General features: G+C 70.8%; 52 protein-coding genes (2 of these 52 running past the window's edge). 33 read left to right on the top strand and 19 right to left on the bottom strand.

The features are described from left to right. A protein-coding gene (locus AB0B64_RS52755) for a GMC family oxidoreductase N-terminal domain-containing protein (RefSeq protein WP_358199972.1) crosses the window boundary here: on the bottom strand, positions 1 to 1,274 show its 5' portion. Its footprint begins 289 nt before the window's first position; the window shows 1,274 of its 1,563 coding nt (coding positions 1-1,274); it begins with the start codon at positions 1,272 to 1,274; its stop codon lies beyond the left edge, outside the window. A 132-nt stretch (positions 1,275 to 1,406) separates the two neighbouring features. Between AB0B64_RS52755 and AB0B64_RS52750 the strand changes: the two genes are divergently transcribed. Next, entirely contained in the window at positions 1,407 to 1,883 is a 477-nt protein-coding gene (locus AB0B64_RS52750) for a hypothetical protein (RefSeq protein WP_357952086.1), read from the top strand. Here the strand turns inward: AB0B64_RS52750 and AB0B64_RS52745 are convergent. Further along, complete coding sequence (locus tag AB0B64_RS52745; protein WP_358199960.1) at positions 1,880 to 2,389, bottom strand: Lrp/AsnC family transcriptional regulator; 510 nt, start codon at positions 2,387 to 2,389, stop codon at positions 1,880 to 1,882. The genes AB0B64_RS52750 and AB0B64_RS52745 overlap by 4 nt on opposite strands. A 120-nt stretch (positions 2,390 to 2,509) precedes the next feature. On the opposite strand from AB0B64_RS52745, the gene pdhA reads away from it, so the two are divergent. The 8 genes from pdhA (at position 2,510) to AB0B64_RS52705 (ending at position 13,797) form a co-directional block, all read left to right on the top strand. Further along, positions 2,510 to 3,616: a pyruvate dehydrogenase (acetyl-transferring) E1 component subunit alpha gene (gene pdhA, locus AB0B64_RS52740; protein WP_357952088.1), complete on the top strand. Its 1,107-nt coding sequence runs from the start codon at positions 2,510 to 2,512 to the stop codon at positions 3,614 to 3,616. 1 nt (position 3,617) lies between these two features. Continuing rightward, positions 3,618 to 4,634: an alpha-ketoacid dehydrogenase subunit beta gene (locus AB0B64_RS52735; protein WP_358199947.1), complete on the top strand. Its 1,017-nt coding sequence runs from the start codon at positions 3,618 to 3,620 to the stop codon at positions 4,632 to 4,634. Next, positions 4,631 to 6,259, top strand: a complete 1,629-nt coding sequence (locus AB0B64_RS52730) for a 2-oxo acid dehydrogenase subunit E2 (protein ID WP_358199932.1) — start codon at positions 4,631 to 4,633, stop codon at positions 6,257 to 6,259. Before AB0B64_RS52735 ends, AB0B64_RS52730 begins: the two co-directional genes overlap by 4 nt. Before the next feature lie 50 nt (positions 6,260 to 6,309). After that, positions 6,310 to 7,365 carry a histidinol-phosphate transaminase gene (gene hisC / locus AB0B64_RS52725; RefSeq protein ID WP_358199924.1) on the top strand — a complete coding sequence of 352 codons (1,056 nt, stop codon included), beginning with the start codon at positions 6,310 to 6,312 and terminating at the stop codon, positions 7,363 to 7,365. A gap of 189 nt (positions 7,366 to 7,554) precedes the next feature. After that, positions 7,555 to 8,373: an SDR family oxidoreductase gene (locus AB0B64_RS52720; protein WP_358199915.1), complete on the top strand. Its 819-nt coding sequence runs from the start codon at positions 7,555 to 7,557 to the stop codon at positions 8,371 to 8,373. Between the two features lie 132 nt (positions 8,374 to 8,505). Beyond that, positions 8,506 to 9,537 carry a LacI family DNA-binding transcriptional regulator gene (locus AB0B64_RS52715; RefSeq protein ID WP_358199903.1) on the top strand — a complete coding sequence of 344 codons (1,032 nt, stop codon included), beginning with the start codon at positions 8,506 to 8,508 and terminating at the stop codon, positions 9,535 to 9,537. 496 nt (positions 9,538 to 10,033) lie between these two features. Then, positions 10,034 to 11,746 carry an IS200/IS605 family accessory protein TnpB-related protein gene (locus tag AB0B64_RS52710; protein ID WP_358199891.1) on the top strand — a complete coding sequence of 571 codons (1,713 nt, stop codon included), beginning with the start codon at positions 10,034 to 10,036 and terminating at the stop codon, positions 11,744 to 11,746. Next, complete coding sequence (locus tag AB0B64_RS52705; RefSeq protein WP_358199880.1) at positions 11,677 to 13,797, top strand: beta-galactosidase; 2,121 nt, start codon at positions 11,677 to 11,679, stop codon at positions 13,795 to 13,797. Before AB0B64_RS52710 ends, AB0B64_RS52705 begins: the two co-directional genes overlap by 70 nt. Before the next feature lie 48 nt (positions 13,798 to 13,845). Here the strand turns inward: AB0B64_RS52705 and AB0B64_RS52700 are convergent, their stop codons facing one another. From AB0B64_RS52700 to AB0B64_RS52690, 3 genes are all read right to left on the bottom strand, one after another. After that, positions 13,846 to 14,154, bottom strand: a complete 309-nt coding sequence (locus tag AB0B64_RS52700) for a MiAMP1 family antimicrobial peptide (protein WP_225291077.1) — start codon at positions 14,152 to 14,154, stop codon at positions 13,846 to 13,848. A gap of 127 nt (positions 14,155 to 14,281) precedes the next feature. After that, positions 14,282 to 15,019: an SDR family oxidoreductase gene (locus AB0B64_RS52695; protein ID WP_358199859.1), complete on the bottom strand. Its 738-nt coding sequence runs from the start codon at positions 15,017 to 15,019 to the stop codon at positions 14,282 to 14,284. A gap of 212 nt (positions 15,020 to 15,231) precedes the next feature. Beyond that, entirely contained in the window at positions 15,232 to 16,068 is an 837-nt protein-coding gene (locus AB0B64_RS52690) for an NmrA/HSCARG family protein (protein ID WP_358199846.1), read from the bottom strand. 88 nt (positions 16,069 to 16,156) lie between these two features. On the opposite strand from AB0B64_RS52690, the gene AB0B64_RS52685 reads away from it, so the two are divergent. Beyond that, complete coding sequence (locus tag AB0B64_RS52685; RefSeq protein ID WP_358199839.1) at positions 16,157 to 16,795, top strand: helix-turn-helix domain-containing protein; 639 nt, start codon at positions 16,157 to 16,159, stop codon at positions 16,793 to 16,795. A 62-nt stretch (positions 16,796 to 16,857) separates the two neighbouring features. Here the strand turns inward: AB0B64_RS52685 and AB0B64_RS52680 are convergent, their stop codons facing one another. Continuing rightward, entirely contained in the window at positions 16,858 to 17,415 is a 558-nt protein-coding gene (locus tag AB0B64_RS52680; protein ID WP_358199818.1) for a GNAT family N-acetyltransferase, read from the bottom strand. Between the two features lie 81 nt (positions 17,416 to 17,496). Then, positions 17,497 to 18,066 carry a carboxymuconolactone decarboxylase family protein gene (locus AB0B64_RS52675; RefSeq protein ID WP_358199809.1) on the bottom strand — a complete coding sequence of 190 codons (570 nt, stop codon included), beginning with the start codon at positions 18,064 to 18,066 and terminating at the stop codon, positions 17,497 to 17,499. An 82-nt stretch (positions 18,067 to 18,148) separates the two neighbouring features. On the opposite strand from AB0B64_RS52675, the gene AB0B64_RS52670 reads away from it, so the two are divergent. Continuing rightward, complete coding sequence (locus AB0B64_RS52670) at positions 18,149 to 18,508, top strand: helix-turn-helix domain-containing protein (RefSeq protein ID WP_357952103.1); 360 nt, start codon at positions 18,149 to 18,151, stop codon at positions 18,506 to 18,508. A gap of 43 nt (positions 18,509 to 18,551) precedes the next feature. Here AB0B64_RS52670 and AB0B64_RS52665 read toward each other — a convergent pair whose 3' ends face one another. After that, entirely contained in the window at positions 18,552 to 19,592 is a 1,041-nt protein-coding gene (locus AB0B64_RS52665; protein WP_358199792.1) for a substrate-binding domain-containing protein, read from the bottom strand. After that, complete coding sequence (locus AB0B64_RS52660; protein ID WP_358199779.1) at positions 19,576 to 22,032, bottom strand: glycoside hydrolase family 3 N-terminal domain-containing protein; 2,457 nt, start codon at positions 22,030 to 22,032, stop codon at positions 19,576 to 19,578. The genes AB0B64_RS52665 and AB0B64_RS52660 overlap by 17 nt, the downstream gene beginning before the upstream one ends. 277 nt (positions 22,033 to 22,309) lie before the next feature. Between AB0B64_RS52660 and AB0B64_RS52655 the strand changes: the two genes are divergently transcribed. From AB0B64_RS52655 to AB0B64_RS52640, 4 genes are all read left to right on the top strand, one after another. After that, positions 22,310 to 23,647, top strand: a complete 1,338-nt coding sequence (locus tag AB0B64_RS52655; protein ID WP_357952106.1) for an extracellular solute-binding protein — start codon at positions 22,310 to 22,312, stop codon at positions 23,645 to 23,647. Continuing rightward, complete coding sequence (locus AB0B64_RS52650; RefSeq protein ID WP_357952107.1) at positions 23,644 to 24,570, top strand: sugar ABC transporter permease; 927 nt, start codon at positions 23,644 to 23,646, stop codon at positions 24,568 to 24,570. The genes AB0B64_RS52655 and AB0B64_RS52650 overlap by 4 nt, the downstream gene beginning before the upstream one ends. Position 24,571: 1 nt before the next feature. Next, a complete protein-coding gene (locus AB0B64_RS52645; RefSeq protein WP_358199759.1) occupies positions 24,572 to 25,465 on the top strand; it encodes a carbohydrate ABC transporter permease in 894 nt (297 codons plus the stop codon). A 205-nt stretch (positions 25,466 to 25,670) separates the two neighbouring features. Then, entirely contained in the window at positions 25,671 to 25,997 is a 327-nt protein-coding gene (locus AB0B64_RS52640) for an STAS domain-containing protein (protein ID WP_357952109.1), read from the top strand. A gap of 40 nt (positions 25,998 to 26,037) precedes the next feature. Here AB0B64_RS52640 and AB0B64_RS52635 read toward each other — a convergent pair whose 3' ends face one another. The 4 genes from AB0B64_RS52635 to AB0B64_RS52620 form a co-directional block, all read right to left on the bottom strand. Next, positions 26,038 to 26,688, bottom strand: a complete 651-nt coding sequence (locus AB0B64_RS52635; protein ID WP_357952110.1) for a hypothetical protein — start codon at positions 26,686 to 26,688, stop codon at positions 26,038 to 26,040. Between the two features lie 86 nt (positions 26,689 to 26,774). Continuing rightward, positions 26,775 to 27,068, bottom strand: a complete 294-nt coding sequence (locus AB0B64_RS52630; protein ID WP_358199743.1) for a hypothetical protein — start codon at positions 27,066 to 27,068, stop codon at positions 26,775 to 26,777. A 3-nt stretch (positions 27,069 to 27,071) separates the two neighbouring features. Continuing rightward, on the bottom strand, positions 27,072 to 27,389 hold the full coding sequence (locus AB0B64_RS52625) for a hypothetical protein (protein WP_357952112.1): 318 nt from the start codon (positions 27,387 to 27,389) through the stop codon (positions 27,072 to 27,074). 89 nt (positions 27,390 to 27,478) lie between these two features. Then, on the bottom strand, positions 27,479 to 27,949 hold the full coding sequence (locus AB0B64_RS52620) for a hypothetical protein (protein ID WP_357952113.1): 471 nt from the start codon (positions 27,947 to 27,949) through the stop codon (positions 27,479 to 27,481). Between the two features lie 218 nt (positions 27,950 to 28,167). On the opposite strand from AB0B64_RS52620, the gene AB0B64_RS52615 reads away from it, so the two are divergent. Both AB0B64_RS52615 and AB0B64_RS52610 read left to right on the top strand, forming a co-directional pair. Beyond that, complete coding sequence (locus AB0B64_RS52615; protein ID WP_357952114.1) at positions 28,168 to 29,385, top strand: cytochrome P450; 1,218 nt, start codon at positions 28,168 to 28,170, stop codon at positions 29,383 to 29,385. A gap of 14 nt (positions 29,386 to 29,399) precedes the next feature. After that, complete coding sequence (locus AB0B64_RS52610; protein ID WP_357952115.1) at positions 29,400 to 29,594, top strand: ferredoxin; 195 nt, start codon at positions 29,400 to 29,402, stop codon at positions 29,592 to 29,594. Positions 29,595 to 29,604: 10 nt separating this feature from the next. Here the strand turns inward: AB0B64_RS52610 and AB0B64_RS52605 are convergent, their stop codons facing one another. Next, complete coding sequence (locus AB0B64_RS52605; RefSeq protein WP_357952116.1) at positions 29,605 to 30,252, bottom strand: TetR/AcrR family transcriptional regulator; 648 nt, start codon at positions 30,250 to 30,252, stop codon at positions 29,605 to 29,607. Between the two features lie 202 nt (positions 30,253 to 30,454). On the opposite strand from AB0B64_RS52605, the gene AB0B64_RS52600 reads away from it, so the two are divergent. Next, entirely contained in the window at positions 30,455 to 31,909 is a 1,455-nt protein-coding gene (locus tag AB0B64_RS52600; RefSeq protein WP_358199707.1) for an MFS transporter, read from the top strand. Positions 31,910 to 31,951: 42 nt separating this feature from the next. Continuing rightward, positions 31,952 to 32,617 (top strand): helix-turn-helix domain-containing protein, encoded by a 666-nt coding sequence (locus tag AB0B64_RS52595; RefSeq protein ID WP_357952118.1) that lies wholly within the window; start codon positions 31,952 to 31,954, stop codon positions 32,615 to 32,617. A 66-nt stretch (positions 32,618 to 32,683) separates the two neighbouring features. On the opposite strand, the gene AB0B64_RS52590 is transcribed toward AB0B64_RS52595, so the two are convergent. Continuing rightward, the gene (locus AB0B64_RS52590) at positions 32,684 to 33,868 is read right to left on the bottom strand and encodes a tetratricopeptide repeat protein (protein WP_358199685.1); all 1,185 of its coding nucleotides are present in this window, start codon (positions 33,866 to 33,868) and stop codon (positions 32,684 to 32,686) included. After that, positions 33,865 to 35,304, bottom strand: coding sequence for an ATP-binding protein (locus AB0B64_RS52585; RefSeq protein WP_358199675.1), 1,440 nt, complete (start codon positions 35,302 to 35,304; stop codon positions 33,865 to 33,867). The genes AB0B64_RS52590 and AB0B64_RS52585 overlap by 4 nt, the downstream gene beginning before the upstream one ends. An 86-nt stretch (positions 35,305 to 35,390) precedes the next feature. Between AB0B64_RS52585 and AB0B64_RS52580 the strand changes: the two genes are divergently transcribed. Both AB0B64_RS52580 and AB0B64_RS52575 read left to right on the top strand, forming a co-directional pair. Continuing rightward, on the top strand, positions 35,391 to 35,522 hold the full coding sequence (locus AB0B64_RS52580; protein WP_358199664.1) for a hypothetical protein: 132 nt from the start codon (positions 35,391 to 35,393) through the stop codon (positions 35,520 to 35,522). Positions 35,523 to 35,629: 107 nt separating this feature from the next. After that, positions 35,630 to 36,307 carry a GntR family transcriptional regulator gene (locus tag AB0B64_RS52575; protein ID WP_357952121.1) on the top strand — a complete coding sequence of 226 codons (678 nt, stop codon included), beginning with the start codon at positions 35,630 to 35,632 and terminating at the stop codon, positions 36,305 to 36,307. A gap of 71 nt (positions 36,308 to 36,378) precedes the next feature. On the opposite strand, the gene AB0B64_RS52570 is transcribed toward AB0B64_RS52575, so the two are convergent. Beyond that, a complete protein-coding gene (locus AB0B64_RS52570; protein WP_357952122.1) occupies positions 36,379 to 37,128 on the bottom strand; it encodes a glucose 1-dehydrogenase in 750 nt (249 codons plus the stop codon). Between the two features lie 156 nt (positions 37,129 to 37,284). Here AB0B64_RS52570 and AB0B64_RS52565 point away from each other — a divergent pair, with 156 nt between their 5' ends. From AB0B64_RS52565 to AB0B64_RS52515, 11 genes are all read left to right on the top strand, one after another. Next, positions 37,285 to 37,839, top strand: coding sequence for a helix-turn-helix domain-containing protein (locus AB0B64_RS52565; protein WP_357952123.1), 555 nt, complete (start codon positions 37,285 to 37,287; stop codon positions 37,837 to 37,839). 111 nt (positions 37,840 to 37,950) lie between these two features. Then, entirely contained in the window at positions 37,951 to 39,888 is a 1,938-nt protein-coding gene (locus AB0B64_RS52560; protein ID WP_358199643.1) for a hypothetical protein, read from the top strand. Then, positions 39,881 to 42,022, top strand: a complete 2,142-nt coding sequence (locus AB0B64_RS52555) for a TOMM precursor leader peptide-binding protein (protein ID WP_358199637.1) — start codon at positions 39,881 to 39,883, stop codon at positions 42,020 to 42,022. Before AB0B64_RS52560 ends, AB0B64_RS52555 begins: the two co-directional genes overlap by 8 nt. Then, a complete protein-coding gene (locus tag AB0B64_RS52550) occupies positions 42,019 to 43,803 on the top strand; it encodes a SagB family peptide dehydrogenase (RefSeq protein WP_358199623.1) in 1,785 nt (594 codons plus the stop codon). Before AB0B64_RS52555 ends, AB0B64_RS52550 begins: the two co-directional genes overlap by 4 nt. Further along, entirely contained in the window at positions 43,775 to 43,951 is a 177-nt protein-coding gene (locus tag AB0B64_RS52545; RefSeq protein ID WP_357952127.1) for a thiomuracin/GE37468 family thiazolyl RiPP peptide, read from the top strand. Before AB0B64_RS52550 ends, AB0B64_RS52545 begins: the two co-directional genes overlap by 29 nt. 124 nt (positions 43,952 to 44,075) lie before the next feature. Then, positions 44,076 to 46,664, top strand: coding sequence for a lantibiotic dehydratase (locus AB0B64_RS52540; RefSeq protein ID WP_358199601.1), 2,589 nt, complete (start codon positions 44,076 to 44,078; stop codon positions 46,662 to 46,664). Then, complete coding sequence (locus tag AB0B64_RS52535) at positions 46,661 to 47,632, top strand: lantibiotic dehydratase C-terminal domain-containing protein (RefSeq protein ID WP_358199580.1); 972 nt, start codon at positions 46,661 to 46,663, stop codon at positions 47,630 to 47,632. The genes AB0B64_RS52540 and AB0B64_RS52535 overlap by 4 nt, the downstream gene beginning before the upstream one ends. Before the next feature lie 7 nt (positions 47,633 to 47,639). Beyond that, entirely contained in the window at positions 47,640 to 48,734 is a 1,095-nt protein-coding gene (locus AB0B64_RS52530) for a thiopeptide maturation pyridine synthase (protein WP_358199563.1), read from the top strand. A 92-nt stretch (positions 48,735 to 48,826) separates the two neighbouring features. Continuing rightward, the gene (locus AB0B64_RS52525) at positions 48,827 to 50,422 is read left to right on the top strand and encodes an AMP-binding protein (RefSeq protein WP_358199549.1); all 1,596 of its coding nucleotides are present in this window, start codon (positions 48,827 to 48,829) and stop codon (positions 50,420 to 50,422) included. A 155-nt stretch (positions 50,423 to 50,577) separates the two neighbouring features. After that, positions 50,578 to 52,956 (top strand): CoA transferase, encoded by a 2,379-nt coding sequence (locus AB0B64_RS52520; protein ID WP_358199540.1) that lies wholly within the window; start codon positions 50,578 to 50,580, stop codon positions 52,954 to 52,956. Between the two features lie 68 nt (positions 52,957 to 53,024). Continuing rightward, positions 53,025 to 53,798 (top strand): enoyl-CoA hydratase-related protein, encoded by a 774-nt coding sequence (locus tag AB0B64_RS52515; RefSeq protein ID WP_358199531.1) that lies wholly within the window; start codon positions 53,025 to 53,027, stop codon positions 53,796 to 53,798. A gap of 93 nt (positions 53,799 to 53,891) precedes the next feature. Here the strand turns inward: AB0B64_RS52515 and AB0B64_RS52510 are convergent, their stop codons facing one another. Next, positions 53,892 to 54,233, bottom strand: a complete 342-nt coding sequence (locus AB0B64_RS52510) for a ferredoxin family protein (protein WP_357952134.1) — start codon at positions 54,231 to 54,233, stop codon at positions 53,892 to 53,894. 33 nt (positions 54,234 to 54,266) lie between these two features. Next, positions 54,267 to 55,238, bottom strand: coding sequence for an NAD(P)/FAD-dependent oxidoreductase (locus tag AB0B64_RS52505; RefSeq protein ID WP_358199518.1), 972 nt, complete (start codon positions 55,236 to 55,238; stop codon positions 54,267 to 54,269). 249 nt (positions 55,239 to 55,487) lie between these two features. Here AB0B64_RS52505 and AB0B64_RS52500 point away from each other — a divergent pair, with 249 nt between their 5' ends. After that, positions 55,488 to 56,710, top strand: the 5' portion of a protein-coding gene (locus AB0B64_RS52500) for a Rieske 2Fe-2S domain-containing protein (protein WP_358199509.1). The gene runs 43 nt beyond the window's last position; the window shows 1,223 of its 1,266 coding nt (coding positions 1-1,223); its start codon is at positions 55,488 to 55,490; its stop codon lies beyond the right edge, outside the window.

Raw genomic sequence — 56,710 nt, 5'->3', positions numbered from 1 at the left:
AGGATCGGGGCGACCTCGGGCCCGCGCGCCATCTCGACCAGGGCGCGGACCCCCTGGCGCAGCCGCTCCAGATCGCGGGCGTCCGACAGCATCCGCTCCCGCACCTCGGGCTGGGCTTCGGGGTCGGCGGAGGTCAGCGACAGTACGCCGCGCGAATGGTTCTGGTTCAGCCACACGCCGAAGCCGCCCGCCGGGAACCGGGTGTCGGCGGCCTCCATCGACAGGACGTTCTGGTTCAGCGAGACGAACATCATGTCGTGCGGCAGACCCCCGGGGCCGCTGGTGTAGCGGACGCAGACATTGGTGTGGCGGTCGTCGGCCGTCTTGATGGCGGCCTCCGAGGTCAGCGGCAGCTCGACGACGATCATCGGATGGTCCTGCATGCCGAGGCCGACCGGCAGGTCCCGGCGTACCGTGATCCCCAGCCGGCGCAGGTCGGCGGCCGGGCCGACCCCCGACCGCAGCAGGATCGCGGGGGAGTGGATGACGCCCGCGCTGAGCACGATCTCGTCCGCGTACTCGGTCGTCGCCGTCCCGTCCACGATCACCCGGACGCCGGTGGCGCGGTCGCCGTCGAACACGACCTGGTCCACCAGGGCTCCGCCGCGTACGGTGAGGCCGGGCAGGGACCGGCCCGGTTCGAGGTAGCCGTCGTTGACCGTGACCCTGCGCCCGGCGCGGGAGTTGATCGGGTAAGGCGAGACCCCGCTCGCTCCGGGCGCGTTCACGTCCGGCGCCCACGGGTGTCCGGCGGCCAGCGCGGCGGCCGACAGGGCGGAGTCCACCGCTCCCCACCGCTCCCGAGGCATCCGGAAGATCGGTGTCGGCCCGCCGCGCCCGTGGTACGGCTCGTCCCCGAACTCCGCGTCGTCCTCCAGCTTCGCGAAGTAGGGCAGCACGTCTTGCCATGACCACCCGGCGCACCCCGCCGCGGCCCAGTCGTCGAAGTCCTCCACCGGCGGGCGGATCGCGATCTGCCCGTTGATCGACGAGCTGCCGCCCACCCCACGCCCGCGCCAGTACGGCGCCTGCGCCTGCTTGTCGGTCCGGGAGGAATTGACGCCCATCCAGACCAGGCCCTCGGTGGCGCTGGGATCCAGCAGCGCCCGGACGGGGTTCGGCGACCGCCACGCCTCGTGCATCTGCGCCGACCGGTAGTCGGGCCCGGCCTCCAGCAGCAGGACGCGCTTGCCCCGCTCGGCGGAGCGGACGGCGAGTGCCGCGCCGGCGGAACCGGCTCCCACGACGATGATGTCCCAGCCCGTGCCTGTCACGGCGAACCTCCTGCATTCAGGCAGCGCGGCTCCAGACATGCCCGAACCGCTGTTAGCCGGTAGACTGCCCTCCAGCGGAAAGTTCAGTCAATAGTGAAAGTTCATTTTTTTCTGAGCGATTGGAGTCCGGTGGTGTCCAGCCCCGTCGGCGACGATGCGGTGAATCCCCTGATCGACGACTTCGGGCTGCACATCGGCCGGGCGATGGGCTGGCCGCCGATGGCCGGACGGGCCGCGGGCGTCCTCATGCTCAGGGAGGCGCCCATGACGATGACGGAGCTGCAGGAGGCCCTGGACGCGAGCAAGGGCTCGGTGTCGGAGACGACGCGCCTGCTGATGGTCAGCGGAACCGTGCGGCGCTTCAAGCAGCCGGGTTCCCGGCAGTACGTCTACGAATGGCGCGACGACGCCTGGAGTGGCTGCCTGCAGCACCAGCTGGAGCAGACGACCGAGTTGCTGACCCTGGCCGAGAGCGCGCGCCGCCGCGCCGCCGACCTGCCCGAGCGGCAGGGGGCGCGCCTGCGGGAGATGCACGAGTACTACACCTTCATGGTGCGCAGCCTCGACGCGCTCCTGGAGGAGTACAAGGCGTCCCGGGAAACACGCTAGCTCTCCCGTGCCCCCCAGTCCGTGCCCCGCCCACGGGCCTCGTCGAACACCAGCCAGGTGCGGGTGGCCCGGACGCCGGGGACGTCCTGGATGCGTTCCAGCACCACCTGCCTGAGCGCCGCGTTGTCCGGCGTCCTGACCAGGGCCAGGACGTCGTAGTCGCCGCCGACCATCGCGAAGTGCTCGACGTACGGGATGCTCCGGAGCCTGGCCGACACCGTACGCCAGGAGTTCTGCTCGATGGTGACCGAGACGTACGCGCTGGTGCCCAGACCGGCCTTGTGCGGGGCGAGTTCGGCCGTGAAGCCGGTGATCACCCCGTCGTCCATCAGCCGCGTGAGGCGGGCGTAGGCGTTGGCGCGGGAGATGTGGACGCGCTCGGCGAGCGTCCGCATCGACATCCGGCCGTCGCGCAGCAGCTCGGCGATGATCGCGCGGTCCACCCCGTCCAATTTGCTGGCCGAATGTCCCGGCCAGCCCCCCTCAACGCCCTCGTCCGCTGACATTTGGCCCTCCCCGCGTCCCCATTGAACCCATTTGTCGCTCATCATGCCTGATGTCTTGAACAGATGGTTCTGGAGGTCGACGCTTTCCTTGTCAAACGTCCAGAGAAAGAGAGCGTCGCGATGTCCGTGCGGACGCGCCGTCAAGCGGTCGACGGCCTTCTCCCCTCACCCGAGCCGGTGCGCTTCATCGCCGAGGACGGTACGGCCGTGCGAGCGCCCGCCGGTTACCCGGCGCCCGCCGATGAGCAGTTGCTGGAGGCGTACCGCCGGATGGTCCTGGGCCGCCGCTTCGACCGTCAGGCCACCGCGCTGACCAAGCAGGGCCGGCTCGCCGTCTACCCGTCCAGCCGCGGGCAGGAGGCCTGCCAGATCGCCGGCGTGCTCGCGCTGCGCGAGGACGACTGGCTGTTCCCCACCTACCGGGACTGCGTGGCCCTGGTCTCCCGCGGCATGGATCCCGTCGAGGTGCTCACCCTGCTGCGGGGCGGCTGGCACTGCGGGTACGACCCCGCCGCCACGCGGGTCGCGCCGCAGTGCACGCCGCTGGCCACCCAGACCATCCACGCGGTCGGCATGGCCGAGGCCCTGCGCCGCAAGGGCGAGGACGGCGTCGTCATGGCCTTCATCGGTGACGGCGGTACCAGCGAGGGCGACTTCCACGAGGCGCTCAACTACGCCGCGGTCCTCCACGCCCCCGTCGTGTTCTTCGTGCAGAACAACAAGTACGCGATCTCGGTGCCCCTGGCCAGGCAGACCGCGGCTCCCGCGCTCGCGTACAAGGGGATCGGCTATGGCATCCCGTCCGAGCAGGTGGACGGCAACGACCTCGTCGCGGTGCTGTCCGTCCTGACCGAGGCCGTGCGGCGGGCGCGGACCGGCGGCGGCCCCTTCCTGGTCGAGGCGCACACCTACCGCATGGACGCCCACACCAACGCCGACGACGCCACCCGGTACCGGCAGACGGAAGAAGTCGAGCGGTGGGAGTCGGCCGACCCCCTCGCCCGCCTGGAGACCTATCTGCGCGGCCGGGGCCTCCTGGACGCCGAGGCCGTCGCCGCCGCGCACGCGGCCGCCGAGGAGTACGCCGCCCGCCTGCGCGACGAGATGAACGCCGACCCGGAGACGAACCCGTTCGAGCTGTTCGACCACGTCTTCGCTGAGCCCACACCCCAGCTGCGCGAGCAGCGGGCGCTGCTGGCGTCCGAGCTGACCGCCCCGGAGGACTGACATGACCACGATGACGATGGCGCAGGCGCTGAACACCGCGCTGCGGGACGCGCTGCGCGAAGACGAGCGGGTTCTCGTCTTCGGCGAGGACGTGGGTCCGCTGGGCGGCGTCTTCCGCGTCACCGACGGGCTGACCAAGGAGTTCGGCGAGGATCGGTGCTTCGACACCCCGCTGGCCGAAGCGGGGATCGTGGGCCTGGCCGTGGGCATGGCCATGGGTGGGTTCCGCCCGGCGGTCGAGATGCAGTTCGACGCCTTCGCCTACCCGGCCTTCGAGCAGATCGCCTCACACGTGGCCAAACTCCGCAACCGCACGCGCGGGCGGCTGTCGTTGCCGATGGTGATCCGGATTCCGTACGCGGGCGGCATCGGCGGTGTCGAGCACCACTGCGACTCCAGCGAGGCCTACTACGCGCACACTCCGGGGCTGAAGGTCGTGACCCCCGCGACCCCGGACGACGCGTACTGGCTGCTGCGCGACGCCATCGCCGACCCCGACCCGGTGATCTTCATGGAGCCCAAGCGCCTGTACTGGTCCAAAGGCGACATCACGCCCGCCGACCGGCGGGCCGGGGGGTTCGGGCAGGCGGTGGTACGGCGCGAGGGACGCGACGCGACGCTGGTCGCCTACGGGCCGAGCGTCCCCGTGGCCCTCCAGGCCGCCGAAGCCGCTGCCCAGGACGGCATCTCCCTGGAGGTGGTGGACCTGCGGACGATCGTCCCGTTCGACGACGAGACCGTCGTGGCCTCGGTACGCAAGACCGGCCGCTGCGTGGTGGTCCAGGAGGCCCAGGGGTTCGCCGGGGTGGGCGCGGAGATCGCGGCCCGCGTACAGGAGCGCTGCTTCCACTCCCTGGCCGCCCCCGTGCTGCGTGTCTCGGGATTCGACATCCCGTACCCGCCGCCCATCCTCGAGCACGCGCATCTGCCCGACGTCGACCGGATCCTCGACACGGTCGACCGGCTCCAGTTCGGCGACGAGCCCGATCTCCTGCACCTGGCTCGGGAGGCGTCATGACGACCACTGCCGCGCGGCAGGTGTTCCGGCTGCCCGACCTCGGCGAGGGCCTGACGGAAGCCGAGATCGTCGTATGGAAGGTCGCCGTCGGCGACAGGGTCGAGATCGACGAGATCGTGGTGGAGGTCGAGACCGCCAAGGCGGCCGTGGAGGTGCCGGTCCCCTTCGCCGGGACCGTCCTGCGGCTCCACGCGCAGGCGGGCACCGTCCTGACGGTCGGCGAACCACTCATCGAGGTCGGCCCCGCGGCCGCCGACAAGGACACGGCCACCGTCGACCAGGACACGGATCCCGCGGCGGCCCGCTACCGCGAGGAGGAGCAGGCCGGCTCCGGCAACGTCCTGATCGGGTACGGCACCGGCCGCACGTCCGGCACGCGGCGGCGCCGGGGCGGCTCCCGGCGCACCGACCGCAGGACCCCCGAAACGGCACCGGAAGCGTCCGCCGATCCTCTTGCCGCCGGACCGGAGCGTGCGGCTCGACCGGAGCGTGCGGCTCGACCCGAGCGTGCGGCTCAACCCGAGCGTGCGGGCGAGCCGGAGCTTGTGGCCGAACTCGAGCTTGCGCCGGAGCGCGCGCCGCAGCACGCACCGGGACAGGCGCCGCGCGTGGTCTCGCCGCTCGTCCGCCGGGTCGCCCGTGAGCACGGACTGGATCTCGCCGCCATCACCCCCACCGGACCCCGGGGCGTGATCCTGCGTCGCGACGTCGAGCAGGCCATCGCCGACCTCGGCAAGGCACCCGGGGACTCCGCGGCATCGCCCGCGCCCCCGCTCTCCGCGACGGGAACGGCGTCCGCGTCTGCGCTGCCTGCGACGGGAACGGCGTCCGCGTCTGCGCTCCCTGCGACCGGAACGGCGCCCGCGTCTCCGGGCGGCGCGACAGGAGCGGTGCCGCCCGCGTCTGCGCTCGGCTCCGCCGGGACGGCGTTGACGGCGGAGCGCATCCCCCTGCGCGGCCTGCGGCGGGTGGTGGCCGACAAGCTGGCCCGCAGCCGCAGCGAGATCCCCGACGCCACCACCTGGGTGGACGTCGACGCTACCGGCCTGCTCGCGGTGAAGGACGCGCTGCGCCAGGACCGCCCGGAGCTCGGCATCGGCCTGCTCGCGCTCCTAGCCCGCATCTGCGTGGCCGGCCTGCGACGCTTCCCCGAGCTGAACTCCTCGGTCGACACCGCCCGCGCCGAGATCGTCCGGCACGGTCACATCAACCTCGGCTTCGCCGCGCAGACCGATCGCGGTCTCGTCGTGCCGGTGGTCCGGGACGCGCACCTGATGACGACCGCGGAACTCGCCGCGGAGCTGACCCGCCTCACCGGCCTGGCCCGCTCGGGCGGACTGCCTCCCACGGCGCTGACCGGGGGTACGTTCACGCTCAACAACTACGGGGTCTTCGGCGTGGACGGATCCACCCCGATCATCAACCATCCCGAGGCCGCGCTCCTCGGCGTCGGCCGCATCATCGACCGCCCCTGGGTGACCGGCGACGCGGTCGTACCCCGCAAGGTCACCCAGCTGTCACTGACCTTCGACCACCGCGTCTGCGACGGCGGCGCCGCCGGCGGCTTCCTGCGCTACGTGGCCGACTGCGTGGAGAACCCCGCGATCCTGCTCGCCCACGTGTAGCGACCGGCACAGATGTGTAGCGACCGGCCCCGAAAGGAAGTGAGACCCACGTGGTCCATGTACGCCCGTCCCTGATCGGACTCCAGTCCTACGTGCCGGGACGCAAGGTCCCCGGAGCCGTCGTCCTGGCCAGCAACGAATGTCCGTACGGTCTGCTGCCCAGCGTCGCCGCCCGGCTCGCCCGGCTGGCCGGCGGCCTGTCCCGTTACCCGGACATGGGCGCCGGCCGCCTGCTCCAGGCGCTCGCCGACCACCACGGCGTGACCACCGACCGCGTCGCCGTGGGAGCGGGCTCCTCCGAAGTCTGCGGGCAACTGCTGCACACGGTGTCGGCGCCGGGCAGTGAGGTCGTCTTCGGCTGGCGGTCGTTCGAGGCGTACCCCATCCTGACCGCGGTGGCGGGCGGAACGGCCGTACCGGTGCCGCTGCGCGGCCACGTCCAGGACCTTGAGGCCATGGCGGCGGCCATCACCGACCGGACCCGGCTGGTCTTCGTCTGCAACCCCAACAACCCGACCTCGACGCCCGTCGGCGAGAGCGCCCTGCGCGCCTTCGTCGACCGGGTGCCCGTGCACGTGCTGATCGTCGTCGACGAGGCCTACCACGAATATGCCGATCCGTCCGTCGTACCGGACGCGCTCGCGCTCTTCGGCGACCGGCCGAACGTCGTCGTCCTCAGAACCTTCTCCAAGGCGTACGCGCTGGCGGGGCTGCGGATCGGTTATTGCGTCGGGGCGCCCGAGATCATCGCGCAAGTACGCAAGACGCAGACGCCGTTCAGCGTCAGCGCGCTCGCCCAAGAGGCGGCGGTCGCCGCGCTCCAGGAGCACGAGGAGGTCGCCAGGCGGGTCGCCCACACGGTCGAGCAGCGCGAGCGCGTCACTCGTGAGCTCCGGGCCCTCGGCTATGACCTGCCCGCCTCCCAGGCGAACTTCGTGTGGCTGCCGCTCGGCCAGGACAGCACGGCCTTCGCCGACCACTGCCTCTCCAACGGGGTCATCGTCCGCGCCTTCTCCGGAGAAGGCGTCCGCGTCACCATGGGACTGCCGGAGGAGAACTCGGCCTTCCTCACCCTGGCCGAGACCTGGAGACCGGCCTTCACCTAGCCCATCCAGCTGATTGACAAGGTTGGGCGCGTCGCAGAACAGCCGGTCGGCCGGCACCACCGGCTCGAGCGGCTGATCCATCGCGCCCTGAGGCTCGCAGTTTGCTTCGAGGCTCGAAGCTGTTACTTTGTTCCTTGCTTTGAGGTTCGAAGTAAATGGCGACACCGAGCACGAGGAAGCGATACGCCCATGTACAGGTACGCAGGCATCACCGCGCTCGTCACCGGCGCCTCGAAGGGTCTCGGCGTGGCGTACGCCCGTGAACTCGCCCGACGAGGGGCCGATCTCGTACTCGTAGCCCGTTCTGGCGACGCGCTGCGCCGGGTCGCCGACGAGATCCAGCAGGAGCACGGGGTCGACGTAACGGCCGAAGTGGCCGATCTCGCCGATCCCGACGGGGTGGCACGTCTGACCGCGGAACTCGACCGACAGGGCCGCACCATCGATCTTCTGGTCAACAACGCGGGCGCGGGCGCCATCGGCCCGTTTCTGAGCTCCTCGCTGCGGCGCAACGTCGACTCCGTCGAACTGAACGCCATCGCCCTGATGAGCCTGACCCACGTGCTCGGCAACCGCATGGCGGAGAGGGGGCGCGGCGGCATCATCAACGTGGCCTCCACGGCCGCCTTCCAGCCGATGCCGTACCAGGCCAGTTACGCGGCGACGAAAGCGTTCGTGCTGTCGTTCACCGAGGCGCTGGCCGAGGAGCTGCGCGGCACCGGGGTGCGGGTCATGGCGGCCCACCCCGGAGCCACCGCCACGGCATTCTTCGACGCCACCTCCGCCACCATGAATCCGGCGTTCACCGACGCGCCGGAGGATGTCGCGGTCAAGACCCTCGACGCCTTCGCCAAGGGCGCCGTCAACTCCTACCCCGGGCGGGCGATCAACAGACCGGCGACCTGGCTCTCCCGCGCGTTGCCCCGCACCACGGTCACGAGGTTGACCGGGCGCGTGAACCGGGCCACGGGGTTGCACCGCGCCCAGGACCTCGACGTCTCGCCGTGATCGCGTGCCCTTGAAGACAGCGCCACATGCTGAGCGCTGAAGTGGCAACGTTCCGGTAACAAGCCGTTGACGTGGGAGTGGAGTTACCGGAGACTCCTGACTACGTAGTCAACGGCTCCCGGAGCGTGACCCATGCGCGATACAGGTCGCGGCCCCCGCCGCCCGGCCGGCAGCATGGACGTCGCGCGGCTGGCCGGAGTGTCGCAGAAGACCGTCTCCCGGGTGATCAACGGCGAACCCAACGTCCGCGAGCACCTGCGCGAGCGCGTGCTGCAGGCCGCGCGAGAGCTCGGCTACCGCCCCAACACGGCCGCGCGGGCGCTCATCAAGGGCAGATTCCACCGCATCGGGGTCGTCTCGCTCGGCAGCACCCTGTACGGCCCCGCCGCGACGCTGGTCGCGCTGGAGCGAGCGGCCCGCAGGACCGGTTACTCACTCAGCATCGTGTGCACCCTCGAAGGCGAGCCGGGCGGCATCAGCGCCGCCATCGACTCGCTGATCAGCCAGGGCGTGGACGGCATCGTGCTGTCGGAGCCCATAGACGAGGGACAGGACCTGGCCCTGGACCCGGACGTGCCGGTCCTGAGCTTCAACCAGCTGAGCCCGCCGTACGCCGACAACGGCGTGTTCATCAGCGGTGGCGGCGTCGCCGCCGGACGCGCGGCCACCGAGCACCTGCTGTCCCTGGGCCATGCCACCGTCTGGCATGTCGCGGGGCCGCAGCGCTGGTGGGCCGCGCGTGACCGGCTGGCCGGCTGGCGCGAAGCGCTGGCCGCGGCCGGCGTGCCCGAGCCGCCGGTCCTGGAGGGCGACTGGTATCCCGCGTCGGGCTACGCCGCCGGCGTCGAGCTGGTCGCGGCCGGCGATGTGACCGCCGTGTTCGTCGCCAACGACGACATGGCGATAGGCGTCATGCGGGCGTTCAGCGAGGCCGGGCTGCGCGTGCCGGAGGACGTCAGCCTCGTCGGCTTCGACGACTCGCCGCACGCCGCCTACCTGGTCCCGCCCCTGACCACCATCCACAGCGACTTCGAGGGCGCCGCGGTCCGCGGCCTTCAGCTGCTGGTGGAGCGGATCGAGGGGGCCACGGGCCCGGCGGTGCTGGAGGAACCACCGGCCGAACTCATCCCGCGCGGCTCGACCGCGCCCCCGGAATCGAGGTGACCGGCTGACACCCTGACCCCTTCACAGCGTGCGCGCTCTGCGACGGCGCGCCGCTGACATGACCGAAGCCGGGGCGACCGTTTCGCCGACCCCCCGGCTTCGGCCTGCTCGGAGCTCGGACCTGCGACGTCCGGCTCCTTGTGCTCAACACACGAGAAATGAGTCTAGCAATGATCATCAACAAGCGGTGGCTCCCCGTACTGGCCGGGCTGAGCCTGGCCCTGAGCGCCTGCGCCGGTTGTGTGGACGAGGTGCGCTTGTGGTGTGGGTGTTGGGTGGCGGATGTGTCGCTCACATGTTCGACTCAGCGGTAAACTTCTGGTAGCCTAACGGTCACTGTAAGCGAAGGTCTGCAGTGGGTCGCGGGTGATCCTGGTGTGTCGGTGAGGTGATGGCGTGGAGGTGCCGATCGCGTGGTGCGCCCGCCGCTGCGGCTGCCATTGTGGTCGCTGGCCGATGGGTTTGCCGGCCCGTATGGCGATGGGGGCGACCGGTCATGGCTGAGCGGTTGCGGCCGATCGCTGCGTCGTTCGTGGCTGCCGGGCCGTGCGGGGTGGCTGTCCGTGACCGGCTCAAGGGTTTGACGGCGCGCGATGAGCTGGTGTTGCGCCGGGTGGGGGCGTATCTGGGTGTGCTGGCGTCGCGGGATTTGGCTGTGCGTTGTCGTGCTGGGCTGGAGCATTCGGCTCAGGCGTGGGCGGAGCGTAAGCGGGAGTTGACGCCGCTGTCGTCGTCACGGTGGGCGGGGGCGATCACCAAGGCCAGCCATGATCAGTGGGCGCTGGCCCGCCGCTGCCATCTGGCCCACATCCGCACGCTTGAGTCGGGTATCGCGGTGATCGCGCATCGGCTGTCTCAGCCGATCGGCGCGAAGGGTTCGAAGAAGGCGCCGGGTGGTTACCGCAGCAGGCGGGAGTGGCATGCCAAAACCCGCCGCCTGCACGTGCTGACCGACCGGCTGCAACGCGAGCGGGCCGACTACGAGGCCGGGCGGGTGCACATCGTGCGGGGCGGCAAGCGACTGCTCAACAGCCGTCACCACCTGGCCGCCGCTCAGCTCACCGAGGCCGAATGGCGCGAGCGGTGGCAGGCCGAGCGGTGGTTCCTGCAAGCCGATGGAGAGTCGGGCAAACGCTACGGCAACGAAACCATCCGCCTCACCCCCGACGGCCAGGTCAGCATCAAACTCCCGGCCCCGCTGGCTCACCTGGCCAACGTCGGGCACGGCCGCTACGTGCTCGCCGCGCGGGTGCGCTTCGCGCACCGCAGACAGGAATGGGCCGACCGCATCGACGCCGACCGGGCCGTCGCCTACCGCATCCACCTGGAGGTGGCGCGTGGCCGCTGGTATCTGACCGCCTCCTGGCAGCATCAGCCGACCCCGATCATCCCACTCCAGGCAGCGCTGGCCGGCGGGGTGATCGGGGTGGACACCAACGCCGATCACCTGGCCGCCTGGCGGCTGGACGTGCACGGCAACCCGATCGGCAACCCGCGCCGCTTCGGCTACGACCTGTCCGGCGGCGCAGGTCACCGCGACGCCCAGGTCCGGCACGCCCTGACGCGCCTGCTGCACTGGGCCCGGGGGTGCCAGGTGATGGCGATCGCCATCGAAGACCTGGACTTCGCGCAGGAGGCGACCCGCGAGAAGCACGGCCGCAACAAGCGGTTTCGGCGGCTCATCTCCGGCATGCCCACCGGCAAGCTGAAAGCCCGACTCACCAGCATGGCCCAGACGGCCGGGATCAGCGTCGTCGCGGTGGATCCCGCTTACACCTCCCGGTGGGGGGCCCAGCACTGGCAGAACCCTCTGACCAGCCGGACACGCCGGACCAGCCGCCACGACGCCGCCGCCGTGGCGATCGCACGACGCGCCCAGCAGCACCCGATCCGGCGGCGGACGCCACCGCCCCCGCACGACCAGAGCGATCGTGCGGGGCATCGGAGCGTCCAGGCCGAACCGTGTGCCGCCGGGTGTGAGGAAACCCGCCACCGCACACCGGACCACGCACACGATGCGCCGGGCCCGGATACGGCCAGAACGCGGGCAACCAGCACGCCCAACACCGTTCGGGGCACGCCAGTGCAACTCACGTTCACTGTTCAGGAACGGTCAAGCAATGACCCGGATGGGAGAACGTGTTGCTACCCGAGCAGGTGCTCTTCGGCGCCGCCTATTACCACGAGTACCAGCCGTACGAGCGGTTGAAGACCGACCTCGACCTGATGGCCGGGGCGGGCTTCTCGGTCATCCGCGTGGGCGAGTCCGTCTGGTCCACCTGGGAGCCGGAGAACGGCCGGTTCGAGCTGGACTGGCTGCGGCCGGTACTCGACGGCGCGCACGAGCGCGGCATCCACGTCGTACTGGGCACCCCGACGTACGCCGTGCCCCCGTGGCTGGCCCGCCAGTACCCCGAGATCGCCGGGGAGCGGCGGAGCGGCGAGCGCATCCCGTGGGGGGCCAGGCAGGAGGTCGACTTCACCCACCCCGCCTTCCGCTTCCACGCCGAGCGGGTGATCCGGGAGATCGTCGCCCGCTACGCCGATCACCCGGCGGTCATCGGCTTCCAGGTGGACAACGAACCGGGCCTGGAACTGCTCCACAACCACGGCCTCTTCCAGCGCTTCGTGGACCATCTGCGCCGCCTCTACGGCGACGTCGAGACGCTGAACCGTGAATGGGGCCTGGTCTACTGGTCGCACCGCCTGTCCACCTGGGCAGACCTGTGGACTCCCGACGGCAACCTCCAGGCCCAGTACGACCTGGCCTGGCGCCGCTTCCAGGCCGACCAGACCGCCGAGTTCATCGACTGGCAGGCCGGCATCGTGCGGGAGTACTCGCGGCCCGGGCAGTTCGTCACCACCTGCATCTCCTACAACCGGCCCGCCCTGGCCGACGACCGGCTGACCCGCCACCTGGACGTCACCGCCGGTAACCCGTACTACGCGATGCAGGACGGCCTGGCCCTGCCCGACACCGGCGCCGGCCCGCAGGGCTGGACGACCAGCGGGACCTGGGCGCTCTACCACAGTGCCGACCGGATGTACTCCTCCCGCCAGGAGCCCTTCCTCGTCACCGAGACCAACGCGCAGGCGATCGGCGCCCCCTGGATGAACCGCCCCGCCTACGACGGGCAGTGGCGCCAGGCGGCTTACGCCCTGGTGTCGCGCGGGGCCGGCATGATCGAGTACTGGCACTGGCACACGCTGCACTTCGGCGCCGAGACGTACTGGGGTGGCATCCTGCCGCACAGCGGCCGGCCGGGGCGCGTCTACCAGGAGATCGCGCGCATCGGAGCCGAGCTCAGGACCGCCGGGGACCTGATCGCGGGGCTCACGCCGGACGCCGACATCACGATGCTCTACTCCGCGCCGAGCAAGTGGGCGCTGGAGTTCTACCCGCCGCTCGCCGACGGCCAGAGCGGGCCGGACCGGCGCTCGTACGAGGGCATCTTCGACCCGTTCTACCGAGGCGCCTTCGACGCGGGCCTCCAGGTGCGGATCATGCACACCGGGCAGCTCACCGAGCAGGAGGCGGCGGACGCCGCCGGCCGGCATCCCGTCCTGGTCGTCCCCGCGCTCTACATCGCCGACGACGCCACGCTCGACTGGCTCGCCGCCTACGCCGCCGCCGGAGGGCACCTGGTGCTCGGACCGCGCACCGGCTACGGCGACCTGGAGGCGCGGGCCCGTACGGACGTCATGCCGGGCCGCCTCGCGGAGCCCGCCGGCATCTCGTACGAGGAGTTCGCCAACCTGGACGCCGACCTTCCGGTCCACGCGCCCGAGGGCTCGCCGCTGGCGCTTCCGCCCGGCGCGGCGGCCACGCGCTGGGCGGACGGGGTGCGGGTGGATGGCGAGCGCTGGGCGGGCGAGGTGCGGGTGGAGACGGCGCGGGTGCTCGCCCGCTACGAGCACCCGCACTACGGCCGGTGGCCCGCCGTCACCAGCCGCGCGCACGGCGAGGGGCGGATCACCTACGTGGGGACCGTGCCGGACACCGTCCTGGCCCGCGCCCTGTTCGACTGGATTGTCCCGGCCGAGTCGTCGGGCTGGCGGTTCGGGGCCGCGAGCGTGACGTCCACGGGCGCCACCTCCCGGGACGGGCGGAAGGTCCGCTTCGTGCACAACTGGTCGTGGGATCCGGTCGCGGTCCGGCTGCCTGTGGCGGTGCGGGACGTACTCGATGGGAGTGACCACGAGGCCGGCGGGGAGCTGACGCTCGGACCCTGGGACGTGCGGATCCTCGTGGAGCGCTGACGCCACGGGGGGCGCCCGCCGAGCGGACGCCCCCCGTGGTCGCTCAGCTCAGCACACGATGAAGATGCTCTGCCAGCCGACCGGCGTCCGCTGCTCCGCGTTGCGGTTGGAGGGCAGCTCGAAATGCATCACGCCCTGCGCGTTGGGCTGGTTGTACATGCGCCCGGACTGGCCGTCGCCGTACCACTTGTAGGACCCGTGGAAGGGGATGTTGGACACCCCGCACGCGTCGAGGACGACGGACCTGCCGGTGAAGCCCCGGCCTTCGTAGGCGATGTACTGCGAGGCGTAGGCGGCACTGGCGGTGAGGGCGATGATTCCGGCGGTCAGGGCGGGTACGAGGAGGATTCTCTTCACACTGCTCCTTGGTGCAAGTTTCCGCTGGGCGAGCCTGGCTCGCCGTAGGACGCCCTCCATCATGTACGGAAAGTAGTCGAGAAGACACTTACTGTGACGACAGGCTGTGGTCGCCACCGCCACGGGTTCAGCGCAGGTACGAGGCGCCGTTGAGGTCGAGCACCGTACCGCTGACGAACTCCGCCTCGGCCGAGGCGAGATAGCGCACCGCCGCCGCGACCTCCTGCGGCTGGGCGATCCGGCCGAACGGGCTCTGCGCCTCGACGCCGGCCCGGTTCTCCTCGGTCAGAATGGCGGCCGCCATGTCGGTCTCCACGAAACCCGGCGCCACCGAGGAGACCGCGATGCGGTGCGGGGCGAGCGCGATGGCCAGCGACTGACCCATCGCGGTCAGGCCGGCCTTGGCGGCGGCGTATCCCGGCGCCTGCGGCTCTCCCCGGTAGGCGCCGCGGGAGGCGACGTTGACGATGCGCCCGCCGCGGCCGCGCTCCACCATGTGCCGGGCCACGCACCAGGAGACGTTCGCGGCGCCGAGCAGGTCCACCTCGACGGTCCGGCGCCAGATTCGCTGCCAGGAGGCGTAGTCCACGGTCAGCGGATCGTGGAAGAGGTAGACGGCGGCGTTGTTCACGAGCACGTCGATGCCGTCGAGGGCGTCGATCGCCGCCGAGACGAACGCGGCGACGGCCTCCGGATCCGCTATGTCTCCCTGGACGACGGCGTGGCCATCGCCGTCGAGCGCGGATCTGACCTCCTCCGCCTCGCGGGGGGAGTCCCGGTGGTGGATCGCGACCCGGTCGCCGCCGCCGGCGAAGATCTTGGCGATCTCACGGCCGATCCCACGCGACGATCCGGTTACGAGCACGCCTCGACTGTCCACGATTGACCTCATTCCCAACAGATTCCGGCGGTACGCCGTCCAGACACGCTAGTGCGGGTCGCCGGACAACCAAGCTGCGGGGTGGATCCGCAGGAGAAGGCACAACGCCTCCGCTTCCTCGAAGGCGTTGTGCCGCTGGGTTGGGAGTCAGCAGGAGGCGAGCATGCTCTGTCGCAGGGGCTTGAGCCCAGCGTAGGTCAGGATCGGCTAGCGCTCAGTCGCCGGGTGAGGAACTGCTCGAACGTCAGCAGTTCCGGATGCCGACGGCGCAAGGCCACGATATCGGCCCGGTAACCCTCTTCAGCGAACCACTCGAACATGCGCTCATCGATCGGCAGTGCCTCGAACCTGGTCGGAGTGCCGGTGACGCGCTCATAGATCTCCGCGACCTCGGGGAAAGTGAGCTCGTCGCCGGCAAGTTCGATCTGCCGGCCGATGAACTGTGCGGGATTGTCGAAGGCATCAGCGGCGAAGACCCCGATGTCGTCGGTGGCGATGAGCTGCATCGGCTTGTCCGGCTTGACCGGCAACGCCAGGAGCCGCTCGCCCACGGCGTTGGCGTAGTGGAGAAGGTTGTTCATGAAGAACACCGGCCGCAGGATGGTGGCGGGCACGCCGAGGGTCAGGATGTGCTGCTCGATCTCGGCCTTACTTTCGAAGTGGTCGATGCCGGTCTCGCGTTCGGCGCCGCCCACGGAGCTGTAGACCAGGTGAGCGACGCCGCTGTCGCGGGCGATGTCGGCCACGGTCTTGCCATGGCGGACCTCGGCGGCCAAGGTCTCGGGCTCGTAGGCCAGCGCCTGGACGCTGAACACGCCGTGTACGCCGCTCATCGCCTCGCGCAAGGAGCTGGGGTCGTCGAACTCGCCCTGGACCAGCTCCGCGCCCTGCTCGCGCAGCGCTTGCGCTGCGGGCTTACGCGGATCACGGACGAGCGCGCGGACGGCCCAGCCGCGAACCAGCAGCTCGCGGGCGGTGGCTCCGCCCTGGTTGCCGGTCGCGCCAGTGACGAGAACAACACGGGAAGCAGACATGGTCAGATAACCGCCTCTTACTCGGAGCGTTTTGCTCCGGGTAATGTAACTCGGAGCGAAGCGCTCCGCAATCGGTATCCTGTGGTCCATGTCCGACCCCGTGACTCGCCGCAAGCGAGGCCCGCAGGCCTTGGCGGCCCGCAACGACCACGCGCTGATCGAGGCCGCCCGCCACGTGTTCACCACTCAGGGATTCGATGCGCCCGTATCAGCCGTCGCCGAGCATGCGGGCGTGGGCATGGGCAGCCTGTACCGCCGCTACCGCACCAAGGAAGAACTCCTCCAACGGTTGTGCGTCGACTCGATGGAACGCGTCGCGGCCGCCGCCCAGGACGGCCTGGCTCACGAGGACCCCTGGCAGGGACTGGCCTCCTACATCCAGCAATGCGTGGCCTTCGGCTTCGGCATCCTGGCCCCGCTGGCCGGCGCCATCGAGGTCACGCCCGAGATGCGGCGCGCCAACCAGCGAGCCCAGCACCTGGCCGACGAACTCATCGCCCGCACTCACCGCGCAGGAGTGCTTCGCACGGACGTGTCCACCATGGACATCTCCCTGCTCATCGGCCAGTTCAGCCGCACAGCCCCGCACCTGCCCGGGCACGGCGAAGAAGAGATCCGCTCCCGGCTGCTGGCCATCGCCCTGGACGGCTTGAAAGCCCACAACACCGGCCCGCTGCCCGGCAGACCACCCAGCGTGCAGCGCTACCAGGCCCTGTGGGATACCTGATGAGCGCAACCTCTGACGACGGTAGGCACTCTTGATGTCGGCACTTGCCGGCGATATGTTGCTCACGCCTCGACCAGGAGCTTCCGATCATATCTGCGCGGCGGGCACAGATACCAGGTGGTCGATGTCGACGTCGGAGGCGGCGGTCCAGGTCGCGCCGCGATTCTCAGGTAGGTGAAGCCGGCTCGGCCGGCCACCGCCGCCGAGGCGGTGTTCTCCGGATCCACCCTGATGACCGCTTGGGTCGCCCCGGCGGCTGCCGCGTGCAGGCAGGCCAGCCCCACCGCGCGGGTGGCGATGCCACGGCCGCGCCAGGCCGGGTAGAGCCCGTAGGCGAGATTGACCTGCCCGGGGACCAGATACGGCTGGTCGAACTGCACGTCGATCGTCCCCGCGAGGATTCCCTCTGAACGTATCCCGAACGTACGGACGGGCCCACCGGCCGCCCACTGCTCCAGACATCGGCGTATGTGCGTCTCGACCGTGGCCCGGGTCCCTGGTCCTCCGTTGAGCCAGCGCACCAGTTGGTCGTCTTCCCCGGCCAGGTGGGCGTCGATGTCATCCAGGCACAAGGGGGAGAGGGTGACCGTGCCGTCGGACAATCTCCAGCTCTCCCGCATACGGCGAGTCTTCGCCGACCCGTACGGGTCGCGCCACTGAATAATTGCCTGCCTGCCTGCCTGCCTGCCTCGGGAGGTTTCTCAGCTCGCGGGAGCGAAGTCGGCGAACCGTGGGGCGTGTGGCTCGTGGGGCACGCGTGCCGCCGTGGCGGCGAAGCTGATCGCGTGGTACCAGCCGCAGAGCATGAGGAGGTCGAGGACTTGGCCGTCGTCCATGACCTCCGCGAGCCGGGCCCACAGTGCGTCGTCGATGTCGCAGCTGTCGTGCAGGGCGTCGACGGCCTCGATCAGCAGGCGTTCTCGCGGGGACTCCCAGCACGGATCGCTGTGCGTCCCGTGCGTCACCGAGACGATCTGCGCGGTGGTCAGCCCGACCCGCTCGGCGAACATCGACACATGGACGCCCCACTCGTACTCGCAGCGGCACCGCGCACACGTACGGGCGATCGTGATCTCCCGCTCCCGCATGGTCAGCGTCAGCTGACGGCCCAGCTCGTAACGGCCCCATCCGTGCATCGCACCGGTCATCGGAAGATTGCGGGCGAACATCCGGAACAGCCCGATCGGCGGGACACCCGCCGGCATCATGCTCTCCAACTGCGCCCCGACTTCGGGCTCGTACGGCGGTTCCACCAGAGCTATGCGCGGCATCCACCCTCCCGCTGAGTGTTTCGGAAATCGAAACGGAACGCCCCGATGCTAATGTTTCGGAAATCGAAACGCAAGGAGGGGTATGTCGACGAATCGGACTCCGCTTCCTGGCCGGCCCGTTCGCGGCTCCGCGACCGGCCGGCCGCTGATGGCCGCCATGGACCTGCTGAGCCGACGCTGGGCGCTGCGGATCATCTGGGAGTTGCGAGACGGCCCGCTCGGCGCGCGCCCTCTGCTCGCCCGCTGCGAAGGGCTTTCCTCTAGCGTCCTGTACCAGCGCCTCGACGAACTGACGACCGCCGAACTGGTCGCTCCCAGCCAGGCGGGCTACACGCTGACCGTCGTAGGGGCGTCGCTTGGCCCCGCCCTTCGGGAGCTCAACGTCTGGGCCGACACCTGGGCCGAGACCATCCACGCACGCTCACCTGAACAGCCCCACTGACCTGGCCGCCTGAGGCTCGGACGGGCGGCAGCGGGACCGTGCCTCAGGGGGCCAAGGCGCTGGAGGCGGGCGATGCCGGGGCGGTCGAGCCGCGGACGATCAGTTCGGTGGCGAGTTCCACGTGGTGGGAGTCGATCTTCTCGCCGGCCGCCAGGCGCAGCGCCGTGCGCAGGGCGACGCCGCCCATCTCGCGCAGTGGCTGGCGGACGGTGGTCAGCGGGGGTGAGGCCATCGGGGCGAGCTGGGTGTCGTCGAAGCCCACGACACTGAGGTCCTCGGGGATGCGCAGGCCGCGCGCCCGGGCGGCCTCCATGACGCCCAGGGCCATCTCGTCGTTGGCCGCGAAGATCGCCGTCGGAGCCTGGGCCAGGTCGAGCACCGCCGCGCCGGTGACCATGCCGTCCGGGTAGTGGAAGTGCCCCGTCTGTACATAGGCGGGCGGCACGGGCACTCCCTCGGCCTCCATGGCGGCGCGGTAGCCGTGCAGGCGGGCCTGGTTGCAGGCCGCGGACGCCGGGCCGCCGAGGTAGGCGATGCGCCGGTGCCCGAGGGAGAGCAGGTGCTGGGTCGCGGCGAAGCCGCCCGTGAAGTTGGTCGACCCGATGCTGGTCACGCGGACGCTGGGCAGGTTCAGCGGGTCGATCACGACCAGCGGCAAGTGGGCCCGGGACAGGGCGGTCAGTTGTGCCGAGGTCAGCTCGCTGGTCACGGCGATCAGCGCCCGCCGACCGGCGGAGATCAGGGAGCGGACCCACCCAGGGGTACGCTCCCTGCCCCTGCGGATGCTGATGACGACCCCGATGCCGACTTCGGCCCCGGCCTCGACCGCGCCTTGGATGATCTCGGCGGAGTACGCGGTCAGATCCGTGTCGAACTGCACCTCGATCGTGCCGACCCCGGTCGCCTCGGTCCGGCGCGGTGACGGCGCGACGTAGTCGTGCTGCTGCAGCAAAGACTGCACCAGGGAGCGGGTCGCCGGCGCGACGTCGCTGCGGCCGTTGAGCACCTTGGAGACGGTCGCGACGGACACGCCGGCCGAGGCCGCCACGGTGGCCAGCGTGGCCCGCCTAGGACTGACCGGCATCTCTGCCCTCCTGTTTCCCTGCGACTTTCCCGGTGACGGGTTTCCCGGCGACGGGGTCCACGTCCACGGGCGTGACGAGCCGCCGGTCGCGACCGACGACCCGCAGCGGGCCGGTCAGCCGGACGACGCCGCGGCACGGCAGGTCGGCGGCGGAGGTGCCGACGAGCACCTCGACGTCCCCGGGCTCGACGATCCGCCGCAGGTCACGGCCGGTGAAGGCGGTCCGGTCAGCGTGTACGTGAAAGCGTACGCACGCACTCGTACCCGCCTCCAACCGGACCCGCGCGAACCCGGCCAGCTGCCGCACCGGCCGGGTGACCTGGGCGAGCACGTCGTGCAGGTACAGCTGGACGACCTCCTCGCCCGCCCGGCCACCGGTGTTGCGGACGCGGACCGACACCGTGAACTCCCCGTCCGTGGGCACCTCGGCGTCGCTGATGAGCAGGTCGCCGACCTCGAAGGAGGTGTAGGAGGTGCCGTAGCCGAAGGGGAACAGCGGAGTGGGATCGAGGTTGCTGATGCCGTGACTGTTGAGGCCCAGCGGCGGCTGCAGATAGGTGCCCGGCTGCCCGCCCGGCCGGCGGGGAATCTGTACGGGCAGCCTGCCGCCTGGCTGTACCCGGCCGGACAGCACCCCGGCGATGGCCGCCGCGCCCTCCTCACCGGGCATGAACGCCTGGACGAGCGCGGCGGCCCCGGCGTGCACCTCGCCCAGCGCGTACGGACGGCCCGAGACGACGACCACGACGACCGGCGTCCCCGTGGCGGCGAGCTCGGCCAGCAGGTCCTCCTGCACCCCGGGCAGCCGCAGGTCCTCGGCGTCGCAGCCCTCGCCCGAGGTCCCCTGCCCGAACAGGCCCGCGAGGTCGCCCACGACGGCCACGCACAGGTCCGCCGCGCGGGCCGCGGCCGTCGCGGCGGCGAAGCCGGATCGGTCCTCGCCTCGCACGTCGCAGCCGGGTGCGTGGACGATCTCGGTGTCCGGCAGCTCGGTCCGCAGGGCGTCGAGGACGCTGGGCGCCTCGAGGCCGAGCCCGAGGCCGGGGTGGCGGGGCAGGACGTGGTTGGGGAAGGCGTAGCAGCCCATGAAGGCGCGCGGCTCGGCCGCGGCGGGCCCGACGACCGCGACGCGGCGCAGCTCCTCCGCGCGCAGGGGCAGCGCGGTGCCGCCGTCGAGCAGGACGATGGACCGCTCGGCCATCTCGCGGGCCAGCGCCCGGTTGTCCGGCGAGTCCAGGTCCACCGTGGCCCCCGCGGACACTGAGCCCTCGGGCGTCCAGTCCTGGTCGAGCAGCCCCAGCTGGACCTTCTGCGTGAGCAGGCGGCGCGCCGCCCGCTCCACCAGGGCTTCGGGCAGCTCGCCCCGGCGTACCCGCTCCACCAGGTGCGGGCCGAAACCGAGGGTGTCGGGCAGCTCGACGTCGATGCCCGCGCTGAGCGCCAGGACGCCGGCCTCGTCGGTGTCGGCGGCGACCTCGTGCATGGTCGCCAGGAACGGCACGGCCCAGTAGTCCGAGACGACGGTCCCGGTGAATCCCCACTCCTCGCGCAGCAGGTCGGTCAGCAGCCAGGAGTCGGCCGCGGCCGGGACGCCGTCCACGTCGGAGTAGGAGTTCATCACCGAGCGCGCGCCGCCCTCGGCGATGGCGGTCTCGAAGGGCGGCAGGATCATGTCCATCAGTTCGCGGCGGCCCATCGGGACGGGACCGTGGTTGCGGGCCGCCCGCGCGGCGGAGTAGCCGGCGAAGTGCTTGAGCGTGGCGATGATCCCGGCGCTCTCCAGGCCGCGGACGTAGGCGGCGCCGAGCATCGAGACGAGATAGGGATCCTCGCCCATCGTCTCCTCGACCCTGCCCCAGCGGTAGTCGCGCACGACGTCCAGCACAGGGGACAGGCCCTGGTGCACGCCCACGGCGCGCATGTCCCGTCCGATGGCGGCGGCCATCCGCTCCACGAGGCCGGGGTCGAACGTGGCACCCCACGCGATGGCGGCGGGGTAGACGGTCGCGCCGTACGTCGTGAACCCGGTCAGGCACTCCTCATGGACCAGCGCCGGAATGCCGAGCCGGGACCGTTCGACGACCAAGCTCTGCAGGCGGACCACCTCCGCCGCACCCTCGGCGGCGGTGACCGGTCCGCTGCCGAAGACGCGGGTCAGGTGACCGAGCCCGTGGCGGCTCGCCTCCTCCAACGGGATGGTCCCGGACGCGGCGAACACGTCCTGCATCGGCGCCACATTGAGGGTCACGTCCGGGTCCGGATCGGGCTGGTCGGCCGGCCGGCTGTCGTTGCCCACCCACCGGCTGCCGAGCTGGCCGACCTTCTCCTCCAGGGTCATCTCGGCAAGGAGGGCGTCGACCCGTTCGGCCACGGGGAGCGTCTGGTCCTGCCACGGGCGGAGAACCCGCGCCGCCGCGAGGGGCCGATCTACAGCCGTCATCTGCTGCTCTCCTTAGTGCCGCAATATTTCGCAATGTTTCGGCGCAGTCAAGTGATCTTTACGGGTAGTGCTTGCCGGGCGTTCCTGGGTCTTGACACGTCAACAGCCGAAATCTAGATTGACGGCCGCGCGGTCATTTCGCAAATGTTTCGAGAACCTACTTAAAAGGCGGATTGGGGGAGAGGCATCGGGGGGTGCTGCTCCACGACCGCCGGCCACCGCATCCGATGATCAACGAGCCGCGGCCCGCCCCCGGCATTCGAGTACGGAGATCAGCGTGGAGTCCAGGACAACGTCTCGCCGCACCTTCCTCAGCCTCTCGATGGGCCTGCCCCTGGGGGCCGCGCTCGCCGCCTGCGGCAGCTCCGGCCCCACCAAACCCGGTGCCAGCAGTGGTGGTGGTGGCGCCAAGGCCACCTACTGGTACCTGTCCACGCAGCCGCAGGAAGGCATCCGCACCGCCGCCATGGAGCGGTTCAACAAGGCCAACCCCAACGGCCAGATCGCCGGGACGACCTTCCAGAACGACGCCTTCAAGACGAAGATCAAGACGGCGATCGGGGCCGGCCAGGCGCCCACCATCATCTGGGGCTGGGGCGGCGGCGGCCTGCGCAGCTACGTACAGGCCGGCCAGGTCGAGGACCTCACCTCGTGGTTCGGGCAGAACGCGGCGGTCAAGGACCGGTTGTTCCCGTCCTCGTTCGGGGCCGCGACGGTGGACGGCAAGATCTACGCGATGCCGTGCGAGACCGTGCAGCCGATCGTCCTGTACTACAACAAGAAGCTCTTCGAGCAGATCGGCGCCCAGCCGCCCCAGTCCTGGGGCGACATCATGGACCTGGTGCCCAAGTTCAACGCCAAGGGCATCGCGCCGTTCTCCCTCGGCGGGCAGTCCCGCTGGACGAACATGATGTGGCTGGAGTTCCTCTTCGACCGCATCGGCGGCTCCGAGGTGTTCCAGGCCGTGTTCGACGGTCAGAAGGACGCCTGGTCCAACCCGGCCGCCATCGACGCCCTGACCAAGATGCAGGAGCTGATCAAGGCCAACGGGTTCATCAAGGGCTTCTCCTCGATCACCGCGGACTCCAACGCCGACCAGGCGCTGCTGTACACCGGCAAGGCCGCGATGATGCTCCACGGCGGCTGGACGTACGGGAGCATGTCCAAGGACGGCGGCGACTTCGTCTCCGGTGGCAGCCTCGGCTACATGAACTTCCCGCCGGTCGACGGCGGTAAGGGCGACCCCAGCGACACGGTCGGCAACCCCGGCCAGTACATGTCGATCTCCTCCAAGGCGACCCCGGAGCAGAAGGAGATCGCCAAGAAGTTCTTCGCCTCGTTGCTCTCGGACGAGGAGATCAAGGCGTGGGTCGGGGCCGGCTCGGTGCCGATCGTCAAGGGCGCCGACAGCGCGTTCACCTCCTCCAAGGACGCGGAGTGGCTGAAGTTCGTCTACGGCATCGCCAGCAATGCCAAGACCTTCGCCCAGTCCTGGGACCAGGCGCTCAGCCCCACGGCGGCGGAGGTGCTGCTCGACAACATCGCCAAGCTGTTCCAGCTGTCGATCTCGCCGCAGCAGTTCACCACCAACATGAACGCGGTCATCGGCAAGTGACCACCATTCCGACCTCCGCCGGACCAGGTCAGCCATCGGCCCGGGCGCGAGGGGGACGCAACCTCCCCCTCGCGTGGCTGACCGTTCCGGCGCTGGTGTTCTTCGTGGGCTTCGGGGTGATCCCGCTGATCGGGGTCCTCGCGCTCAGCTTCACCACCTGGGACGGCATCGGCGACATCCACTTCTCGGGCTTCACCAGCTGGCACGCCGTCCTCACCGACCCCGGCCTGCCGCACGCGCTGTGGGTGACGTTCCTGATCATGGCGCTGTCCTGGCTGGTGCAGACGCCGGCGAGCATCCTGCTCGGGGTGTTCCTGGCCGGGGCCCAGCGCTACCGCGCGGTGCTGTCGGTGCTGTACTTCATCCCGCTCCTGCTCAGCTCGGCGGCCATCGCCATCACCTACAAGGCGCTGCTCGACCCGAACTTCGGCCTCGGCGCCGGACTGAAGATCGAGCTGCTCAGCCAGGACTGGCTCGGCCGGCCCGGCCTCGCCCTCGGCGTCGTGGTCTTCGTGGTGTCCTGGCAGTTCATCCCGTTCCACTCGCTGATCTACCAGGGCGGCGTACGGCAGATCCCGAAGTCGATGTACGAGGCCGCGGAGCTGGACGGCGCCGGGCGGGTGCGCAAGTTCTTCAGCATCACCCTGCCGCAGCTGAAGTACACGATGATCACGTCCACGACCCTCGTGCTCGTCGGCTCGCTGACCTTCTTCGACCTGATCTTCGTGCTGACCGCCGGGGGTCCGGGCGACGCCACCCGGGTGCTCGCCCTGGACATGTACAAGCGGGGCTTCCAGGCCAACCTCATGGGCCCGGCCAGCGCGATCGCCCTCATCCTCGTCCTCGTGGGCCTCGCCCTGTCGCTGTTGCTGCGCCGGCTCGGCGGCGGCAAGGCCGACCACAGCCAGATGGAAGGGGCCTGACATGGGGACGACCCTGACAACACGCCCTGAGCGGACCAGCGCCCAGAAGCCCCGGCACGAACGCGACGCGCCCGCCCGGCACTGGAACTGGCTGGGCGGCGCGACCGGGTGGCTCTGGCTGGTCGTCGTGGTGGTGCCCGTCTACTGGATCGTCATCACCAGCTTCAAGACGCAGAGCAACTACTACGCGATGAACCCGCTGGCGCCGCCGACCGAGCCGACCCTGGCCAACTACCGCATGGTCATCGAGTCCGACTTCATCCAGTACTTCGTCAACAGCCTCATCGTCACCGTCGGCGCGGTGATCCCTGCCGTCGGCGTCTCCTTCATGGCGGCCTACGCGATCGTCCGGGGCTCCTCCTCCCGCCGGTTCATCCGGTCGGTCAACTCCCTGTTCCTCATGGGCCTGGCCATCCCGCTGCAGGCGACGGTCATCCCGATCTACCTGATCATCATCCGGCTGCACCTCTACGACACCCTGCTGGCGATGATCCTGCCGTCGATCGCCTTCGCGATCCCGCTGTCGGTGCTGGTCCTGTCCAACTTCATCCGCGACGTCCCGAAGGAGTTGTTCGAGTCGATGCGGATGGACGGCGCCACCGAATGGGGGACGCTCTGGCGCCTGGCCTTCCCGCTGTCCCGGCCGGCCGTGGTGACGGTGACGATCTACAACGCGCTGACGATCTGGAACAACTTCCTGCTGCCGCTGATCCTCACGCAAAGCCCGGACAAGCGGACCCTGCCGCTGGCGCTGTGGACCTTCCAGGGCCAGTACAGCATCAACGTGCCGGCGGTGCTCGCCTCGGTCGTCCTGACCACGCTGCCGATCCTGACCCTGTACGTGGTGGGCCGGCGCCAGCTCCTCAGTGGCCTGATGGCGGGCTTCAGTAAATAATCGCGTGGAATATCTCTTTTGGTTAATGAATCGCCCAATACACCATTCCGAATACTGACCGGGAAATGCGATAAACTCATCCCACCGAGGACATCTCGTGCGTTGGCACCCAGGTCAGCGTCGCCCACGGCGATCGACCGCTCACGGGTTTCTCCAGAGATCTGGACAGGGCACGCTGAGCTCGGACCTCGATGGGGGAATCATCATGACCATCACGCACGCCATACCGCTTCCCAGAGCCGGCGGAACATCCGCTCCGACCACGATCCAGGTGAGCGGTGAGATCGACATCTTCACCAGCAAGGAGCTCCGTCAGAACCTCGTGACGGCCCTGACGACGTGCACCGGCACGCTCATCATCGACCTGTCGGGGGTGTCGTTCTGCGACGCCACCGGCCTGGGCATCCTGGTCGGCATCCAGCACCGCGCCCGTGCCCAGGGCATCACGCTCGCGCTGGCCGGGCCCCGCCCGTTCATGCTCGCTCTCCTGCACATGTCCGGGCTGGACCGCAGCCTGCCGATCATGCTGTGACCCGTCCCCGCGTCCTGAGGTGATCGGAAATCGGTAACGGTCAGTCGGCGATGTAGCCGATCGACTGGACGTCGTACCCGCGAGTGACCGAGCCCTTGAGGTGCATCAGCAGGGCGCCGCCGTCGTAGGAATAGGCGCAGCTGTAGCCCTTCGGCTCCTTGGTGCAGCCCTGGAAGTAGTAGGTCACGCCCTTGGGGTCGTACTTGACTCGGAAGAGTCTGGCGACCGCCTGCTGAGAGGCGACCTCGAGGCCGAGGTTGCGGTCGCCCTTCTGCCACGCCGTGAGCAGCTGCTTGGCGGCCACCGCCGGCTTGGTCACGTGGCGCGACTGGTAGACCCGGGTGACCTTCGAGCCTGAGACGATCATGAGCAGGCCGTTGAGCCCGCCCGGTACCCGCACGCTGGTGTGGACGAACCGGCACGCGTTGCCGGCGCAGCCCGCGAACTCGTCGGGCGCGCGGTAGACGTAGGAGAAGATCGAATTCACCGCCGCGGGGGTGCCCACCTTCGCGGCCGCCGCGCGGTCGCGCCGCAGCCACGCGTGGAACAGCTTGTTGGACACCTTCGCCGGAGTGGCCGCCGGTGCCGCTGTGTTCTGGGTGGCGGCACCGGCCGCCGCCGGGGAGGATGTGACCAGCAGCGCGGCGACCGCGGTCGCCGCGCCGGCACCGAATAACCATCGTCGTGACATACCGGCGACGCTAACGAGAGCCGCTTGCACGCAGATTGACACCGGCTTGGCAGCGGGTGCGCGCCGCCGGTCGGCCAGGACCGTGGCTAAAGGGTGGAAGACTCCTCCGTCACCAGGGCCCCGCTGGAGGTGTCGACCCGCATGTGCACCGGGCCGCTGATGAGCGACGGGTCCACGTGCAGCGTCCGCAGCGCGGCGTAGTCCAGCCCGCGATCCCTGGCCAGCGCGAGCGCCCGCTCGGCGACCACGCTCTCCGGCGTCTCCTCGACGCCCTCCATGTCCACGACGTGATGGACGTGCTGGATCACGCCGTCGGCGTCATACAGGACGCAGCTCTTGACGTAGGCGACCCGACCGCCGCCCGTTGACCTGAATTCCATCTCTCACCCCCAGAAGTCGAGCCGCGCGAGCAGCCAGCCGGTCTGATCCGTGCCCGTGGCGATCGCCAGAGTGACGCTGCTGACGCGGTCGAAGACCAGCGGCGGCCACGAGGGCCACTCGCCGAAGTCCACGTCCTGATCGGCGCCGGAGTCGAGCCTGCGCCGGAAGTGCTTGATCCCCGCGTACTGCGTCCCGCCCCCGGTCGCGCCGTACAGCGAGACTGACGTGCCGACCAGCGCCGGGGGAAGGTTGACATCGACCGTGTGGTAACCGTTTCCCCAGGCGGAGAACCAATGCCAGTCGATTCGAGTGACGGCCATCGCGCCCCCTCTCTCTTGGTTGTGCCGTTAAGCCAAGAGTGAGGAGGAATGGGGCGCCGCACCTGAGTAGTCCCCTACCCATTCGGGCGTCAGGAGTGGACGGCGCGGATCTCCGTGACGATGAACTCGTCGACGATGTGCTGGTTCTGCAGCAGGAACCCGACCATGCCCGCCACCGCCTCCGCGCCCAGTTCGGCGCGTATCTGCCCGCTCAGCAGGTAGACCAGGGGGGTCGACGGCTGGTCCAGCGCGAAGCGGCGGCCGTGGCGGTGTACGTCGTGCAGGGTCCTGATCGGGATCGGCCGCGCCGAGGTGAACCAGACCGCGACCTCCCACAACGGCAACGCCGGATCGGCGTCGGCCGAGACCTCGTAGCAGGTGACGCAGCCGTGCCCGGCGTGCTGCCCGTGCGGGCAGGTCCACTGGGCGATGTCGGCCCGGCTCTGGTCGTGGCTGCTGAGGATCGCCGCCTCCGTCACGCGCCGGCGCGCCGATCGCCGCGGGCCCTCGGACGAGGGAAAGTAGTCGTTGACGATGATCGGGTCCCTTCTCTCCCACATTTCCGATCTATTGAGCCTAGCTCCCACGCGACGCTCCGCGACGGCCCCGCGCCCGACGGTCGCCCGTCGCCGGTCAGCCGCACCACCCGCCGACCGCCAAGCCCGTTATGCACCAAAGGCGGCCCGGAAGGGCATCCGAGGGCCATTTCAAGGAGGTTGCCTTAATAAAGCAGCCGACTTAAGGTGAGTGCGATCAGGTTCCCGAACTGGAGGGCACGATGACTGCTGAGGCGATTCCTGACTATCCCTTCACCCGGGCCACGGCTCTGGAGCCGCCCGCGGAGCTGGCGGAGCTGCGCGAGCAGTGCCCTGTCGCGCACGTCCGGCTGCCCAGCGGCGACGTGGCCGGGCTGGTGACCCGGTATGACGACGCCCGTGCGGTGATCTCGGACCCGCGGTTCAGCCGCAACCTCGCCCGTGAGGGCGCCGCCCGCATGTCCACCACGAAGGACGGCGGCCTGTTCAGCCGGCGCCGGATGGGCAGCGAGAACATCAGCGAGGGGGAGGGGCACCTGCGATGGCGGCGGCTGCTCAGCCGCTGGTTCACGGTCCGGCGGATGGAGGTGTGGCGCCCCAGGATCCAGGCGATGACCGACGACCTGGTGGACGGCCTCGTGGCCAAGGGCTCCCCGGCGAACCTGTCGGCCGGGCTGGGACTGCCGCTTCCGGTGCGCGTCATCTGCGCGCTGGTCGGCGCGCCCAGCGAGGACCAGGACAAGTTCGCCCACTGGTCGCGCACCATGCTGACCCTGACGCGTAACACCCAGGAGGAGGTCGACCAGGCGTACGAGGAGTTCAACGCCTACGTCTCCGACCTGATCGACCGCAACCGGGCCAACCCGGGCGACGACCTGCTCAGCGAGCTGACGCAGATCACCGACAGCGAGGACGGCCGCCTCAGCCACGCCGAGCTGATCGCCACCGTGCGCGGGCTGCTGCTGGCCGGGCACGAGACCACGTCGAACATGATCGCCATCATGGCGGCGATGGTGCTCTCCGAGCGGGAGCGCTTCGAGGCGGTGATCGACGACCCCGAGCTGATCCAGGGCACGGTCGAGGAGGTCCTCCGCATGGACAGCACGCTCTCGGCGATCGGCGTGCCCAGGTTCATCACCGAGGACGTCGAGCTGAGCGGCGTGACGGTGCCCGCGGGGACGACGCTGATCCCCAGCGCGCCCTCCGCCAACCGGGACCCGCGCAAGTTCCCCGACCCCGAGCGGTTCGACCCGCGCCGGCAGGCCAACCAGCACCTCACCTTCGGCGCGGGGCCGCACTTCTGCATCGGCCAGCCCCTGGCCAGGATGGAGCTTCAGGTCGTGCTGGGCACGCTGGCCCAGCGGCTGCCGAGCCTGCGGCTGCGGGATGCCCCAGACGAGCTCAAGCTCCGTACCGGAGGGCTCTCCGGCGGGCTGCAGGACGTCTGGGTCACGTGGTAGGTGGAGGGTCCGTCATGAAGGTGATCGCCGACCAGGACCTGTGTTGCGCCAGCGGGATGTGCGTGATGACCGCCGACCAGGTCTTCGACCAGCGCGAGGAGGACGGTGTCGTCGTCGTGCTGGTCGAGGCGCCCCCGCCGGAGCAGCATGAGGCGGTGCGCGTCGCGGCCGCGGGCTGCCCCGCCTCGGCCATCCGCCTCCTGGAGTGACATCCGCCCATCAGGGAGTGGCGCTGACCGGGGCCAGCCACAGGCCGGTGATCGCGTCGATCATCCCCGTCGCGGCGGCGTCCCAGGTCGCGTGCGGGGTGGCCGTGCCCTCGTGCAGCGCGCGTTCCCGCTCGGCGCACATGTGCACCAGCAGGTGCCGGATCATGTCCTTGCGCTCCTGTCGTACCTGCTCGGGCAGGTCGGGTACGAGCCGGGAGATCCCGTCGAGGGTCTGCCGCAGCGACGAGGACGTGATCGTCTCGTCGGTGACGAGCTTGCGGAAGGCGGGGTCGGTGGTGACCTGGGCGGCGAACCGGGCGTACCACGTTGGGGTGCCCAGATCGGCTATGTGTTCGGTGACGGGGCGTACGAGGCAGGCGATCCACTCGTGCAGGCCGGCCGAATCCGTGATCGTCGTGAGCATCTCGGCGCGCCGCCGCTCCATCGGCTCGGCGTGCCGGCGGACGATCGCGAGTACGAGATCGGTCTTCGTGCCGATGTGGTAGCCGACCGCGGAGTTGTTGGCCTGCCCCGCCGCCTCGCTGACCTGGCGGTTGGACACCGCCGCCACCCCGTGCTCGGCGAACAGCCGCTCGGCCGTCGTCACGAGCAGCTCACGGGTCTCGCCGCCACGCTCGGGCTTGGTCGTGGTCACCATTACCTCCGCACGGTCGTGGGAGCACCGTAGAGGGATCGCCTTGATTAAGTCAACTGCTTGACTCGATTGAGGCGATCGCCTTACGGTTGGGATGGCCGCCGCGCGATCTTCGCGTACCCGAAAGTGGGTGCGGGCGTGAGCGCGGCGCACAAGGGGGAGTGGTCATAGAGCCCCATATCGCAACGATCGAGACAGGACGTCGATGACGACGCTGGTCCCTGGGACCGAGGTGCGGGCGCCACGCGGCGGCCTGACAGTGGCGGTGCTGGCGTTCGCCGGCATCGTGGTCGCGCTCATGCAGACCTTGGTCATCCCGTTGGTCCCGCAGCTGCCGACCCTGCTGCACGCCACCCCGTCGAACACCTCCTGGGCCATCACCGCCACTCTGCTGGCCGGCGCCGTGGCCACCCCGGTGTTCGGAGGGCTGGGGGACATGTACGGCAAGCGGCTGATCCTCGTGCTCTGCCTCGGGCTGCTGGTGACCGGGTCGGTCGTCTGCGCGCTCAGCAACTCGCTGGCCCCGATGATCGTGGGCCGGGCACTCCAGGGCGCGGCCGCCGGTGTCATCCCGCTGGGCATCAGCATCATGCGTGACGAACTGCCCCCCGAGAAGCTCGGCTCGGCGATCGGGCTGATGAGCTCCTCGCTGGGCGTCGGCGGCGCGCTGGGCCTGCCGAGCGCCGCGCTGCTCGCCGAGCACATCGGCTGGCACGTGCTGTTCTGGGTCTCGGCGGCGCTCGGCGCCGTGGTGGCCGGACTGGTGCTGGCCATCGTGCCGGAGTCGCCGCTGCGCACCGGTGGCCGCTTCGACGTGCTGGGCGCGGTCGGGTTGACGGCCGGACTGGTGTGCCTGCTGCTGGCCATCTCCAAGGGCGGCGACTGGGGCTGGACCAGCGGCACCGTTCTGGGGCTGTTCGCCGCCGCCGCGGTCATCCTGCTGCTGTGGGGTGTGTGGGAGCTCCGCGCGCGGCGGCCCCTGGTGGACCTGCGGATCACCGCCCGCCGCCGGGTGCTGGTGACGAATCTGGCCTCCATCACGGTCGGCTTCTCGATGTTCGCGATGTCGCTGGTGCTGCCCCAGGTGCTGGCGATGCCGGCGGCCACGGGATACGGCCTCGGCCAGTCGTTGCTCGTGATCGGCCTGTGCATGGCGCCGGGCGGCCTGGTGATGATGGCCACCTCGCCGCTCGCGGCGCGGCTGTCGGCCGCGCGGGGTCCAAAGGTGTCGCTGATGACGGGCTCGCTGGTGATCGCCGTCGGCTACTTCCTGGGCATCGTGCTCATGAGCGGGGTCTGGCAGATCGTCGTGTTCACCTGCGTCATCAGCGCCGGGGTCGGCATCGCGTACGCCGCCATGCCCGCGCTGATCATGTCGGCCGTCCCGGCGTCGGAGACCGGCGCGGCCAACGGCCTGAACGCCCTCATGCGCTCGATCGGCACCTCCACCTCCAGCGCGGTGATCTCGGTCGTCCTGGCCAACATGGTCATCCGCTTCGGCCCCGCCGAACTGCCGTCCCTCACCGGCTTCCGGGTCGCCATGCTCATCGGCGGCGGCGCGGCGCTGGCCGCCTTCCTGATCGCCGCGTTCATCCCGAGCGGCCGCGATACGGGTAATCTGGCCCCGGTGGAGGCAGGGACCGCGACCAGAGCGCGGTGAACCAGAGCGAGGTCAGGCAACGGTCATGAAGGTCAGTGCAACATGACGCTCTCCGAGACGGCCGCCTCGATCTCGCCCCGCTCCGCGCTCGCCAGGGACAAGCTGATGCACACCGCGGAGCGGCTCTACGCGGAGCACGGGTTCGCGAACGTGTCGATCAGGAAGATCGGCGAGGCGGCGGGCCAGCGCAACAAGTCGGTGGTGCAATACCACTTCAGCACCCGTGACGAGCTCATCCACGCGATCCTGGCCCGGCACATGGCCGCGATCGAGAAGCACCGCGTCGCGATGGTGGCCGCGCTGGGCGAGTCGGGCGAGATGTCCCTGCGAGACTGGGCCACCTGCCTCGTCCTGCCGAGCATCGAGCATCACATCGACGTGGGCACGCCGTCCTGGTACGGCCGGTTCCTCGCCCAGGCCGTCGTGGAGCCCAGCCTGCGCGAATACACGATCCAGGCGCATCTGAACATGCCGTCGTTCCGCCGCCTGGAAGAGCTGGGCCAGCCGCCCGGGCGGGCCGCCGACCCTGAGCTCTCCGCGCAGCGGGGCGCGATGATCCGGCAGCTCATCGTCCACATGAGCGCCGAGCTGGAAGCCGATTTGGCCGACCGCCAGGCCGACCCTGGAACCGCCGAGCGGTCTTGGCGGCGGCTGGGGGACAACCTGATCACCGCCATCACCGGGCTCAGCTCCGCCCTGCGGGAGTAGTGCTGGCTGTGGTGGCCGAGGCGGCGGCGAACCGCTAGCCGTGGTGGCCGCGTGTGCGCCGTACGCCTAGCCGTGGTGGCCGAGTACGCGCCGTACGCCTGCCGCCACCCAGATCGTGGCCAGCCCGGCGTACACGCTCAGCAGCGCCACGCCCGTCGCGGCCAGGATCGTCGCCGTGACGATGGCCACGACGAGCAGGACCGTCCAGCCGTACAGGATCGCCCGTCCGCGCGCCGAGCCGGTATGTACGGCTTCCTGTACCGCGGTGACCAGGGCCATGACGGCCACGCCCGCGGTGCCGACCGTGTCCTGGCCGAGCGCCACGCCCAGCACGAGCACCGCCGCGCCCACGGCCACCAGACCGCAGCACAGCACGGCCACGCGGGCCTCGGCGCCCTCGAAGAGCAGCCGGGTGGCCTTGGCGCGGGCCAGCCGCAGCGTGGTCCACGCCTCGGCGACCCACGCCGCCCAGTGCAGGACCGCGATGATGATGAAGACCACGATGAGCGGCGGGACCGCGGGCAGCAGGAACACCAGCCGGCCGCCACGGAACCCGCCCCGCAGCCGCGCGAGCCGCCGGTAGAGCGGATTGCGCTGCTTCAGCGCCGTCACCAGGAGATCCCTGGCCTGGTCGAAGCCGGGGTCGAGGCGGAGCACCTCGCGGAAGGCGTCCGCCGCCCGCCGGGGATCGCCGAAGGCCAGCGCCGCCCGGCCGTACGCCAGGTGCGCGATGGCGCTCTCCGGGTCCAGCCCCACGGCGTGCGCGGCGGCGGCCGTGGCCTGCTCCGCCTCCCCGAGCTCGGTGAGCGCCACCGCCAGCAGGCTCACCAGGTCGGATTCCTGCGGGTCGATGGCCAGCCCGCGCCGCGCCGCCTCGGCCGCCTGGAGCCACTGACTCTTGGACACGTGGACGCGGGCCAGCAGTTCCCAGATCGGGGCGTACTCGGGCTCGAGCTCAAGGGCCACGTGGAGCGCGGCCATCGCCTCGTCGGGGCGGCGGGCGAGCTGATGCACCTGTCCGGCCACGTAGTGCGTGAGCCACTGGTCGGGCGCCAGCCGGATCGCCTCATGCGCCTCCTCGACCGCCTCGGCCACGACGCCCTGCTGGGCGAGGGCGAGCGCCAGGAAGGAGTGCGCGGTGATGTGCTGCGGATCCTGGGCGAGCGCGCCGCGCAGCTCCCGCTCGGCCTCGGCCGGACGGCGCATCCCCAGCAGGGTCCGCGCCCGCTGTACCGGATCTGCGGTGGTCACCACTTGGCTTTGACCCAGGGCAGCAGCTCGTCCCAGGCGCCGGAGTCGTTGGAGTGCATCACGTAGTTGCGCGCGGTGGCCATCCATTCGCGAACCGCGGTCGGCCGTACGCTCTGAGCCGCGGCCAGCAGATCGGGCGTCGACAGCGGGATGGGACGGCCCGCGCTGATCGACTGCTGGAGCTTGACCTCCACCGCCCGGTCCACCACGCCCTTCAGATCGGCGCCGACGAAATGGTCGGTGACCCGCGCGACCGCGTCGAAGTCCATCTCGGCCAGGGGCTTGTCGCGGCACAGCAGGCGCAGGATGGCCGCGCGGGCCGCCGGGTCGGGCGGCGGGACGAACACCGGCTGGTCCAACCGGCCAGGACGGCGGAACGCCACGTCCACGTACCAGGGGGCGTTCGTGGCCGCCAGCACCAGGACCCCCTCGTTGGCGTTCTGGTCCACGCCGTCGAGCTCGGCCAGGAACTGGTTGACCAGCTGCCGCGTGTGCGCCTGGCGCATGTCCGAGCGGCGGGCGGCCAGCGCGTCGACCTCGTCGAAGAACAGCACGCACGGCCGGTTGCGCCGGGCCAGCTCGAAGGTGGCCCGCAGGTTGCGCTCGCTGGAGCCGATGTACATGTCCAGGATGTCGGCCAGGCCCACGTTAACGAACGACGCGCCGAGCTCTCCGGCGGCGGCCCTGGCCAGGTGCGTCTTACCCGCTCCCGGCGGGCCGTACAGCAGCACTCCGCCGCCGGCGCGCTTGCCGTAGGCGGCGAACAGATCCGGCTGCTGGATGGGCAGCAGGAGCTTGACGCGCAGCGACTCCTTGACCGCCTCCATGCCGGCCACGTCGGCGAAGTTGAGCTTGGAGCGCTCGACCTCGGCAGTGGCCCCGTCCACCGGCGTCGGCGCCGGTGTGGCGTAAGCCGGTCCAGTGGGAGGTACCGGTGCGGCATAGGACTGCCCGGAAGGTGCCGATGCCCCGTACGGCGAGGCGGGCGGTGCCGGTGGGGCGGGCGGTGGCGTTGTCCCATACGTCGGGGTCGGCGGGGCCGACAGCCGGGCGGCCAGGTCGGCGTCTCCCACGGACGGATCGCGGGAGACCGCCTCGTGGTAGCGGTAGCCCGCCCGCGCCGTGTCCCCCTCGCCGAGCAGCGCCCGAGCCGCCAGCACGCCCACCTTGGGCGGGTAGCCGGGCGAGGCCAGCAACGGCTCGAGCGCGGCCAGCGCGGCGCCGTAGGCGCTCTGCCGGACGAACGCCTCCGCCAGCCCGGCCATGATGCCCGCGTCCTTGGGCGCGAGCACGAGCGCGGCGCGGTATTCGGCCTCGGCCTCGCCGAGATACCCCTTGGCCAGGAGCTGCCCGGCCAGGTGCTGCCGCAGGGGAAGGTTGTCCGGGGATAGGCGGGCCGCCTCGCGGAGCGCCTGGAGACCGGCATCGTCGAGCACGTGCCGTCCCTTCTGTAGCGGGTGGTTTCGGTCGGTCCTGAACTACGCAAGATACCGAAATCAGCTCATACAGGGGCGCATGGGGCGTGGGCCCGGCAGCTCCGACGCCAGGGGCGGTCGCCGGGCGCTTCCCCACGGAGAGCCGGGCCACCGCCCTGGGCTGGACCGCCGGGATGGGCTGCTTCGGCGCGGTCTTCGGTCCCTGGCTCGGCTTCTAGGTTTTTCGCTGTCCCCGGGAACAGTTAACCGTTAACGGGTAACATTTACCGTCTACAGCAAGCAACGATAGTCTCCGTCCGGGTGGGACAACATGGGAGGAGAGCCGGTGACGATCATCAATCCGTTGCGCAACCCCCCGCTCGGAGATCAGCTACTCGTCCAGCTCCGCTCGCTCATCGTGCGCGGCGAGCTGGGTGTGGGCACGCATCTGGTCGAAGGCAGGATCGCGGAGCGCTTCGGGGTGAGCCGCGGGCCGGTCCGCGACGCGCTGCGCCAGCTGGAGATCGAAGGGCTGGTCGAGACGCGCAAGCGGGGCGTCTTCGTCCGCGGGCTGTCCGACAAGGACCTCCTGGAGCTTTACTCGCTGCGCGGCGCCCTGGAGAGCCTGGCCATCCGGGAGGCGATCGTCCGCCTTGAGACCGCCGACTGGGGACAGATCGACGAGGCTCTCGACCAGATGCGAATCGCGGCCGACCCCGCCGATCCCGCCAAGTTCGCCGCCGCCGACCTCGACTTCCACAGCGGGTTCTACACGCTCGGCGGCAACCGCTGGCTCACCGCCACCTGGGCGCTGCACCGGCCGCTGTTCGCGGCGGTGATGGAGATCACCAACACCGACCGGGACCTGGCCGGCGTCGCCGACGACCACGTCGTCCTGAGGGACGTCGTCCGCTCGGGCGACGTCGACGCCGCGCTGGCCGCGCTCACCGCCCATCTCGACGGCTCCTGCAGCCGGATCCGCACGACGCTGAGCGAGCGCCCGCGCCCACAACCCGCCTTCTGACCCGCACACCGGCCATGACGGTGGCGGGCTGAGATCCTCCTGGATCCGAAGATGCCCTGACCGGCGCTCGCTCAGCCGGCCGACCAGCCGCCGTCCACCGGGACGATCGCGCCGTTGATGAACGAGGCGGCGTCGGAGGCGAGGAAGAGGGCGGCGTCGGCCATCTGCTCCGGCTTGGCCATGCTCTCGCCCAGAGCGAGCACGGGGGCGAGGCGGGCGGCGCCGGCCGGGTCGAAGGTGGTGTTCGTCGCGATGCCGGTCATGGTGGGGCCGGGCAGGATGGCGTTGCAGCGGATGCCGCTCTTGGCGTACGCCCAGGCCACGCTCTTGGTCAGGCCGACCACGCCATGCTTGGAGGCGGTGTAGGCGGCCCCGGCCGTGCCGCCGCGGATGCCGGCCTCGGAAGCGGTGTTGACGATCGCGCCGCTGTTCTGGCTCAGCATGTACGGCAGCACCGCGTGCGTGACCAGGAACGTGCCGGTCAGGTTGACGCGCAGCACCCGCTCCCACAGTGAGAGCGGGATGTCGGCGGGCAACGCCATGGTGTCCATGATCCCGGCGTTGTTGCACAGCACGTCGATGCGCCCGTACGCGCTGATCGCGCTCTCGACCAGCGCGGCCACCGAGGCTTCGTCGGAGATGTCGGCCGCCACGCCGATCGCCGCGTCACCGAGGTCGGAGGCGGTCCGCTCGGCGCTGCCGGAGTCGATGTCGCAGGCCACGACGCGGGCGCCGGCCTTGGCGAAGGCGACCGCCATGGCCTGGCCGATCCCGGAGCCCGCTCCGGTGACCAGGGCGACCTTGTTGTCAAAGGTGCTCAAAGAGATGGTCCTTTCGATAAGGCAAGCGGTGGCAGGCTATAACCGGACAATCGTGTCCGGTGACAACGTAACCGTTGGGCCTGATATGTGTCGAGAGGAGCGCGTGCATGAAGTCGAACATTCGGACTCTGATGTCCGGTTGCTATCGTTGCTGCCATGCCTGACGTACGCCGGATGAACAGAGGACCCGGCGCCGCGGCCGGGAACCGCGCGGCGCTGATCGCGGCGGCCCGCGACGTGTTCGCCACCGCGGGCTACGACGCGCCGCTCAGCATGGTCGCCCGCACGGCCGGCGTCGGCCAGGGCAGCCTGTACCGGCACTTCCCCGACCGCGTCAGTCTCGCGCTCGCCGTGTTCGAGGAGGGGGTGACCGCGCTGGAGGCGCTGGCCGCCGAACCGGGCGCCACGCTCGACGACGTACTGGCCTTGATCACCGAGCAGGCCATCGCCTCGACCGCGTTCATCGACATGGTGCGCGTGCCCCCCGCGGACCCCCGCCTCATCGCGGTGCGCGACCGCGTGGCGGACCTGCTGACGGACAAGCTCGCCGAAGCCCAGCGCGCTGGGCGGATCCGTCCGGACCTCACCCCCGAGGACCTGGTCATGGCCGTCGGCATGCTCGCGGCGGCCCTCGTCCAGCGGCCGGCACCTGCCCGCCGAGTCGCCGCCGCACGGGCATGGGCGCTCTTGCGCAAGGGGCTGGACGCCTGACCGCCTGCTCTTTTTAGGTCCGCCGGATACTCCATTACCTCAACTGATGACTATCAGTAGTCATTGGATTACTCTTTGCATGGGCAAAGTTGATGGGCATCAGGAGATGGCGTGCGACCACGGCTGCGGGACGACGTCCGCTACGTGCCCTGTGACGAGGGCGCGTACATCCATGCCGACCACGGGGCATGCACGCTGAAAGGCGCACAGGCGTACGAACTGCTCAAGAAGCTCGCCCCCTACCTGACCGGCGAACACAGCCTGACCGAGCTGACCGCAGCGCTTCCCGCCGACCGCCGCCTGATGGTCGTGCGCCTGGTCGAGACGCTGGCCGGTCAGGGATTCGTCGTCGATGCGGCGGATGAGGAGCCGCACGGCCTGAGCGAGTGCGAGCGGCGGATCTACGCCGCCGAGATCGCCTTCATCCGCTACCGTTTGGCCTCGGCCGAGCGACGGTTCGAGCGGCTACGCGAGGCGCGCGTCACCCTGGCCGGGCACGGCCCGGTGCTGCTCGCCCTGCTGGAAGCGGGCCTGGTCTCCGGCTGGCGGCAGGTCCGCGTGGCGGCCCCCGCCGAGGAGGCCGCCAAGCTGGAGCAGGCCGCGGCACGGGCTCGGCGGGACGAGGCGCAGCGGGTACGCGTGGACCCCGCCCCACCGCTGTGGGCCGACGCCGACGTGGTCTTTCAGATTGGCACGGAGACGGCCGACCTGCTCGCGACGGCTCAAGCGTGCCCGGCGGGCGTTTCGCTGGGCCAGATCCTGCTCCGCCCCACCGAGGCATGGATCGTCGGCCCCGGCCCAGCGGCCTCGGCCGTCTCCTGCTGGCTCCGTCTGGGCGGTCTGCCATACCACGATGAGCACGACGACGGCACAGACCTGCTCGCCGGTCCGGTCCCGGCGGTGCTGGTCGCGCAGCCTGCCCTGTCGTGCTTCGCCCGCCTCACCGGCTTGGCGGAGGGGCAGCAGGGGCACGCAACGGCTACCCGGGTGGACCTGCACACGCTGGAGATGTGCCGTCATCGGGTGGTGCCATGGACGTCCGCTGTTCCGTACCGCGACGGCAGGGTGGTTTCGGCGCTCGGCGTAGAGGGTGGCGACGCTGACGGGTTGCGCGCGACGGTCGAGCGACTCCAGGCGGCCGAGCCGATTTCGCCGGAGGAGTTGCTCGAACGGGCGACGCGGTATGTGGACCCCCGCACCGGGCTGCTGGGGACCTTGGATGAGGAAGACCTGGTCCAGGTCCCGGTGTCGGTGTGCCGGGCCGTCGTCTCCGACCCGCGCCGGATCTTGCCCAGCTGGGCGCCCGCGCCGCGAGTTGTCGGCTGGGGCCGGGATCGGCGAACCGCGCGGGTGCGCGCCCTGCTGGCCGCCTGTGCGACGTACGGCGTCCTGACCGCCGAGAACGCCGAAATGTGGGGTTTTGAGCCGCTCACCGGCCGCACACGCCGGGTGCCTGCGCCCGTCTTCTCCGCCGCTGGCCGACCGCCGATCGGGGTGGGCGCGGGATTGTCGTGGTCGGCCGCGCTGGCGGCTGGGCTGCGTTCGCATGCCGAAATGCTGCTGGACACGGACTCCACGACTGGGGAGTGGTCGCGTACCGAGGTGTTGCCGGACACCCATGTCACGGTCGGTGCTCGCGTATCGCCGGACGATGTCGCGGACGCCGAGGTCGCCTACCTGCTCGCACTGCTGCGGACTGCGGGGGAGCGACTTGAGATCCGCGACCTCACCGGTGTGCTCCAGATCCCCGCCTATGCGGTGGCCTGCGGATCCGCGATCTCGATGGCCTGCGCCTCCACACCGGTGCTGGCGTTGCGGGACGCGGTCGAGCGCGCGCTGCTGGCCTGGCAGGCGCGCACCGCGCGCCAACCGGCCTACGGCGACCCGGTGCCGTCGTGGTGGGCGGGCGAGGAGCCGCCAGAGTGGAAGCTCCTCGCGGAGGCGCTGCAGGCGGCCGGGCACGTGCCGGTGGTGGTGCCCATGCACCAGGACGCGGCCGCGGTCGAACTGTTGCCGTACGTGGTGCGAGTGGTGCTGTGTGATGACTGACGCGCCGGCCGACCCGGCGCCGACCGGTGAGTCGCACCCTGTACTGGCCAGCCTCCTGCCGACAGGGGAACACCGCACTGCGCCGCTGCGAGTGGCTCTGCTGGGGTCCGGCCGCCTGCGCGACGCCATCGGGTCGGCGCTGCCGCAGCCGCCCATCCCAAACCACGCCCCTCTCACAGACGCCCGGTCGACGGATGCTCCATCGACGGATGCCTGGCTGTCGGACGTCTCACGGCCGGACGTCCCACTGCCGGATGCTCCGCTGCCGGGCGCTCCACTGACAGAGGCCACCTACGACATCGGCACGCCGGACGTGCTCGTGACGGCCCACGATGCCGACGACACCCGCCACTACCAGCGCGTCTACCGGCAGGCCGTCGCCGCGCGTATTCCCTGGCTGCCCGTACGGACAGATACCGGCTGGGTGCTGATCGGCCCGGCCGCCCGGCCGCCGCGACCGGGCTGCCCCCTCTGCGCCGAGCGCCGCCGCGCGAGCAACCGGGCGGACGCGAGGGCCCGTCGCGCGCTGCGAGAGCAGTACGGTCAGGAGCTGGTCGCCCGGCCATGCGCCTTGGTGACGCCCTTGCTGGCCGCCGCGGTCGGGGCGCTGGTGGCGGCCGAAGCCGACCGGTTGCACCGCGATCCGGCCTCCGCGCGTACCGATCGGGCGCTGTTGCGGATCTCCATCGAGACCGGACTGCTCACCCGGCATTCCGTGCTGCCCGACCCGCTCTGTCCGGACTGCGCCGACCTGCCGGAGGATCGCCCTCGTGTCCCGGCCTTCGGCCCGTCACCCAAATCCGACCCGTACGTCTTCCGGCTACGGAGCCTGACCGGGCGTCAGGCGGAGCTGGAGCGGCTGTACGTGGACGCCGAGACCGGCTTGATCCAATCCCTGGCAACGGGGACGGCGCTTGGCAGCGCCACGGCCGTCGCCCACCTGCGCCCGGTCATCGCCCGCCACGACAGCAATCACGGCTACGGCCGATCCCGCGACTTCGCCTCGGCGCGGCTCACCGCGATGGCCGAGGCGCTCGAACGTCACGCGGGCCTGCGCCCCCGAGGCCGCCGCACCGCCGTCCACGCCCCATACGCGGAGGTGGCCGATCGAGCCCTGGATCCGCGCACGCTGGGCCTGTTCCCGGACGAGTGGTACGGCCGGCCGGACTTCCCCTTCGTCCGCTTCGACCCGGTACGGCCGACAGCCTGGGTATGGGGCTACTCCTTCGCCCGTGCCGAGCCGCTCCTCGTGCCGGAGAGCTACGCCTACTACGGCCCACGGCCCGAGGGCGATCCCGGATTCGCCTATGAGTGCTCCAATGGATGCGCGATCGGCGGCTGCCTGGCCGAAGCGGTCTTCCACGGCCTGCTGGAGGTCGCCGAACGGGACGCGTTCCTGGCCACTTGGTACGCCCGCTTGCCCGCCCCGCGAGTTGACCTGGACTCGGCTGCGGACCGGAGCATCCCGATGACCGCCGCTCGGATCCGCCACGACCTCGGTTACGAGGTGATGGCCTTCGACATCACCCTGGAGCAGGGCGTCCCGGCCTTCTGGACGATGGCGGTGGACCGGGTCGCCGGCCCCGGCCGGCCGTACACGATGTGCGCCGCCGCCGCCCACCCCGACCCCGAGCATGCCCTGGCCTCGGCGCTGGCCGAACTCGGACCCGGCATCGAGGGTCTGGCGCGCCGCTACGACGCCGAGCAGGCCGCGTGCTTGCTGGCCGCGCCCGACCGAGTACGCGAAATGGACGACCACGCCCTGCTCTACGGGCATCCCGACGCCTTCCGTCGGCTGACGTTTCTGCCCGCCGACGGGCCGCGCCTGCCGATCGCTGGGAAGACCTGGCCCACCAGAGACGACTTGGCCGGTGACCTCGCCGAGCTGGTCGGCCGCTATCTGGCGACCGGGCTGGACGTGATCGCCGTCGACACCACCGGTCCCGAGCAGCGCGCGGGCGGCTTCGCCTGCGCGAAGGTGCTGGTGCCCGGCACCGCGTCGATGACCTTCGGCCACCGCTTCCGCCGTACCCACGGTTTGCCCCGTCTGCTGTCGCTGCCTCGCCTGCTCGGCTATCGGGACCGCGACCTGTGCCCCGGCGAGCTCAACCCCGACCCCCACCCGTTCCCATGACGACCGCCATGGACGCGGCGGGCGCGGCGATCCGCACCTATCTGGAGGCCCTGCGGGGTCGCGCGCCAGGCGAGGCCGACTGGAGCGCCGCCCCGGCGCGGTACAAACGCTACTTCGGTGCCACCCGCCTCCCACTGCCCTCCGGCCCGGTCGGCGAATTGCTGCGCGACCTGCTCGGCCTGGTCCGCGCCGACTGGATTCATCCGGTCGACGAGCAGGGGCGGCAGGTCGAGGGAGCGCCGAGGATCACCGTGGGCCGTCCGGCGCCCTCTGGCGGCGGGCTCTATCCGATCGAGGGCTACCTCGCCGGGGGCGGTCCCGGTCTGCCCAGCGGCTTGTTCCACTACGACCCGGTGCATCACGCCCTGGAGACGCTGCACCTCGGCGACCACCGCCAGGCACTCACCGGCCTGCTCGCCGCGCCCCCTCCCGAGCCACCCGATCTGGTGCTCGTGCTGTCCGCCGTCTTTTGGCGTACCGGGTTCAAGTACGGCGATTTCGCGTATCGCCTGCAATGTCAGGAGATCGGGGCCCTAGCCGCCCAGGCCCTCGCGCTGGCCGAGAAGCTGAGCCTGGGGGCATCGGTCCACCTGCTGTTCGACGACGCTGCGGCTGACCGGCTGCTTGGTCTGGACACCGCCGCGGAGAGCGTGCTGGCCGTGCTCACTCTCACAGGCACCCCCCATGAGCCGGTACGGCAGGACGACGCCGCCCACCCCCCGCGTCGGTCCCCAGCTGATGATCTCGCCCCCCGGCCCGCCCATTCCCGGCGTCGGCCCACAGCTGATGGTCTCGCCCCCCGGCCTGTGGACCCGCCGCCGATCAACGACCGGCTGCCCTACCTGGCCGCTCTACATGCCGCCACTCGGACCACCACGTCGGTGCGCGATGGCGGTCTCGCCAGTCCCGAGCCCGTCGCCACTCGGACCACGGCCTTGGCCTGCGAACCTGCCGATCCCGAGCCCATCGTCGCCTGTTCCAGCGCCTCGGCCTCCGATGTCTGTCCCGCTGATCCCGAGCCCACTGCGCCGCCAGGAGGAGGAGAAGAAGAGTTCTCGCTGCCGGACATCACCCCCATACGGCTCGCCGACGGCATTCCCCACCGGGCCTCGCCCATCATCGGATACCGGCCCGAGCCGATCAGCCCCCAGACGCTCGCTCAGATCCTCGCCGCCGCCTCCGCCACCTACCCCGGCGACCTGTCCAGCATCTCGCCGACGATCACGCTGTACGTGCTCGCGCTGCGTGTCCAGGGCCTGCCGGTGGGGGCCTACCAGTACGACGCCGAACGGCGGGCCCTGCTACGGATCGCCGCCGAGCCCGCCGCACGGATCACCGGCGGACCGCTGGCGCCCAACACCCGCGTCAGTCTGCGGAGTGCGGCGGCGGTACTCGTTCCGGTGGGCGACCCGCTGGGTGGCGTCCGGTGGTTCGGTGACCGCTGGTACCGCCTCCAGCAGGCCGAGACGGGCCTGGCCGTCCACCGCGCCACGCTGGCCGCCGCCGCGCTCGGTCTCACCTCACGCATCCACTCCGACGGCACCACCCCCGCCACTGAGGCGGCACTCGGTCTGACGGGCAGTCGCAGGCAGGCGTTGAGCTTCCTGCTGCTCGGCAGGCCCCCCGCAGGCCCGTCGCTCATCCGGCGTCTCCCCGCCCCGGCGGTGGACGGCGTCGGCTCAGGCGACGGCACCACACCTACGACAAGCGTGGGTGCCATCCATCCCCCATATGAAGGGAGAAAGGAAAACCATGTCCGACAAAATCCAGCTCGACCTTGACGGTCTGGTGGTGGACAGCATCGAGGTGCTGCCCGCCGACTCCATCGAGTTCCTCACCACGGGCCACGGCATGACCGAGAACGCCGCGTCGTTCGGCTGTTTCTGCGGCGGCGGTAGCTGCCTGGCCCTCCCGTCCGACGAGATCTGACCGAGATCACGTCCTGATCAGGTGTGCCCGAGCCCGAGGGCGCGGGCACACCGCTCCGCCGTCGCGAAAGCCGGGAACGTCCCGCACGGCCCGGCCAGCTTGAACGGCTCGAAAGGTGATGCGCATGCCCCAGAGCAGTCACGCGGACCAGGGCGAGGCTCGCTCGGTTCTCTCGCCGGTGTTCGGGGTTCGAGTGGCGGGGATGGCGGTCGGCGACCTGGAGGACCTGCGCTTCACCCGCACCTGGTCGCTCGTCGACGAACTGCTGGGAACCTCGGCCATGGTGGCGAGCGAGGGCGCGGCCCTGTCCGAGGCACTGCACGAGGTGATCGGCGACAATGCTCGGCCCGACCTCAAACCGCTGCTGGTCGCGCTGCGCCGGGCGCTGTTCAGCACGCGTACTCCGCAAGCTCGTACCCGATCGGAGGAGGTGCTCCGGGCACTGCCGGATGGCCTTGACAAGCGGATCACGGCGTGGCTGGACCATCTGGAGCGGCGCGGCGCGCTGGAGGGCGCGCTGCCCGGCGTGCTGGCGGCGGAGCGGCGCGAGAAGACGACGCGGCTGCGCGAGGTCGTCGCCGCCGACGCCTTCCGCCAGGGCCTGGCCCAGAGCAGCCCGGTGCTGTCGGCCGAGCTGGACAAGTGGCTGGCCGGCCAGGCGGACGCCGTACCTGGGCGGCAGACGCTTCTGCGGCTGACCCGCTATGTGGCCCGGGTGGCGGCCAAGACCAGCCCGTACGCGACCTTCACGGCCGCCGGGTTCGGCCACTGGACGGAGCACGGACCAGCGGTGGTTCCCGCTCAACGTCTGGTACGTCGGGGTGTGGCCGAGCTGCACCCGTTCGTCGTCGAACGGATCTGGCAGGCGCTCGCCGACCGGCCCGAGCTGATCGACCGGGTACGGCTGCGGGTCAATCCCTCGGCTACAGAGGACGAGGGCCGGATCTGGTTCCTCGGCGCTGGTCCGAGCGAGCCGATCAGAAGAGTCCCGGCCGTCGACGCCGTACGCGCTGTGCTGGACGCCGTCCGTACCGCGACGTACCCGACCGAGCAGGCGCTGCGTGCTCGCTTCGGACACGACGGGCAGGTGGCGCGGGTCGTGGCGGTCCTGCTGGAGGCGGGGCTGCTGGAACGGCGGCGTCCCTACGCCGACCAGTCCGGCGACCCCCTCGGCGAGCTGATCGCCTGGCTGCCCGCCGGCCATCCCGCCGCCGGCGCGCTGCGGCGGCTCGAGGAGGCGGTGGCCACCTACCCCGAACTGACCTGTGCGGCCGAACGCGCCCACCGGGCCCAGCAGATCGACGAGCAGGCGCGGGGCCTGAGCCTGGGGGAGGGGCCAGTGGGACTCGTCACCCCGAGTCCGGAGACGACCCTGTTGATCGGCGGCGTGACCCGATGCGGCAAGGAGCGGTGGCGGGCGGTGTTCGACGATCTGGACGCCGTACGCGAGCTGCTGGGGCTGCTGGACATGGACCTGCCGGTCAAGCTGGCAGCCACCGCTCTGTTCCGGGAGAAATACGGGCCGTCCGCGTCGGTACCGTTCCTGAGGTTCTACCGGCAGGCCCACCAGGCCGCCGAACTGCGAGCCCTGCTGCACCCGCCGCCGGGCGGGAACTCCGGGGACGGCGCGCCCGCACTCGCCGAGCTGCGCCGCCAGACGTGGCGGACGCTGCGGGCCACAGGCGAGGACCCGTCGGGGGCGATCCGGGTCGATCCCGCGCTGGTGCGCAAGCTCGCCGCCGGTTGGCCGCGCTATGTTCGCGCGCCCCGCTCCATCTGCTGTTACGGCCAGGCGCTGACCACGCCGCAGGGGCCGGGCTTGGTGGTCAACACCATCGCCTGCGGGTACGGCAGGGGGCTGGGCCGCCTGCATCACCTGCTGGCGCGGGTCACCGACGGGATCTCCGTGCTGGACCGCCACGAGATCTCCGCGCCGGACCGCTACGAGATCTCCGCGCTCGACCGCCACGAGGTGGATGAGTGCCTGGGGGCGTTCGGTACCAGTCTCAATCTGCGGCCGGCGGTGGGGCGGGCGATCGACTATCCCTTCACCACGGACGACAGCCCGGACGCCCTGACACCGGCGGAACTGCGGGTCGCCTACGAGGCCGAGCGTCAGCTGGTCGTGCTGCGCGATGCGGACGGTTCCGAGGTACGTCCGATGCATCTGGGGCTGCTCGCCCCCTATCTGCTGCCTCCCGCGTACTCGTTTCTGGTGCGCGTTTTCGGTGAGCCACCGGTGGCCCTGCCGCCCGGCCGACGGCTGGGTGGCAGCCAGGAGGGCGGCGGCCAGGAGAGTGGTGGGTGGCGGTGGCCGCGGTTGGAGGTGGGGCGGGTCACGCTGGCCCGCGCCCACTGGCGGCTGCCCGCCGGGGAGCTGCCCACCCCCGGGAAGGGGGAGAGCGAGGCGGCCTACCTGGTGCGGTTCGCCCGTTGGCTTGCCGAGCACGGCATCCCGCGCCGGTTCTTCGCCCGGGTCATCCCCGCGGACAGGGCGAAGGGCTTTTTCACCAAGGCACGCAAGCCGCTGTACGTGGACGTGGCCAACTGCTTCCTGCTGTTCGACCTGGCCCGCGCCGCGAGCGACCCCGGCGATCTGGTGGTGCTGGAGGAGGTGCTGCCCGACCTCGCGGACAACCCGCGCTACGGCGACGACGGGACGCGTGTCACCGAGTATATGTTCCAGCTCACCGCCACGGGAGAGGACCCATGACCACTCCCGTGGAACCTGGCATGGTGCCGGGGTGGATCAGCGCCCACCTTTTCCATGCGGGGTCCTTCGACGACCTGATCGCGCAGGTGATCGCGCCCCTGGAGGGAGAGCTGCGCGCGGAGCTGTCCGGGTTCTTCTTCCTGCGCTACTGGGAGGGTGGCCCCCACCTGCGGCTCAGGGTGAAACCGCGGGGTGGCGCCGACGCCGGGCGGATTCGCGGCCTGATCCGGCGGCGGGCCGATGCCTACTTCGCCGAGCATCCGTCGGCGCGTGGCCTTCCTGCCGTCGACTACCAGGCGCTGGCGGCCCGCCTTGCCCACGCCGAACGCCGGGCCGAGCACGACGACCGCCTGTACCCCAACGACTCGGTGGAGTTCATCGCCTACCTGCCCGAGCACGACGTCTACGGCGAGGGAGCCTGTATCGCGGCCGTGGAGGAGCATTTCACCGACTCCAGCCGCCTGGCGTGCGGGATCCTCGCCACCGGTCCCGATCAAGGGCGGCGGGCGGCGATCGGCTTGGCCGCCTACACCCTCACCATGGCCGCCTGCCTCCCCGACCCGCAGGCCGCGGCACAGGCCTTCGCGCTGCGGCTCGGGGCCACTCCGGTGCCACCTGACGTGGAAGAGGTCTTCCGGAGCGAGGCCGACGGCCTGCTGCGGCAGACCCGGCGGCTGTGGAACCGGCCGGTCTCAGGGCCGCTGGCAGCTTGGTCGTCCTCCATCCGTACCCTGCGCGACCGCCTGACCAACCTCGGCGCCGCCCTGCCCGACCCGGCCGACCCGGGATCACCGGCGGCCTTCCTGGCCGGCGCACCGGAGCCCCCAAGCCTCACGGCCCCTGCCGTCCCGTACATCCTGTTGCGCTGCACGCATCTGCTGCACAACCGGCTGGGCATCACCCCCGCCGCCGAAAACCGCCTGGCCCTGCTGACCTTGCGCACCCTGGCCGCACTTCACGAGAGGTGAATTCGCCATGACCCCCCTCCAGCCGTCCCGCTGGCACAGCGTCCACATCTCCTACCACGACGTGCCAGGCCAGGACGACCTGCTGCTGGACGCCGTCGGCCCGCTGTTGCGCCACTTGAGCGGCACCGTCGAGGCCGTCAACGTGCTACGGCACTGGCGCCGGGGTCCCCACCTGCGGCTGAACGTCAAGACCGACCCCGCCACCTGGGCGGACACCGTACGGCAGGCCATCGACGAAATCATCGGCTCCTACCTGCGCGCGCACCCCTCCACCGCGGTCCTCGACCAGCGTGCGCTGCTCGCCCAGCACCGGGTGCTCGCCGAACAGGAGAAGGACCCCGGCCCGCTCACCCCCTGGTATCCCGACAACTCCCTCCACAACGCCCCCTACGACGCCCGTCACCAGGCCCTGGACGAGGACGCCGCCGACCTGCTGGCCGACTTCTACTCTGACAGCACCCCGCTGCTGCTCGACACGTTGCGACATGTCCGTTCGGGCCGGGACACCAAGGAGGGGCTGGCCATGGCGCTGATGCTGGCCACCTCCCACACAGCCATGGGCCCGATCACCCGCAGCTTCGTCTCCTACCGCTCCCACGCCGAAGGCTTCCTGGCCCGCTGCGCCGACCCCGACGCCATACGGGCCGGCTTCGAACGGGCCTACCAAGCCAGGCGAGAGGAGCTGACCGGCAGGGTGCGCGCGGTCATCGCGACTCTCGACGGCACCACCGGCGTGCCCGTCCCTTTCGTCCGCGAATGGGCCGCTCTGATCGCCGAGTACGGCCGCCGCGCCCAACCGCTGATCGCCCGCGGCCGACTCATCCGCCCCGGATCCCACCAGGAAGCACTCGCCATCCCGAGGCTCAGCGACTTCCACCGGCTGATGTTCTCCAGCCAGACCTACCACGACCGCGTCTTCGCCGATCCGGACTTCCTGCGCTACCGCGTCCTGATCAACTACACCTACCTGCAGAACACCCGGCTCGGCATCACGCCGCCGGCCCGCTTCCGCATCTGCCACCTGGCGGCCAACGCGGTGGAGGAGGTCTACGACCTGTCGGCGCTCGGCCTGATTCGCGCGTTCGTCGAGGCCCACCCGTGAAATTCCGCGCGTTCGTCGAGGCCCGCCCCTGAAACCTCCACCCGCTGTCATCCCCGGGATGAGGCATGGGACATCCTCACATAGTGCCGATCGTGAGGGAGACCATGGAAAACGCGGACGATGTCACGGCCTCGCCCGAGACGATGCTCGACGTGCTGGAGCGTCGCGCGGCCGTCGCGCCGGAGGCGGAGCTCGTGCGGTTCGAGGATGGCACGTCGCTCCGCGTCGAGGAGTGCCGGGCGCGGGCCACCGCCGTCGCACGCGGGCTCGCGGGTCTGGTGTCCCCTGGCGATCGGGTCGTCACGTGCCTGCGTCCTGGTCCGCGGTTGGTCGAGGTGATGTTCGCCCTGGCCAGGATCGGGGCCGTCGAGGTGCCGCTGGCGCTGGACGCCCGGCTTCCCGCGGCTCGGCACCTCACCGGGGCCACGGGGGCGCGCGTGCTCATCGCCGGGACGGACGCCGTACATGACAATCCCGATCTCGGCGCCCTGGCCGCGGAGATGGAGCGCGTGGTGCTCGTGACCGAGCGGGCGCGGGCCGAGCTGGCGGGGTCGGTGGACATGGACGACCTGCTCGCCGCGCCGCGCCGCCTGCCGGAATGGCGTCCGGGACCGGCGGATCCGGCCGTCGTCATGGCGACCTCGGGCACCACCGGCCGGGCCAAGGGCGCGCTGTTGCCACATTTCGCCGGCGTCCGGCAGGCCCGGCGGGTGGCCAGGGCCATGGGGTACGAGCCAGAAGACGTGCTGTTCAACGTGTTCCCCTGGAACCACATCAACGTCAGGCACGCGGGGTTGCTGCCCGCGTTGATCTCCGGCGCCACGCTGGTGGCCCACTCGCGCTTCTCCGCCTCCCGGTTCTGGGACATCTGCCGGCGGGAGGGGGTCACGGCGTTCAACTTCATGGGCGCCGTGGCGGCCATCCTCGAACGGGCTCCGGCCACCGAGTCCGACCGTCTCCACCAAGTGCGCCGCGCCTACGGGGGACCGGCGCCGGAAGCCCTGACGAGGCGTTTCCATGACCGGTTCGGCGTGCCGCTGCTGGAGGCGTACGCGTGCACCGAGCTCGCCGACGTAGCGGTGAGCACGGCCAGTGTCCGGCGGCCGGGCTCGGCCGGCCGGCCCGTCCCGGAGTACGAGGTGGTGATCAGGGACGAGGACGGCCGGCCGCTTCCGGCGGGACAGGTCGGGCAGATCACCGCGCGGCCCAGAGCGGAGTCGATCATCTTCAGTGGGTACGCAGGCGACGACGCCGCCACGGGGAAGGTGCTGCGCGACGGCTGGTTCACGACCGGGGACCGTGGCCGGCTCGATGACGACGGCTTCCTCTATTTCGCCGGCCGCCGCGCCGACGTCATCAGGCGGCGCGGCGAGAACATCGCCACCTGGGACGTGGAGCAGGTGGTGGCCGCGATGCCGGGCGTCCTCGACGTGGCCGCGGTGGGTGTTCCCTCCGAGCTGACCGAGGAGGAGGTGCTGGTGGCGGTGAGCGTCGCGCCCGGAGCCGTCGTCCGCGCGCCGGAGGTGTACGCCTGGTGCCTCGACCGGCTCCCGCGCCACGCTGTCCCGCGTTACGTGCGCGTACTCGACGACCTGCCGCGCAACGCCGCCACGAAGGTGGTCAAGGGTGAGCTGCGCGGCGACGGCGTGCCACCGGACGCGTGGGACGCCGGCGCGGGGATCGCCTGACCGCGCGGGCGGCCGGAGCGGCGGTCGCCTGATCGCGGACCGCCGGCCAGACCGGCATGGCCGGCCGGACCGCTGGACAGACCGGGATGGTCGCGCCCCGGCGATCCCGCGCTCTACGTTCGAGTCGTCAATACGTGCCGCTGAAAGGAGCGGGTGTGCCGGACAGGTTGCGGGTTCTGGACCTCACCGACGAGCTGGCCTTCAACGGGGCGAGGCTGCTGGTGGGGCTCGGGGCCGACGTCGTACGCGTCGAACGTCCGGCCGCTGCGGTGCTGTCGCGCGCGGAGACCCTGCACTGGCACGCGGGCAAGCGGGTCGTGGGCGTACCCGAGAGCGCCGAGGTCCTCGACGGGCTCGTGGAGCAGGCGGACGTGGTGATCGAGAGTGGCCCGCTCGAAGAGCTCGCGGGCGTGCGGGCGGGATCCGGCGCGGTGTCGTCGCGCTGGCCGCAGGCCGTCCACGTCGTGGTCACGCCGTTCGGCATGAGCGGCCCCCGGAGCGCCTGGCGAGCCGACGATCTCGTGGCCGCGGCCGCCGGTGGCATGGGCTGGCTGGGCGGGCAGCCCGGTGGGCAGCCCAAGCCGCCGCCCCGCGAGCAGGCAACCCAGCTCGCGGGGGCGCACGCGGCCATCGCGGCGCTGCTCGGCGTCATCGCCCGCGACCGTACCGGGCGGGGGCAGCTCATCGACGTCTCCGTGCAGGAGGCGGTGGCCGCCACGCTGGAGACGGCCGCCATCTCCTGGATCCACGCCGGCCGGTACCCCTCCCGTAACGGCGGGGTGTACGAGCACGTGGCGCACCGCGTCTTCCGTGCCGCGGACGGTCATGTCGCGGGCGGATACTCCGGCAGTGACCGCATGTGGACGGATCTGCTCGCCTGGATGGCGGAGTCGGGCGAGGCGGCGGACCTGACCGAGGAGAAGTGGTCCGATCCCGTCTTCCGCTGGCGGGGCCGTGAGCACGTGGACGAGATCGTGGCCAGGTTCGTGGCCAAACGCTCCGTCGCGTCGGTGGCCGAGGAAGGACGCGCGCGGGCGCTGCCGTGGGCGGAGGTCGCCACGGCAGCGCGCCTGCCCGCCAACCCCCAGCTCGTCGCGCGCGGCTTCTTCACCCGCATCCTGGGCGAGGGCCTGCCGGCGGACGGTGTCACGGACGTGGGCTTCCCCTTCCCCGCCGCGGAGCCACCGCGCCCGGTACGCCTCACCGAACCGCTTCCCGCTCCCATCGAGGCCCCCTGGCGGACCGCGCACCCCCGGGGCCGCCGGGCGGCGACGGGCACCGGACGTCCGCTGGCGGGGGTCCGTGTTCTGGACCTGACCTGGGTGCTCGCCGGCCCGTATGCGACCAAGACGCTGGCGGAGCACGGCGCGGACATCATTAAGATCGAATCCCGGCACCGGCAGGATCCCACGCGCTTCGCCCCGTCGATGAGGCTGCGCCCCGACGCCGGGTTCGACGACAGCGGCTACTTCATCAACTTCAACCGGGGCAAGCGCGGCGTCGCGCTCAACCTGCGTACCGAGCCGGGCCGTGAGGTGCTGCGGCGGCTCGTCGCCGAGTGCGACGTGGTCATCGAGAACTTCAGCCCCGGCGTGCTCGCCAAGTGGGGCCTGTCCTATGACCAGATGGCGGAGCTGAATCCCGGCGTCATCCTGGTGTCGATGGCCGGGGTCGGGCAGAGCGGGCCGTGGCGGGACGCGGTGACCTTCGCCGACACGCTCGCCGCCATGTCCGGGCTCACCAGCGAGACCGCCGATCCCGGGGAAGGCCCGCAGGGGCTGACGTTCGGGCTGGGGGACATGGTGGCCGCCAACTCGGCCGTCCTGGCCGTGCTCGACATGATCACGGCTGGTCGGGCGGGGCATGTGGATCTCTCCCAGCTGGAGGCGATGGCCGCGTCCATGGGAGCGGCCGTACTCGAAGCCGAGCTTGGGGACTCGCGTGCCGGAGGCGAGGTCGGCGGCTCGCGCGCCGAAGCCGAGCCCGGGGACCCGTGTGCCGTGGTGCGGCCCAATCGGCATCCGCGGATGGTGCCGCACGGCGTCTATCCGACCAGTGGCGATGATCGCTGGCTCGCGCTGGCCGTACGCGGGGACGAGGAATGGCGGCGCCTCGCCGAGCACGCCGGAATTCCGGAGCTGGCCGCGCTGGCGTCTGCCGGGCTGGAGGAGCGCCGCGGGCGCGAGGACGAGATCGACGACGCCCTGGCAGTCTGGTGCTCGCGACACGACGGCGCGTCACTGGCGGCCGAGCTGCAAGGGCTGGGCATCGCCGCCGCCGTCGTCGCCACCGGGCGGGACCTGGTGGAGGGCGACGAGCACCTGGCCGCGCGTGGCTTCTACCCGGTGCTGGATCACCCGATCGCGGGTCCGGTACGGCACGAGGGCATCGTGATCCGCATGTCCGACACCCCCGGAGCGCTCACGGCACCGGCGCCACTGCTCGGTGAGCACACCGACGCGGTGCTGAAGGAGCTGCTCGGCATGGACGAGGAAGAGCTCGCCCGGCTACGCGACGCCGGCGTCCTGGAATGACACCCGCCCCCTGACCACGACCTTCTCCCCGCGGCTGAAGTCCGGGGCCTCGACACTCAGGAGTTTCGATGAACCAGCCGGTCCTGGACGTACGGCGTGACGGGGGGACGGCCACGATCGTGATCGACCGGCCGCCCGCCAACGCCGTCGACCCCGCGATGATCGAGGAGTTTTTGGAGATCATCCCCGAACTGGCCAAGGACGTCACGGTCCGCTGCCTCGTCATCCGCGGTACCGGCCGCTTCTTCGTGGCGGGGGCGGACATCGCCGTGATGCGGGACCTCTCGACGGCCAACCACGTGAAGATGCGCCGCTGGATCGAGGTGCAGCGCCTGCTCGAACTGGCACCCAAGCCGGTGATCGCGGCGATGAACGGTCACGCCCTGGGCGGCGGCGCCGAGCTGTCCCTGGCCTGTGACCTGCGCATCTTGGCGGCCTCGGCGACGATCGGCTTCCCCGAGATGAACCTGGGCCTGTTCCCGGGGGCGGGCGGCAGCCAGCGCCTGCCGCGCCTGCTCGGTCCGCATCGGGCCAAGCGGCTGATGATCGACGGCACCCGCCTGTCGGCCGGTGAAGCGCTCGACCTGGGGCTGGTCGACGTGGTGGCCGACGACCAGGACTTCGACCGGGTGGTGGCCGAGCACGCCGAGAGCCTGGCGGCCAAGCCGACCGGGACGATCGGCCTGCTCAAGCACGTCGTGGACGCCGGGTACGCCCTGCCGATCGAAGAGGCGCTCGAAGTGGAGCGTGAGGCGGTCATGGAGCTGATCCACACCGACGATGCCGCCGAAGGACTCCAGGCCTTCCTGGACAAGCGCCCGCCCCGGTTCACCGGACGCTGATGGCCGCGGATGTCCGGTGCTGATCCCGGACAAGCGCGCCAAGGTTCACCGACCGTGGATGTCCGAAGTGCTCACTCCGGACATCCGCGGTTTTCAGCCGTCGTAGCCGGTCACCAGCGCGGTGTCGGTGTTGAGGTCGCCGACCTTACGGGCGCCTCCCGGGTTGCCGAGCGGCTCGTCGCGGCCGGCCAGCACCTCGGTGAAGAAGTCCTTGGCGTCCTGGAGGAAGAGCGTGCGCGTCTCGTCGCCGCGCGCCGTACGGTCGACGAAGATCGCCTCGACCGGGCACTCCGGCTCGCAGGCCCCGCAGTCGATGCATTCGGCGGCGTTGATGTAGCTCTTGCGGTCGCCGACGTAGATGCAGTCGACGGGGCACACGTCCACGCACGCGCGATCGTTGACGTCGATGCAGGCCGGGCCGATGACATAGCTCATGGATCTCTCCTGTCTTCTGGGTGGGGTACGGGGTCAGGCGGCGTCCGTGGAGTGGCCGGGGAAGAGGGCCAGTTCGGGGTCGAGTTCGACGGCGGCGTTGTTCACCGCGGTGGCCACCTCGCCGAAGCCCACCGACATCAGGCGGACCTTGCCCGCGTGCTCGGTGAGGTCGCCGGCCGCGTACACGCGGGGCAGGTTCGTCCGCATGCGCTGGTCCACCAGGACGGACCTGCCGCGCAGTTCCAGGCCCCAGTCCGCGAGCGGGCCGAGGTCGCTGATGAATCCGAGGGCCGCGATGACGGAGTCCGCGGGCAGGGCCCGGTCCCCCTCGCCTCGCGTACGCAGGTGCGCCTTCTCGACCCGCTCGCCGCCGGACAGGGAGACCACCTGGCTGTCGACCACGATGCGTACCCCCGCGACCCGGGCGGCCTCGACGCCCGCGGCGTGCGCGCGGAACGCGGCCCGGCGATGTACCAGGGTGACCGACCTGGCCAGGGGCGCGAGGGCGAGCGACCAGTCGACCGCGCTGTCCCCGCCGCCCACGACGACGACATCGTGGCCGGCGTGTTCCGACGGGTCCGGCACGAAGTACGTCAGCCCCCGGTCGAGCCATTCCTCACCGGCCGGCAGCGGACGCGGGGTGAACGTCCCGATGCCCGAGGTGAGGATGACGGCCTGCGCGTGTACGGCCGTGCCGTCGGACAGCACCACCACAGGCCGTTCATTCTCGTCGCGGCGCAGCTCGACGGCCTGCCTGCCCAGCAGGTAGACCGGGTCGTAGGCCGCCGCCTGGGCCGTCAGCGCGTCCACCAGCGAGCGCCCGAGTATGCCGGGGATGCCGGCCACGTCCCGTACTTCCTTCTCCGGGTACAGCGCCGAAATCTGCCCGCCGACCTGAGGCAACGCGTCCACGACCACGGACCGCAAGCCGCGGAAGCCCGCGCAGTAGGCCCCGTAGAGGCCGGTCGGTCCCGCTCCGATGATCACGATGTCGGTCTGGATCATGCTGATTCCACCTGGGTCCTCCCGGTAGTCGCCTGTCAAGCCACGGAAGCTACACACCCCGGCGACGGGAACTCGCAGGTCGCGGACCGCTGACCGGAACGCGGCTCGCTCAGTGGGACACGGTCCGCTGGGCGGGATGATCCGCTGGGCCGCCCGGCCGGGCCGGTGGTGAACTGCGTGTCGTGGTCGAGCGGCGCATCTGAGCGCCTCTACCGGCCATCCGACAAGCCATGGGAAGCGGAGGCGAGAATGAGTGCAGAGGCGGGTGCGCCGGCTGCGAGCGGGGGTGTCGCCAGACGCCGGCCGTCACGACGGGGCAAGCTGCCCGGACGCCAGGACTGGTCGAGCTGGCCCCACTACCAGGGTGCCGACAGCGGGTTTCGCGGCTACTGGTATCCGGTGGCGTTCTCCTCGCACATCACGGGAAAGCCCAAGGCGATCACCCTGCTCGGCGAGCGCATCGTCGTCATCCGTGACGGCGGCAAGGCGTACGCGCTCAAGGACCGGTGCCCGCACCGGGGCGTGCCGCTGAGCTACGGCAATCAGCAGTTCCCCGGCACGATCTCGTGCGCGTACCACGGCTGGACCTTCGACCTGGAGACCGGCGATCTGAAGGCGGCGATCACCGACGGGCCGCAGTCGCCGATCTGCGGGAAGGTGACCCAGCCCACCTACGAGGTCGAGGAGCGCCTCGGCATGGTGTGGATCTTCGTGGGGGACGGTGAGGACGCGCCGCCCATCGACGATCAGCTCCCCGAGGAGCTGCGCGACAACCCCGCCGTGATCGGCGCGCGGATCCAGGCGCGCGAGGGGAACTGGCGCTTCGCCTGCGAGAACGGCTATGACGAGGGGCACGCGAAGTACCTGCACCGCACCGCGTTGTGGCGGCTGTTCAAGGCCATGCCGGTGTGGAACGAGACGCGAATCGAGCGCCGCGGCCGCTGGATCTACCGGGTGCAGGAGGCCCAGCACTGGGACGCCGACTTCCCGGGTCTCGGCCAGTGGAACAACCAGGCGTGGTTCAAGCTCAAGCCGCCGAAGCAGGTCGCCAACATCGGCAACACGGGCAGCCACCGGAAGGTGAACCCGGCCATCGCCGCCGAGGACTTCCCCGGCTTCGCCTCGGTGAGCATGCCGGGCGTGCTGCGCATCGTCTACCCGACCTTCATCCACTACGAGTTCTACGTGCCCGTCGACGCCGACAACCATCTCTATGTCGGCGCGATGGCCAACTTCGAGAAGGGCGTCAAGACGCTGCCCTTCTACGCCAAGTATCTCGGCGCCGTCCGCTGGCTCTTCCACGGCCAGTTCTCCGGCCAGGACAAATGGATGGTCGAGGTGACCGACGCGCCGCCGGAACGGCTCTATCGTCCCGACGACTCGCTCCTGCAGTGGCGCAAGCTCGCCGAGGACGTCACAGAGGAGCGCATCGAACGGCTGCGCGCCTCCGGGCTCGCCGTCGACGACCCCCG

It is taken from the genome of Nonomuraea sp. NPDC049129 (assembly GCF_040648495.1).
In the GTDB taxonomy this organism is placed as follows: domain Bacteria; phylum Actinomycetota; class Actinomycetes; order Streptosporangiales; family Streptosporangiaceae; genus Nonomuraea.
Note: the sequence above shows the minus strand (reverse complement) of the source record. Positions and strands in the feature narration are given on the sequence as shown.

What these genes read in the sequence shown, in the direction of transcription:
- AB0B64_RS52730 (WP_358199932.1), top strand. Translation starts at nt 4,631, where the DNA reads ATGACGACCACTGCCGCGCGGCAGGTGTTCCGGCTGCCCGACCTCGGC.
- AB0B64_RS52625 (WP_357952112.1), bottom strand. Translation starts at nt 27,389, where the DNA reads ATGGCCGTCACTCGAATCGACTGGCATTGGTTCTCCGCCTGGGGAAAC.
- AB0B64_RS52675 (WP_358199809.1), bottom strand. Translation starts at nt 18,066, where the DNA reads ATGCCGCGCATAGCTCTGGTGGAACCGCCGTACGAGCCCGAAGTCGGG.
- AB0B64_RS52690 (WP_358199846.1), bottom strand. Translation starts at nt 16,068, where the DNA reads ATGTCTGCTTCCCGTGTTGTTCTCGTCACTGGCGCGACCGGCAACCAG.
- AB0B64_RS52510 (WP_357952134.1), bottom strand. Translation starts at nt 54,233, where the DNA reads ATGAGCTATGTCATCGGCCCGGCCTGCATCGACGTCAACGATCGCGCG.
- AB0B64_RS52720 (WP_358199915.1), top strand. Translation starts at nt 7,555, where the DNA reads ATGTACAGGTACGCAGGCATCACCGCGCTCGTCACCGGCGCCTCGAAG.
- AB0B64_RS52610 (WP_357952115.1), top strand. Translation starts at nt 29,400, where the DNA reads ATGAAGGTGATCGCCGACCAGGACCTGTGTTGCGCCAGCGGGATGTGC.
- AB0B64_RS52595 (WP_357952118.1), top strand. Translation starts at nt 31,952, where the DNA reads ATGACGCTCTCCGAGACGGCCGCCTCGATCTCGCCCCGCTCCGCGCTC.
- AB0B64_RS52515 (WP_358199531.1), top strand. Translation starts at nt 53,025, where the DNA reads ATGAACCAGCCGGTCCTGGACGTACGGCGTGACGGGGGGACGGCCACG.
- AB0B64_RS52680 (WP_358199818.1), bottom strand. Translation starts at nt 17,415, where the DNA reads ATGCGGGAGAGCTGGAGATTGTCCGACGGCACGGTCACCCTCTCCCCC.
- AB0B64_RS52600 (WP_358199707.1), top strand. Translation starts at nt 30,455, where the DNA reads ATGACGACGCTGGTCCCTGGGACCGAGGTGCGGGCGCCACGCGGCGGC.
- AB0B64_RS52555 (WP_358199637.1), top strand. Translation starts at nt 39,881, where the DNA reads ATGACTGACGCGCCGGCCGACCCGGCGCCGACCGGTGAGTCGCACCCT.
- AB0B64_RS52715 (WP_358199903.1), top strand. Translation starts at nt 8,506, where the DNA reads ATGCGCGATACAGGTCGCGGCCCCCGCCGCCCGGCCGGCAGCATGGAC.
- AB0B64_RS52710 (WP_358199891.1), top strand. Translation starts at nt 10,034, where the DNA reads ATGGCTGAGCGGTTGCGGCCGATCGCTGCGTCGTTCGTGGCTGCCGGG.
- AB0B64_RS52670 (WP_357952103.1), top strand. Translation starts at nt 18,149, where the DNA reads ATGTCGACGAATCGGACTCCGCTTCCTGGCCGGCCCGTTCGCGGCTCC.
- AB0B64_RS52605 (WP_357952116.1), bottom strand. Translation starts at nt 30,252, where the DNA reads ATGGTGACCACGACCAAGCCCGAGCGTGGCGGCGAGACCCGTGAGCTG.
- AB0B64_RS52735 (WP_358199947.1), top strand. Translation starts at nt 3,618, where the DNA reads ATGACCACGATGACGATGGCGCAGGCGCTGAACACCGCGCTGCGGGAC.
- AB0B64_RS52550 (WP_358199623.1), top strand. Translation starts at nt 42,019, where the DNA reads ATGACGACCGCCATGGACGCGGCGGGCGCGGCGATCCGCACCTATCTG.
- AB0B64_RS52685 (WP_358199839.1), top strand. Translation starts at nt 16,157, where the DNA reads ATGTCCGACCCCGTGACTCGCCGCAAGCGAGGCCCGCAGGCCTTGGCG.
- AB0B64_RS52635 (WP_357952110.1), bottom strand. Translation starts at nt 26,688, where the DNA reads ATGTCACGACGATGGTTATTCGGTGCCGGCGCGGCGACCGCGGTCGCC.
- AB0B64_RS52535 (WP_358199580.1), top strand. Translation starts at nt 46,661, where the DNA reads ATGACCACTCCCGTGGAACCTGGCATGGTGCCGGGGTGGATCAGCGCC.
- AB0B64_RS52645 (WP_358199759.1), top strand. Translation starts at nt 24,572, where the DNA reads ATGGGGACGACCCTGACAACACGCCCTGAGCGGACCAGCGCCCAGAAG.
- AB0B64_RS52540 (WP_358199601.1), top strand. Translation starts at nt 44,076, where the DNA reads ATGCCCCAGAGCAGTCACGCGGACCAGGGCGAGGCTCGCTCGGTTCTC.
- AB0B64_RS52665 (WP_358199792.1), bottom strand. Translation starts at nt 19,592, where the DNA reads ATGCCGGTCAGTCCTAGGCGGGCCACGCTGGCCACCGTGGCGGCCTCG.
- AB0B64_RS52615 (WP_357952114.1), top strand. Translation starts at nt 28,168, where the DNA reads ATGACTGCTGAGGCGATTCCTGACTATCCCTTCACCCGGGCCACGGCT.
- AB0B64_RS52630 (WP_358199743.1), bottom strand. Translation starts at nt 27,068, where the DNA reads ATGGAATTCAGGTCAACGGGCGGCGGTCGGGTCGCCTACGTCAAGAGC.
- AB0B64_RS52565 (WP_357952123.1), top strand. Translation starts at nt 37,285, where the DNA reads ATGCCTGACGTACGCCGGATGAACAGAGGACCCGGCGCCGCGGCCGGG.
- AB0B64_RS52620 (WP_357952113.1), bottom strand. Translation starts at nt 27,949, where the DNA reads ATGTGGGAGAGAAGGGACCCGATCATCGTCAACGACTACTTTCCCTCG.
- AB0B64_RS52745 (WP_358199960.1), bottom strand. Translation starts at nt 2,389, where the DNA reads ATGTCAGCGGACGAGGGCGTTGAGGGGGGCTGGCCGGGACATTCGGCC.
- AB0B64_RS52505 (WP_358199518.1), bottom strand. Translation starts at nt 55,238, where the DNA reads ATGATCCAGACCGACATCGTGATCATCGGAGCGGGACCGACCGGCCTC.
- AB0B64_RS52545 (WP_357952127.1), top strand. Translation starts at nt 43,775, where the DNA reads ATGTCCGACAAAATCCAGCTCGACCTTGACGGTCTGGTGGTGGACAGC.
- AB0B64_RS52530 (WP_358199563.1), top strand. Translation starts at nt 47,640, where the DNA reads ATGACCCCCCTCCAGCCGTCCCGCTGGCACAGCGTCCACATCTCCTAC.
- AB0B64_RS52660 (WP_358199779.1), bottom strand. Translation starts at nt 22,032, where the DNA reads ATGACGGCTGTAGATCGGCCCCTCGCGGCGGCGCGGGTTCTCCGCCCG.
- pdhA (WP_357952088.1), top strand. Translation starts at nt 2,510, where the DNA reads ATGTCCGTGCGGACGCGCCGTCAAGCGGTCGACGGCCTTCTCCCCTCA.
- AB0B64_RS52640 (WP_357952109.1), top strand. Translation starts at nt 25,671, where the DNA reads ATGACCATCACGCACGCCATACCGCTTCCCAGAGCCGGCGGAACATCC.